Raw genomic sequence first — 43089 nt, 5'->3', positions numbered from 1 at the left:
TTGTTTTGAGACGGCTCCTTTTTTTATATCAATTGGGTTTTACCGGTTTCGTTTACAAGTCGCACAGATTTATTATAAAAAAGTTTGATTAAAAGGACTTCAACTAGCGAAGTATATTTTTTGCGATCACATTCATACCACCAATATGAGTAATATTGAATGTTGTTTTTCTCCATTTTTACCTGCCATATTCTTTCATTGTCCGAAGAAATCATTTTCGATTCTATAATTTTATACCCAGTTCCTGTCCAGCAGACCAAAGGATTGTGTGACGGAGTTTTAATATAGATAAGTTTTTCAGGAGTTACAATTTTAAAAACTTCAGGACTTATCCAGATTCCTTTTTTAAGATTATAAGTTGTATTTAAATTTTCGAGCAAATTATGTTTCAATTCTTTTTTGATTTCTAAGCTGGTTATGAGTACAATTGAAAATGCTATTGTAATAAGTAAGAAGGTAAATTTATTAGAATTTGACTGGAGTGTTTCTTCTTGATTAGGTTTAAAAAAACGAATGAAGAATAACATTGGTATAATTTGATAAAATGCAAAACAAAGTAAACCAATCGTGTAATGTAAAGTATTCTCTTCTGTGCAATTAAATAAAATTAAAGTTACGATTCTGAAATAATTCGAAATGATATTGAATAAAATCACCATAAAACAAAACAGAAAGATTTGTTTGATATTGAAATATTTATGTTGTTTTCGTTCTTCCAGAGTCAGTAAAAAAGCTCCAACAAGCAAACCGGTTTTAAACATCGACAATCCCATACATGCCGTATCTATAGTGATTTTCGCATTGTTGATATAAAAATTAACACCTTCGATCTTTGTTATTGGGATGAAATCTTTTAAAGTGAGATATACGCCGTAACAAAGAGTTTGTTTGATTTCTACAGTCAAATAATCAAAAAAAGTACTGAAAACGGATGAGAATAATAAGATACAGATAAAGGCGATGAATGAAAATTTTCTGGTAAGACTGTAATATAAAAAGCAGGCTAGCAATGCTAAAGCTAAAAAATGCAAAGATTTGGTATGCAAACGAAAGCTTATAAATTCTAATATAAAAATTAAAACTAAAAGAGGGTAGTTCATATTGAATGAAGTTTTTCTACCCCCAATTAGAAACAATACGATTGAAAATACAATTCCGAATAGATTACTGTCAAGCCCAGACATCACTATATTGGAGTTCATAGCCAGTAAACAAGCCAGAATCAATAGGGTAATTGCGTTTTTGTATTGAAATATAAAATTCATTAGATAGTTTGCTTTTTGTTTTTTCTGTAATAGAAGAAAAGTATTGTAGATCCCAGAATAATTAATGCCCATTCGTGTGGTTCAGGAACAGCACCGTCATTGTTGATAGAAGCATTTCCTAAAGTGTCTACATTTTTTTCGATTCCGTTATTTTTGTAATCTGCATCAGTTTCAAGAACGATTAGAGAAGATATTGGCGTTAAAATATTGGCATCTTTTGCCAGATCTACATATTGGTTTTGAACTAGTGAATCATTCTGAATTTTAACCTGTTCTTCAAGTACTTTTCCGAAAGCATACATTCTGTAAATATGATTTGGTCCATTGCTTTTGGTAGCGCTGGTTTGCGGAATTTCTTGAATCGCAATATTTGCAGGTTCTATATTGACCGTGTTCGCTGCTGTTTTAAATAGAATAAATTGATTTTTATTAATGAGTTCTAAGCTGTTTTTTAAGCTCGTCTGAAAGTAATCTACATATTTTTGCTCCTTGACAGTCTGCCAGAACGGATTAATATCAGATGAAATATTAATTACTTTTAAATTTCGCTCTTTTGTTCCGGTTCTTATTTCCTTTAAATAACCGGAATCTTCAAGTTCTTCAAAATTAGCAGAAAACGTACCGCATTTTGTGATGATTAAGCTGTTTGGAGTGATTTTATAAAGCGGTAACAACGAATAATGCAGATCTTCAAATTCTAATTCCATAGCTTTAAAATTGTCTTTATCGATTGCTTTCTTTTCACCATTTATAATAACAAACAAATTCTTTTTATTTAAGTCCACAAAAGATTCGATTTGTTTGGTCGTCCAGCTGCTGTTCAGGTCTAATATAATTTCTGAAGGTGTAAACGGAATAGCTGTTTTCTGAATTTCTTTGACTTCATACACTTTATTTTTCCAAACAAATGAATTTGATTGTAGAGTTTTTGATAATGGCATAGCAGCTTCCCATTCGTCTAATCCTTTCGATTGATTGATGTAGTGGTCCTTATTCCGTTCAAAATTTTTGCTGGTTTCTATTTTTGTATTTCCAACGGTCTGGATTCTTGATATCGTTTCGGCGTTCGAAATGTTCGGGCCTTTTATAGAAAGACTCTGATATTTCATTTGATTGTCTTCGACTTTTAGAGGAGTTGTAAAACCACATTTAAAAGTGCGTGGCGTTTTATAATTAATCGGGAAAATCCTGACAACCACTTTGTTTCCTTCTTTCCATTGCATTAAAGAGGGATCGCGGTATTCTACACCAACAATTTGTTTATATGCAGCCTTCGCTTTTTCTTTTGTAGTCAAAATTCCTTTTCTTTCGATTCCGTTTACCCATAATGATAACGATGTTGCAACAGCACCTTCCGGTAATTGAAAAGAATAAATAGCCTCCTTGTCGTTTCTCGCGGATTCTTGCTCGCAGGCAATTTTCATTGTGATTTCAGTATAAGCCAAACGCGTTTCCGGATAAATTTTCACATCTTCTTTAATGCTTTTGGTAAATAAATCGTCGCCACTCCATAATTGTTCTTCGGTTTCTAATCGTTTGTCAAAGTTTGATTTTAGAATGTTTATTTTATCATCGTAGTCCAGATTAAGGTCTTGGCAAAACAAATAAGCAATTGATATAAACGGATTATGAATTTTACGCTCATTAAATTGTTTACTGCCAAAGGAGTTAAAACTGTTAAAAGAAAATATATCATGAAGCGGAATGTATACGATGTCTTTTTTTAATAGAATTTCGTTAAAAAAATTAGGCTTTAAATTCTGTGAAATGGAGATATAATGAGGCAGCTCATTGTTTTGGTCAAATGAATTGATAGTGTTCAGTTGAGTTATTTTTCTGCTTTCAATATTTAATCCTGCAGTAAAGACGATCATGCTAATTAATACCACTAAAAAACCTCCGCTAAAAGAAACAGCATAAATTTTATTGTTACTGAGATATCGAATAATTGTGACTGTATGGATAATAATAACAAGTGCCGGTACCAAGCCATAGAAGCCTACTCCTAAAGCTATAAGTCCCATAAAAGAGAATGGCATAATTGGAATCAGGTAAAGCGCAAAATATAAAATGATTGAAAACGATATGCCATTTATGAAAAAAGCAATAGACGTATTTCCCTTTTCATCTGAATTTCTGTAAATAAAAAAATTAGACAGACAAAAAGCCAGAGTGGCTAAATAAACCCATACAGGGAGATCCTGAAAAACAGGGATGAAGGTATTTAAACTAAAGCACCCAATAAACCAGTTTAGAATCAGGAAAGGAACTAAATGAATATAGGTTTCTTTTTTTCTAAGTATTAAGAAGGAAACTCCAACTCCATATACAAATTCGAATATGAGACTTAATACATCAATTGATTCGTAATTACGCACATGATGCTCTTTGCAGAGAAGAGCGATAATTAAAAAAATACTGCTAAACAGTGTTACGATTAAACTAATTTTTACTCCGGGTTTTTGAGTATAATATTCTAAAAAATCTAATTTGTGTTTCATAGTTATATTTATTTAAAAGCACTTTGAGTTGCAAAGCTATAAAATAATTTGAATTACAAGTTTTTTATTTGATTTTTTTTGAAAATGAATGAAAGTTTAATCTTAGAATTGATTTTTTAAAATGCAGAAGAAAAAGTGGTGTAAAAGAGTAACTATAACGTTATAATTTCTTATTTAGAACCGTTCTTTGATTAAATAGAGGTAAAATCTGACTTCATTTATAACAGCAAATTCCGACTTTGTTAAAGAAAAGATTTTAAAATATCAATAATTTATTTTTTCAATTCAAAATTGATATTTTGACAAAAACAAGCAGTGAAAATCGTTTTTTAGCAATAATAATTTTTGAAAAGTCGACTTCTATTATATTTTTTTTAATTGTCGGCTTTAATACCTAAATTTGCGTACAAAAAAAATAAAATACCTAGAAAAGACTTTTATTATGAATATTTATCAGGATTACATCCAAGAAATTGAAGAACGAAAAGGTCAAGGGCTTAACCCGAAACCAATTGATGGCGCTGAATTATTAGGCGAAATCATTGAACAAATTAAAGATTTGAATAACGAGTACAGACAAGATTCTCTGAACTTTTTTATTTATAATGTTGTACCAGGTACTACTAGTGCAGCTGGTACGAAAGCTAAGTTTTTAAAGGAAATTATTTTGGGCCAATCCGAAGTAAAAGAAATAACACCTGCTTTTGCTTTTGAGTTATTATCACATATGAAAGGCGGACCTTCGATTGAAGTGTTGTTAGATTTAGCGCTTGGTGATCATACTTCTATTGCAAAACAAGCAGGAGATGTTCTTAAGACACAAGTTTACCTTTATGAGGCAGACACAGACCGTCTTAAAGAAGCATTTAAAAATGGTAATCCAATTGCTATTGAAATTCTTAAAAGTTACGCACAGGCAGAGTTTTTTACTTCACTGCCAGAAGTAGTTGAAGAAATTAAAGTAGTTACTTATATCGCTGGTGAAGGAGATATTTCGACAGATTTACTTTCTCCGGGTAACCAGGCGCACTCACGTTCTGACCGTGAACTTCACGGTAAATGTATGATTACGCCTCAGGCACAAGAAGAAATCAAAGCATTACAGGCAAAACATCCAGACGCAAGCGTTATGTTGATTGCTGAAAAAGGTACAATGGGTGTAGGTTCGTCAAGAATGTCAGGTGTAAACAACGTGGCACTTTGGACAGGTAAACAAGCAAGCCCTTATGTTCCATTTATTAATATTGCTCCAATCGTTGCAGGAACAAATGGTATTTCTCCAATTTTCCTAACAACTGTTGACGTTACTGGTGGTATTGGTTTAGACCTTAAAAACTGGGTAAAAAAGCTGGATGCAGAAGGTAATATTATTCGAAATGAGAATAATGAGCCAATTCTTGAAGAAGCATACTCTGTTGCTACAGGAACTGTACTTACAATAAACACAAAAACAAAAAAATTATACAACGGTGATCAGGAATTGATAGACATTTCTAAGGCATTTACGCCTCAGAAAATGGAATTTATCAAAGCTGGAGGATCATACGCAATTGTTTTTGGTAAAAAACTTCAAACATTAGCGGCAAAAGTTTTAGATATCGAAGCTCCACTTGTATTCGCTCCATCAAAAGAAATTTCAGTTGAAGGACAGGGACTTACAGCGGTAGAAAAAATCTTCAACAGAAATGCTGTTGGTATAACTGCTGGTAAAGTATTACACGCAGGTTCAGATGTTCGTGTAGAAGTTAATATCGTAGGTTCTCAGGATACGACTGGTCTTATGACTGCTCAGGAATTAGAGTCTATGGCTGCTACAGTAATTTCGCCAATCGTTGACGGTGCATACCAATCAGGTTGTCATACAGCTTCAGTTTGGGATAAAAAAGCGCAGGCAAACATTCCAAAATTGATGAAATTCATGAACGATTTTGGTTTGATCACAGCTCGTGATCCAAAAGGGGTTTATCATGCAATGACAGATGTAATTCACAAAGTACTTAACGATATTACAATTGATGAGTGGGCTATCATTATTGGTGGTGACTCTCATACAAGAATGTCAAAAGGTGTAGCTTTTGGTGCTGACTCAGGAACAGTTGCTCTTGCATTGGCTACTGGAGAAGCTTCAATGCCAATTCCGGAATCTGTAAAGGTGACGTTCAAAGGAGAGATGAAAGACTACATGGACTTCCGTGATGTGGTTCACGCTACACAAGCTCAGATGCTTAAAAAGTTTGGTGGTGAAAATGTTTTCCAGGGTAGAATTATCGAGGTTCATCTTGGAACTCTTACTGCTGACCAGGCATTTACATTTACTGACTGGACTGCAGAAATGAAAGCAAAAGCTTCTATCTGTATTTCTGAAGACGATACCTTAATTGAATCGCTGGAAATTGCAAAAGGCAGAATCCAGATCATGATTGACAAAGGAATGGACAATGAGAAACAAGTTCTTCAGGGATTGATCAATAAAGCAGATAAGAGAATTACAGAGATTAAATCAGCTGAAAAACCAGCCTTGACTCCAGATGCAAATGCGAAGTATTATGCTGAAGTTGTTGTTGATCTTGATCAGATTATCGAGCCAATGATTGCGGATCCGGACGTAAATAATGCGGATGTTTCTAAAAGATACACACACGATACCATCAGACCTTTATCTTTTTATGGTGGAGTAAAAAAAGTAGATCTTGGGTTTATCGGTTCTTGTATGGTTCACAAAGGAGACATGAAGATTTTGGCTCAGATGCTTAAAAACATTGAAGATATTCACGGTAAGGTTGAATTCAAGGCGCCGCTTGTAGTGGCTCCACCTACTTATAATATTGTAGATGAACTTAAAGTCGAAGGTGACTGGGAAGTTTTACAAAGATACTCTGGTTTCGAATTCAACGATAATGCACCTAAAGGAGCAGCACGTACTGAATATGAGAACATGTTGTACTTAGAGCGTCCGGGATGTAACCTTTGTATGGGGAACCAGGAAAAAGCAGCAAAAGGAGATACTGTAATGGCAACTTCAACACGTCTTTTCCAGGGAAGAGTAGTAGAAGATACTGAAGGTAAAAAAGGAGAGTCATTACTTTCTTCAACACCGGTAGTAGTTTTATCTACAATTCTTGGAAGAACTCCTACATTAGAGGAGTATACAGCAGCAGTAGAAGGTATTAACCTGACAAGGTTTGCTCCCTCTCATAAATTGTTAGTAATGTAATCCTGATTAGTTATAATCATTATATATAAAAAGCCTGAGTTGATAAACTCAGGCTTTTTCTTTTCCAGCTCCTCTATTTTTTGTAACTTGTGATGTTCAAAATAAAAAAACAAAAACAATTATACTTATGGCTTTTGATATTGAAATGATTAAAAAAGTGTATGAGAACATGCCAGGTCGTGTTGATAAAGCACGCGAGATTGTTGGTCGTCCACTTACGTTAACAGAGAAAATTTTATACAATCACCTTTGGGATGGAAATCCAACCAAGGCGTTTGGAAGAGGAGTAGATTATGTTGATTTTGCACCGGATCGTGTAGCATGTCAGGATGCAACTGCGCAAATGGCATTATTGCAATTTATGCACGCTGGAAAACCTAAGGTAGCAGTACCTACAACAGTGCACTGCGATCACTTGATTCAGGCAAAAGTTGATGCTGCAACAGATTTGGCCAGAGCAAAAACACAAAGTAATGAAGTTTTCGACTTCTTGTCGTCAGTTTCTAATAAATACGGAATTGGTTTTTGGAAACCGGGAGCAGGAATTATTCACCAGGTAGTACTTGAAAATTATGCTTTCCCGGGTGGAATGATGATTGGTACCGATTCGCACACTGTAAATGCAGGTGGTTTAGGAATGGTCGCCATTGGTGTTGGTGGAGCTGATGCCGTAGACGTTATGTCCGGTATGGCTTGGGAACTGAAATTCCCTAAATTAATTGGAGTAAAACTAACCGGTAAATTATCAGGCTGGACAGCTCCTAAAGATGTTATCCTTAAAGTTGCCGGTATTCTTACTGTAAAAGGAGGTACTGGTGCGATCGTTGAATATTTTGGTGAAGGTGCAACTTCTATGTCTTGTACCGGAAAAGGAACTATTTGTAACATGGGTGCTGAAATTGGGGCTACAACTTCAACTTTTGGTTATGATGATTCTATGAGTCGTTACCTGCGTTCTACAAACAGAGCTGATGTTGCTGATGCGGCAGATAAAGTAGCTTCTTACTTAACCGGAGATCCGGAAGTATATGCTGACCCTGAAAAATATTTTGACCAGGTTATCGAAATCAACTTAACGGAATTAGAACCACATTTAAACGGTCCTTTTACACCGGATTTAGCTACTCCAATTTCTAAAATGAAAGAAGCAGCCATCAAAAATAACTGGCCTTTACAAATTCAGGTAGGTCTGATTGGTTCTTGTACCAACTCTTCTTACGAAGATATCGCTCGTGCAGCTTCTTTGGCGAGACAAGTAAGTGCTAAAAACTTAAAAACTAAATCTCAATTTACTATTACTCCGGGTTCAGAGGTAGTTCGTTATACTATCGAAAGAGACGGATTTATAGATACATTCGAAAAAATTGGTGCTACCGTTTTTGCTAATGCCTGCGGACCATGTATTGGTATGTGGGATAGAGAAGGAGCAGAGAAAGAAGAAAGAAACACTATTGTTCACTCTTTCAATCGTAACTTCTCAAAACGTGCAGATGGTAACCCAAACACTTTAGCGTTCGTAGGTTCGCCAGAATTGGTTACCGCTATGGCTATTGCAGGTGACTTAGGTTTTAACCCCTTAACAGACACTCTAATCAACGAAGATGGCGAAGAAGTAATGCTTGAAGCACCAACCGGAGACGAATTGCCTCCAAGAGGATTTGATGTTAAAGATCCGGGATTTCAGGTTCCGGCAGAAGACGGTTCCGGAGTTCAGGTAGTGGTAAGTCCAACATCTGAGCGTTTGCAATTATTAGCTCCGTTTGATGCCTGGGATGGTAAAAACATTACAGGTGCTAAATTATTGATCAAAGCCTTCGGAAAATGTACTACCGATCATATTTCTATGGCCGGACCATGGTTGCGTTTCCGCGGACACTTGGATAATATTTCAAACAATATGTTAATTGGTGCAGTAAATGCATTCAACCAAAAAACAAACTCTGTCAAAAATCAATTAACCGGTACTTACGATGCAGTTCCTGCTGTAGCTCGTGCATACAAAGCCGCTGGAGTTCCGTCTATCGTGGTGGGAGATCACAATTATGGCGAAGGTTCATCTCGTGAGCATGCTGCAATGGAGCCACGTTTCTTAGGTGTTAAAGCGGTATTGGTAAAATCTTTTGCCCGTATTCACGAAACAAACCTTAAAAAACAAGGACTTTTAGGATTAACATTTGCAAACGAAGCGGATTATGATAAAATTCAGGAAGATGATACTATCAATTTTACTGATTTAACTGAGTTTGCTCCTGGAAAACCATTAACATTAGAATTCGTTCACGCCAATGGTACCAAAGACATCATTCTGGCAAACCATACTTACAACGCTGGTCAGATTGGCTGGTTTGTTGCAGGTTCAGCATTAAACTTAATCGCTGCCGGAAAAGCTTAATCTTTAAGATTCCATTTATAACAAGAACGCTCTGTGAAAACAGGGCGTTTTTTTATTTAGGAGCTATTTCCAGCTATCCGCTATATCTTTTTTTATGGCAGAAAAAGCCATAAAAAAAGGATGCCGCTTCTATCTGGGCTAGGACACTTGTTTTCATCAGAAGATTTGTGGTTTTTAAAATCTTTCAATAAATCCATCTTCAAAATAATGGGAATTATCAAATCAGCCATGAGCCTTAACTATGTTTGGTTTCTGTGACAAAATCTTAGTTCTGGTTGGTTTTGTATTTTTGAAATCTTCAACATCAATACTAAAAACATTAGAGGAAGGAGATTTAGTATGTCTGTTTTCATTACGTCCTCCCAAAAGGTATAATTTATTATCGTCATAATACATTGCCGAATACTTTAAAGCCAAATCCATTTCATATTCTTTAAGTTGTCTTGTCATTACATCATAAGTATATATTAATTGATCTTCGTAAGCATAAATCATATTTTCATGATACGCTATGGCTGGTTTGTCCAGTGCTGAAAATAGTTCGCCTTCTGTTTGCCAAACCTGCGTGTTTAAATCAAAAGTTTCTATTTGAGATAAAGGTTTGCCATCATTTCCGCCAATGAGATAAATTTTATCATCGACCAAAATTCCTGTCGTTTCTTTTGGGGTTGGCATATTAGTAAGTTCGTACCAATATCCCGAAGGAATGTTATATAAATGTACTTTGTTAGTGAATTTTTTTTCGCCGCTTTCAGTCGAACTTATAGATCCTCCTAGGACAACAATATTATCCTTATAAGTAAACGAAGCAAAATCAGCAGCCTGATGTGGATTTGTATTATCGATTTTAATGGTTTGTTTCTCCAGGTCCAAAACTTCAATTTGATCCTGCAGGTATTCCCAAATATTTCTATTATTAACGAATAATTTTTTCCCGCCTAATATATAGATCGAATTGTCGTAATAATGAATATTATGATAAGCTCTTTTATTTATTTTTAATTCTAATTTTGGATATTCCCAAGTGTCAGTTTTAATGTCATAAATAGAAAAATCTCGTCTATAATAAGAAAATAAAGAGATTTGTTTTGAAGCTTCCATATAGTTGTTTAAGTTGAAATCAGCTCTTTTTGACCGAATTAGTTGCAGTAGATCTGCTTCAACAGAGGTATCACCACCAATCACATAAATTTTTCCATCTTTCAAAAAAGAACCGAATGAAAAAACACCATGTTTTATAGGTGTTAATTTGTTATACGGAAGTTTTAACTTCAATTTGTGCGTGGCAGCAATGATTACGTTTGATAAATTTTGTACTTCCTCTTCCAGAAAAACTTTGTAGTTATTCTTTGCCAGATAACTTAAAGAAAACTGTGTGGTAATATATCCCACTTGAGAGAATTCTAATATTTCGTCGCCTTTAAATTTTGATAGAAGTTTTAAGGAAAACTGTCCATTTTCATCAGTTATTGTTCCAACCTTGCTTGATAGAGCAGAGACATTGGTGTTTTCAAGCGGAAGATTAGTGTTTTGAGAAACTATAGTTCCGTGTATGTTTTGTGCAATGGATAATAAAGGACAAAGGGCAAAAAAGAAAAGTAATTTTTTCAAGCTATTTTAGAGTTAAAGTTAGTTTAATAAAGTAAGGTTATTGGTTAATATGAAAAAATATTCGTACAAATTTTATGCCGAGAGTATTTTTTGAAAGAAAATTGATTTAAAATTTACATGTAGTATAGGGGAATAACCACCAGTTATCGAAATAGGAAAGTTTTTAAAATGTAGTAGTTCTTTATTCTATTATCAGATTTGAATTAGCTTTTATTAAAAAAAGGTCACTATTTATAAAAGACCTGATTTCAAAGTGTTGAGGAAACTTTTATCCTGCAATTGTTAATTTGAACAAAATTAGATGTTAAAAATAGTGTGTTTTTTACTTTAAAAAGTTAAATTCGCTTTTTGGGTAATATTTTCGCTTTTTTTGAGTTTAAAATATTGTCTTAACTTAAAAGAGTATTCATTAAACTTTAATAGGTATGGTTTTTAGATTAATTATAGTATTGTTTTTTTTTAGTGTTGGTGTTTTTTCTCAGGAGAAATTTATCAAGCACAAAATATCAAAAGGAGAAAACCTATCTGTAATTGCTAAAAAATATGGTGTAAAAACTAAAGAGATTGAAGATGCTAATCCCAATGCGCCTAAAGTTCTAAAACTAAATTCGGTACTCTTAATCCCAAATAACAATAAAAAAGCTAGTGCAAAAAAAACTGAAATTGCTGCCAATACAACTCCTGCAATAATTTCGAATTCAGGATTGCACGAAGTAAAGGAAAAAGAAAATCTTTGGGCAATTTCAAAAAAATACAATATCTCTGTTGATGATTTAAAAAAAGCAAATCCAGCATTTGAAAGTGAAGGTCTGCAAATAGGACAGAAGCTTAATATTCCGTCTAATGCTATTGTGTCAACTGAAAAAACAAAGAAAAATCAGAGCATAGAAAAACCGGAAATAATTCCTTTCACAGATGTTGAGGTTGCGGTTGTAGTAAAACCAAAAGAAACAAAATATCTTATTGCTAAAAAATACGGAATAACGGTTGCTGAACTGGAACGCCAAAATCCATCTATCAAAAAGAAACTGCCTGTAGGCTATGTTTTAAAAATCAGGACTTCAAAAGAAAAAACCAATCAGCAGACAGAAGATCTTTCTGTTGAATCCGGAACCCGGATTGCTGAAACATCGATTACACCATCAGAAAGTACCACTAAAAATGATGAAGTGAGACCGGAAATTATACCTGCAAAAAATGTAGATGTTGTTGTTGAGGTACAGCCAAGGGAAACTAAATATGCTATTGCTAAAAAATACGGAATAACGGTTGCAGAATTGGAACGCCAAAATCCATCTATCAAAGCAAAATTGCCAGTAGGTTATGTGTTAAAAATTAATACATCAAAAGAAAAAGCAGATGCTGCCGCAGGTTTGCAAACAACTCCGGAAATCAATGATAACTCAGCAGCGGCTGTACAGGTTGCTGATAATTCAGACATCAATAAGGATACAAGTTCAGTGTTTACAGTAAGTAATCATTCAGAGTTGGTTAATCAGTTGATTATGAATGCAACTGAGAACATAGGAACCCGTTATCGATCGGGCGGAACCACAAAAGCTGGTTTTGATTGTTCCGGATTAATGATTTGTACTTTTAATAATTTCGATATAAAATTGCCAAGAAGTTCTATCGAGCAATCCCGTGTTGGTACAAAAGTAGGTACTGAAGAGGCTAAAAAAGGAGATTTGATTTTCTTTAAGACAAACGGAAGGCGCCATATAAATCATGTTGGTATGGTCGTTGAAGTTGCTGACGGAGAAATTAAATTTGTTCACTCTTCAACTCATGGTGGCGTTATCATTTCTTCTACAAAAGAGCCTTACTACCAAAGAAGTTTTTCACAGGTAAATCGTGTTCTGCAATAGATCTTAACTCTCTAAGTTAACGATGTTTTTAAATTCCTGAATAGGAAACGGTTTGCTTAAAAAACCGCTCACATAATTGTTTTCCTTTATTCTCAGGATTTCATCAGAATCTAAAGTAGATGAAAGAACGTAGATGTGAGTTTCTTTCTTAATTTCCGTACTCAGTTTATCAAACTCGTCCAAAAATTCAAAGCCATTCATTATTGGCATTTGAATGTCTAGTAAAATGATTAAGGATTGTTGTTTTTTATTTCCATTAATCCATTGCAGGCCTTCTCTGCCGTTATTAGCAATTACAATTTGATCAATATTAAGTACTTTCCTGAATAATTGTTTTATGATTAGCTGATCAATCAAATTGTCTTCAATTAATAAGAATGTAGGTTTAGATTCCATTTGAGTTCGGTATTGTTACAGTAAACTTAGTTCCAATAGTACTTTCAGAGCATACTGATATGTTTCCTTTAATATGCTCTACAGCTTCTTTTACGATATAAAGGCCTAATCCGGAACCTTTGTTCTTATTAGTCCCAAAGTACATTTCAAAAATAAAATCTTTAAATTCATCGTTAATTCCAATTCCGTTGTCAGCAATTTCAATTTTATGGCAGCCATCAGCGATATACGTCTTTATGGCGATAAACATTTCCTCTTTGCTGTTGTCGGCATATTTTATGGCATTAGAGATTAGGTTACTAATAATTATTTTCAGGCGTAATCCGTCGCTTTGGATATGATCAACTTGTAATTCTTGTGTGAAAGTAATTTTGTTTGCATTTTCGATATGCATCAATTGAGCAATTGCTTCATCAAATAATTCCTTTAAACTAACAGGTTCAACGATTACTTGTTTACGCTTGTTTTTCGAATAGTCAATGATGTCATTGATAAACTGATCCTGTTTAGCAAGACTTTGATGCATTAAATGCAAATAATCTTTAATCTGGTCAATATCATCTTCCAGTTGCGTAATTTCAATTAAGCCTTTCAATGAAGTTATGGGCGATCTTAAATCGTGGGATGCGCTATAAACAAAGCGATCTAATTCGCGGTTCACGACTATTAAATCTTCATTTTTAATTTCAGTTTCTTTTTTAGAAGCAAGAAGTCTTCGTACCATTATGGAGTAGTAGGAGCAGACACTTAAAATGATAATTAAGATAAAAACAATATTAGTAATGATTAATAGACTCTTAATTTTTCTTGTTCCTTCTCCCAAAGTATTTGAGAAGTTACGTTCATTAATAGTGAGTTTATCGCTGATATCGCTAATTTGGGATAGATATTTTTGCTGATCAGCTGCTGTCAGTACACCGTGTTCTATTTTATAATTAATTTGTGTTGCAATAACAGAGAGCTCATCTATTAAATTATCACCCTGTTCCCATTCGTGAATCGCTTTTGCTAAAAATGATATATTCTTAAAATTGACAAACAACCAGACAAGATCGTCTAAGTCATCTTTGTGATTGCGCCCAGTGGTAAATCCTTGTCGTACCACTTGATTGTCTCCGGCGGCTAAAAGTGTTCTGCGTGCAATGCCATCGCCTTGCGGAACTTTTAGCTCTTCTGTGTACAATTTCCACTGATTAGGTTCTTTAGTATACAAATAAGTAATAAGATGGCGGGAAGCGTCTTTTTGACCTTTGGAGTAATGCGATTCGCCATTGACATAAGCTCTGTTGGCAGATAATATTTTAATGGTAAAAAAGTTGATACAAATTAGCAGGGCACAGGAAATAAAAACAATTATTAAAAGGGCAAAAACGTTGGGAAGACGAAAATTTTTTAAAAATAGATTTTTAGACATCATTTTCGGGATTGTAGGTTAACGTTTTAATTTTCTGCCTTATAAAGTCTTTTTTGTTTAACTCTTTAGTATTAATAATCCTTGAGGTACAGTTATTCTACAGATAAAAAATAAACAATTGTTAATGGAATATATGGTATTTATGACTATTGTCACTTCTCTCAAATTTAATAAAAAAAGAATCTCATTTTACAAATGATCTATTTTTTCCTGTTAAATTTTTATTTATTTAAATAAAAATATCCAAAAGCCTTATTTTTAGTGCTTTACTGGTTTTGTTTTGGTTTTTCAGAGAATGTTATTAATTTATGCTCTGCAGGAATAGGCAGTCGTTAAATTTTTTTGGTACTAAGATCTAAAAGTGTAGGATGACTTTAAATCTGTTGATGGTTATTCTAGTTCATGCCAGAAATGCCCGCAACCATTTTTACATTCTGTATTGCGTCTTTCAGTGTCTGTTACTTTAAAAATCCAGAGTAATGAAGTTAGAATTTTCTTATTTTCGTTTTCAGGAAGTTCTGCTAATTTATAAAAAGCAACTCGCGTAGGGAATATTTTTAGAAGTACAATTGGAGTATAGGTCGGTTTTAAAGGAATTGTACTAATAGCATTTTGATAAGTTTCAGTATTATAATTTGTTTTCTCTGGAATAGCATTGAATATGTAATTTGTTAAAGTTGTAAAAATACTTTTAAAATTATATTCCGGATCTTCTAATAATAGCTGTATCCCAAGGTCAAAGGCTATTTTGTCCTGTGCAATTTTGTTGATTATTTCTTCTTGTTGGGACATTATATACATAAAAAGATAATTCAATTTCTATAAATTGTTGTTTCTCCTTTACTGGATTCTAATCTTTGCTAAAGTATAAAATATCTACTTGCGTTGTTTAAAAGTTAGATTTTTATTGACCCTTTTTATATTCTTGAACATCTTTAGAGCCGTCACTAAAAATTTGAATTATAGAAAGTTTATTGTTTTTTTCGATAAAAGTAACTTTTTCATCATATTGAGAGTTTCTCCATCTTCCATCAATATTAGACCAAAGAATTTTATTGCCTTCAAACTTTATTTTATAATCGAATTTTATATTATCTGACTTTCTGATATATGAGACGTAGTATAAATCTCCTTTTTTGGTTGCAGTAATTATTTTAGGTTGCTGCCCCATAATAGATGCCATAGTATATCTGGCAATATCTTCATAAGTAAAAGTCTTTAAAGTGGCTTTCTTTACTGTATTTATATTTTGAGTTTTAATCGTTTCTTTTCTTTCAGTGTGTTTCGTACCAACGTTAAGAAGCACAATTATTAATGAGGTTATAAATAATTTCATGATGTTTTGGTTCGTTATTAAATTGTTAGTGATTATTTTCGTCTAGGAGCACTTCGAGTATGAGGAGCAACATATGTCCCGTTTTTTCTTGTGTAACCTTTTACCTGAACAGTTCCTCCTGATGAAGTTTTTGTTGGGGATTTAGTATAACTATCTTTAGTATAACTGTTGCTGTTTGAATTGCTGGAAAAGATTCTATTGCTATATGCAGGATTTACAGCCCAGCCTTTAAATTTTTTCCATTTTACTTTTCTTGCTGTTTTATCACTTCTATTAATGTATGCAGAGGATCCTTTAGGAATCGTAGTTACTGATTTTTTTCCATCTTTAGAAGTGAAAATAGTAGTGTCTTCATCAATGTTTACAAAATAATAATTGGTAGCACAGGAATTAAGAATAAGTAATAACAGGATCAGTGATAATTTTTTCATTGTGATTTAATATAGAATTGCAAGTGTTAGATACTCTTATTGTATGCCAAATGTAACCAGATAAAAAACTATTATTTTATGGAAATCCGTAAACGAGATTGTTAAGCTAAATTTCTAATGAAAACAGAATTTGCGTGAGGGATAGAGGCGGTATCTCCCGATTTAGAAAAACAAGGCTTTTTAACCGTAGTTTTTATTAATTGGGAATTTAGCCGAAAGCCCGACCCGAAGGGACACGCCCAATTTATTTTAGATTGTTAGATTTTGGAATTTAGATTTTAGAATTTGACAATTTTAGGTTTAAAAGCTGTTCTCATTTAGTAATATGATCGTTCAGAATGAGGCTTTTAATAAGAATCTAAAATCAACAATCTAAAATCTAAAATTTCAGAAAAAAGTATATCTTTAACCAACCCAAAAACCAAAACCATGCAGGAAAAAGACCAGGAACATTTTAAAAGAGAACTCGGATTATTAGACGGAACCATGCTTGTGGTAGGTTCTATGATCGGATCGGGGATATTTATCGTGAGTGCCGATATCGCCAGACAAGTGGGGTCAGCCGGATGGCTAACGCTTATTTGGCTCATCTCAGGATTGATTACTATTATTGCCGCTGTAAGTTACGGCGAGCTTAGTGCGATGTTCCCCAAAGCGGGAGGACAATATGTTTACCTGAAAGAAGCGTATAATAAACTTATTGCTTTTTTGTACGGCTGGAGTTTTTTTGCTGTCATTCAGACCGGAACAATTGCTGCCGTTGGTGTAGCTTTCTCAAAGTTTGCAGCTTATCTGTATGAACCGTTAAGCGATGAAAACATTCTTTATGAATTGGGTTCTTTTAAACTTAATGCAGCTCAGATTGTTTCGATCCTAACGATTGTTTTACTAACTTTTATTAACAGCCGTGGTGTCAAAAACGGAAAAATTCTACAAACGGTCCTTACGATTATTAAAATTTTATCCTTGCTGGGTTTAATTATTTTCGGGCTAACATTGGCTGCAAAAGCTTCGGTTTGGGATGCCAACTGGGCAGATGCCTGGACAACACGTTCGTTTAATAAAGATACCAGTTCGTGGCTGCCAATTAGCGGAACGGCTTTGATTAGCGGAATTTCGGCTGCAATGGTGGGATCTTTATTTTCCAGTGATGCCTGGAATGGTGTAACCTTTATTGCAGGAGAAATTAAAAACCCGAAGCGTAACGTTGGTTTCAGTTTGTTTTTAGGAACTTTTATTGTGACTATTATTTATGTTCTGACCAATTTGATGTATTTGGCAGTGATTCCGTTAGACGAAATTGCAACGGCAAAATCTGATAGGGTGGCAGTTGTGGCTTCACAATATATCTTTGGAAATATCGGAACACTGATTATCGCCATTATGATTATGATTTCGACTTTTGCGTGTAATAACGGATTAATCATGGCGGGAGCAAGAGTATATTATACAATGGCAACGGATGGTTTATTCTTTAAAAAAGCAGCTGTTCTAAATAAATTCAGTGTACCATCATGGGCTTTATGGGCGCAATGTATCTGGGCTTCGGCTTTGTGTCTGACAGGGAAATACGGAGATTTATTAGATTTCGTAATCATCATTGTTTTGATTTTTTACATCCTGACTATCTACGGAATTTTTATTTTACGCAAAAAAATGCCGCATGTAGAAAGACCTTATAAAGCTTTTGGATATCCGTTTTTGCCTTTGTTATATATCGTAATTGCAAGTGCAGTTTGTATTTCGTTATTAATCACAAAATTCTCGACTTGTGGTTGGGGAGTTTTGATAATGCTAACAGGAATTCCGGTATATTACTTGACGAAACCAAAAGAACAGTAAGAATGGACAAAGGTTCAGAGGAACAAAGGTTCAAAGTTTAATTTTGCCCACGGGTTTTACGGATTAAACAGATTTACGCAGGTTTTCTTTTTACTTTACTTAATTTGCTTCAAATATAAAATGCCTTGTTTATAGCAAGGTATTTTTTGTGCTCTATTTTTAGTAATAAAAAATCCGTGTAAATCCGTTTAATCCGCCAAATCTTTGGGCTAAAAAAAAAGACACTACCAATTGCCAAAGCAAAAAATGTAGTGTCTTAAATGTAAATAATCTAATGAATGTTAATGACAATTATGCCATTTCAGTTTCAAGAGAAGATTTTATAGATGAATTAATAATGGACAAAGTAAGCGGGTCTGATTCTCCGGAGAAAAAAGCTTCTAATACTTCCTGAAATACAGGATTTGTATTTTCTGTTAAAGAAAATAAAGTCATAGAAGAACGTAATTTACGCGCATCCAGATCTCCTAAAATTCCGTCTGCTGATTTTCTTTTAAAAGTCAAAAACAGTTCAGAAATCTCTATAAGATGTTTTCCTAAAATAGGATGTTCCAGGAATTCAGTTGCTTCTTTTAGATCGTTAATGGCGTAATAATTCGCAGTATCGCTCTTGCCTAATCCTTTAATCTGAGGAAAAATGAACCACATCCAGTGAGTCTCTTTTTTTCCTTTTTTGATTTCAGAAAGAGCAGTAAGATAAAGTTTGTTTTGCGCATCTAAGAAACGCAATAAATCATTGTTTGAGTGAGCCATTTTGGTAATGTATATATAAAAAAAGGTTGCAAAAGTAGTAAAAAAGATAGGTTCTGCCTAATAAAAGGTTCATGTACTGAGTATTTTAACTTTTAGAGGAGGAATTTTCCTCGTCGTTTTGTAATCAAAAAAAACTCATTTTGAGTGGTTTATAATCATTCACTTCGTTTAGTTCTTCTAAAGGTTAAATTGATTCTTGGCAATACATTTTTGGCTGTTTTAGGAACCTGATGCTGCCAGAAACTATTGGTTGTTCCTGCCATCAATAAAAAGGATCCGTGATGCAAAGGAATTTCTACCTGGGGAATCTCTTTACGGAATTTATGACGCAACCGAAACATTCTGGTTTCACCAAAAGTTACCGAAGCAATAATCGGGTTTGGGCCTGAATTATGTTCTTTATCGCTGTGCCACGAAACACCATCATTCCCGTCCCGATATAAATTGAGTAACAGACTATTAAAATCAAGCTGAGTTTCTCTTTCAACCCGGCCTCTGATAGTCAACAGTTCATACGTCCAGTTAGGGCCGTTCTGATCTGCCCCAACATTATCTTTGTCTTCGTACCAGGAAATCATTCGGGGAGCAGTAACAATTTTATCATACATTTCCATTTCATATTCTCTCCATTTGGTTTGATGAAGTAGTTTTTCATAAAAACGATCAGATTCTTCTTTGCTGAAGAAATTATCGATCAAAATAAGTTCTGCATCAGGCAGGTCAAATATTTTTTTTCCTGCTAAACCTGTGGCAAATAATTCGGTATCGCTAAATAGTGTCATTGTTCAGTTATTTTGTGTCAATTTCAATCCATACCGGAGCATGGTCGCTTGTTTTTTCCCATCCCCGTACATGGCGGTCAACTCCTCCGGAAATTAGTTTTTTTGCTAGTTGCGGACTTAGTAAAAAATGATCAATTCTAAGTCCTGCGTCCCGTTCGTAAGCCTTTCTGAAATAATCCCAAAAAGTGTAAATTTTCTCATTAGGATATAAAGTTCGAATCGCATCTGTCCATCCCTGAGAAACAATATCCTTGAAAGCTTTTCGTACTTGAGGCAAAAAAAGTGCATCATTTGCCCATTTCTCAGGTTTATAAACATCTAGTTCTGTTGGCATCACATTATAATCTCCAACCAATATTACCGGAATTTTTAAACTCAAAAGCGTTGCTGCACGATCAGCCAGACGATCAAACCATTTTAGTTTATATTCTAATTTTGGTCCTGGCGCAGGATTTCCGTTTGGGAGATAAAGACATGCAATTACAATTCCGTTTATCAAAGCTTCGATATACCGACTTTGAACATCTTCGTCGTCTCCCGGAAGAACGCGCGTTACTTCCTCAATCGCCATATTACGCGCCAGAATCGCAACGCCATTCCATTGTTTCTGTCCGTGCCAAATCGCATTGTAACCGGCATCATTAATTGCTTTAACAGGGAAATTATCCTGTGGCGCTTTTAATTCCTGAAGGCATACAATATCCGGATTAGTTTCTTCAAGCCATTTCAGTAATACGTTTAAGCGTCCGTTGACCCCGTTGACGTTATAAGTTGCTATTTTCATAGTAGATTTAATTAGGTTGTATTATTAAATTTACAGCTTTTTGCGCCTTTATAATTACATAAAATCATATCCTTATTTCATAAACTGTTTGTTAAAGAATACTTTACGCGGATTTTTTTCTGCGTAAGCAAAAATCAACTGCACAATGTATTGATTGCTTTTATAAGGCGTAGTATAATTTTTTACTTCTGACGGATCCGTAATTGCAACATCATATGGAATATATCCCATACCATAAAAATGACCATTTTCGATCCAGATACAACTGCGTTCGTGTGATGATCTTCCTTTTTCTATGATCGCAAATGTGGGTCTGTTGTTTAATAAAAATTCGATAGCATTGTCGACTTGCTCATTATGGATCGCGGCATCCGGCAAATCTGTTATATCATTATTTTGAAATATTTCACCGTCCTGAGGTCTTAAATATTTGCAAAACCTATAATCGATTTCAAATTGTTCTGCCAGGCTTCGCAGCATATTTGTTCCTTCGTGTATACTGCTAAAATGTTCAATACACGATTGAAATTTATTGAGTTTTCCAATTGCCAGATATTTGTATCCGTTGCGGGCTTCATATTGATAAAGTCCGTATTTAGGTTCAAAACGTTTTAAAGCCCTGTTATAAGTGGGCCAAAGGTGCTTGATTTCGGTACATTCTAAAAGTAGCGCCATTAATTCGTTGCCACAGACTTCAAAAGAAATAGAATGTATGTCCCTTAAAAAATGCTGTCTTTGCGGATTGATCTTATGACCGCTAAAATGAGAGGCAACGCGTTTTTTTAAGTTGATGGCTTTTCCAACATAAATTACCTTTTTGACCTCATTATAAAAATAATAGACACCGGGTTTCTCCGGTAAATTATTAAAATCGTCAGGCGGAAGATTAGGCGGTAATCGCTGATCTAGTGATGTTGCTTTGATCATTTTTTCGATATGACCTTCATCATCCCATTTGAGTAATCGTGAAAATAATATGGCGGTTGCATCTGCATCACCACCGGCACGATGCCTGTTTTCTAAAGAAATATCCAATGAATTACAAAGATTCCCTAAACTATAAGATCCTAAACCGGGTCTGATTTTTCGTGCCGCACGAACGGTACATAACTTTCTGGCTGTCCATTTAAAACCCGCTTGTTCGAGTTGATGGCGAACAAACGAATAATCAAAGTTGACATTATGGGCAACGAAAACACGATCAGTAAGCATTTCCAACACTTTATCTGAAATATCATCAAATATTGGTGCATTAGCTACCATTTCATTATTGATTCCTGTTAAGGCAAAAATCGAAATAGGTATTTCTTTTTCAGGATTCACAAGCGTTTCATAACGATCAATCACGTTTTCTCCGTCATGAATGATGATCGCAATTTCTGTAATGCGGCTGCCACTGGCGTTTCCACCAGTGGTTTCGATATCTACTATGGCATATTCTTGCTTTTTCATCTCTTTAATATAACGTAATTTCTTCTTGTGTCGTTTAAATGTTTAACACATAGAAACATAGATTTAATTTTTAAATATAAGATCCTTTTATAAAATCATGATTTTCTCACATAGTTATGTGTATTTAGACAAGTGAAACGTCTTTTTTATTATTTTAAAACTATGTTTCTATGTGTTTAAAAATTATGTTCAACGATTTTTAGTTTTGAAATTTCATTCGGTGTCTGGGTAAATTAATTTCATGTCCTTGCGGATAGGGTTCCCGATGCGTAGGACTCACATCCTCCTTGATCAAACGCTGTGTTTTATATTGATCTTTAGCATCCATATAACGCGGATCAGGAATAAAAGGCATCTTGGCCATTTTGGTAATCGTGATCGTTGGGAAATGATAATCGACCTCGACAGTTCCTAAAAGCAGGTAACAACCTCCGCCCTGAAAAGGAAATTGTGCCAGACAATCCGGAAAATGAGCTGTATCAAAATAAGTGCCTTCGTGATCGATCCAGGTTCCGAAATACATATTACCTTTTTTTGTGGGAACTTGTTTTCTGGAAATCAGATACGCCAGCATACGGACTTGTTTTTTATGATGAATCACTAAATCTTTGGCCATAATATCGCCACGATGTTTGGTTTGAAGCAAATCAAAAACGGTACAGGATACGGGGAAACTCAGTAATTCGATTTCATCAAAAGCATCTTCATATAAAGAACGTTCTAAAGTTGGGAGCTTGTACTCTTTTACAGGTTCCTGCAGCAGCATCAAACTTCTGTTTTCGGGTTTGAAATTGTTTAAAAGTAAACTGGCAACGACCAAAAGCTGATTTTTGGTTTTTCCTGTAAAACGAAAAGCATCTATAAAAATCAGGATTTTCATGCTCTCAATCCCAATTGGAATGCGATTGATGAAATCTTCCAAAGAAAGAAAATCTCCATTCTTATCCCGATCCGATTCGATTAAATGAGCCGTTTTAGATTCTAAACTCTGCAAATGCATAAAACCGAGATAAATATCAGTTCCGTACACCGTAGTTTGATATTCACTTTTATTCACACACGGATTAAGAACTGTTCCGCCAGACATTCGGGCTTCATGTATATACACTTCGGTTCTGTAAAAGCCACCCTGATTGTTGATTACCGCTGTCATAAATTCTACAGGATAATTGATCTTGAGATATAAACTCTGATAACTCTCAACAGCGTAAGAAGCTGAGTGCGCTTTGCAAAACGAAAACCCGGCAAAGGATTCAATTTGGCGGTAAATTTCCTGACTTAGTGCTTCAGGATGTCCTTTCTCTGCACAACAGGCAAAAAAGTTATCTTTTACTTTTTGTAAAGCCTCCATAGAACGGCCTTTTCCCGACATGGCGCGACGCAGGATATCACCATCAGGGGCGGGCAGTCCTCCGTAATGCTGAGCAATTTTAATCACATCTTCCTGATACACCATAATCCCGTAGGTTTCGCCAAGATGTTCCTTAAAAACCTCATGAAAATATTGAAACTGATCCGGATTATTATGACGAAAAATATACTCTTTCATCATTCCGGATTGTGCTACGCCGGGACGAATAATAGAAGAAGCAGCAACTAAGATCTTATAATTATCACAATTCAATCGACGTAATAATCCGCGCATAGCAGGGCTTTCGATATAAAAACAGCCAATAGTTTTGCCTTGTGCCAAATGAACATTACAAACTGCTTCATCTTTTGAGATCGAAGTATTGCGAATATCCACTTTAATCCCTCGGTTTTTCTCAATGAGTTTTACGCTGTCATCAATATGACCAATACCACGCTGACTCAGAATATCGAATTTATCAAAACCAATTTCTTCTGCAATGTGCATATCGAAAAGTACGATAGGAAATCCTTTCGGAGGCATTTCCAGCGGCGTATAATCCGTAATTGGTTCTTCAGAAATGATAATTCCGCAAGCGTGCATACTTCGCTGATTTGGATATTTATTCATCATCAGGCTGTATTCCTGAACTAGTTTTACAATAGAATTGGTTTCGTGTAAGGCCATAGGATTTTTGGCCAGCATATCCAGTTCTTCTTTCGGAAGACCAAAAACTTTTCCGACTTCCCTAAAAATTGAACGGTGTTTGAACTCGACATTGGTGCCACAAAAAGCAACATGGTCTTTTCCGTATTTATTGAAGATATATTCTAAAATGGTATTACGTTCTTTCCAGCTCCAGTCAATATCAAAATCAGGAGGGCTTTTTCGATTTAAATTTAAAAAACGCTCAAAATACAGATCAAGTTCAATTGGACAGATATCGGTAATTCCGAGACAATAGGCAATAATGCTGTTGGCACCGCTTCCACGCCCGATGTGCATGAATCCCTGACTGTTGCTGTATCTGACAATGTCCCAAGTGATTAAAAAATAACCACTGAATTGTAATTCGTCAATAACTTTTAGTTCTTTTTCTACACGTTTTCGAGCAATTGTGTTTTCTTTTTCATAACGCCATTCAAAACCTTTTTCGGCCAATTCTGTTAGTTTTTTGAGATCACTCTCGCGACTTCCGGTAAAGAATTTTTTATTTCTTTTAATTGAGAAATCATATTGAAAATTACAAGAATCGATTATTCTTTGCGTGTTGGCAATGATTTCAGGATAACTTTCATAAAATGGTAAAAGCGATTCTGGCGGGAGCATTTTCTCAGAAGTTTTACAATAATCAGTTTCTGTAAGTCTCGATAAAATGATATTCGTATCAATCGCTCGTAGAATTTTATGCAGATTAAATTCTCTTTTATTGCTAAAAGTCACTGATTGCAACACCACCATTTTGGCTATTTTGTTTTTATGTTCCGAAGTAAGAAGTCTTAAAACTTCATCCGGACGAATTCCGATAAATTCATTTTCGCGAAGAAATTCAGGAGCATTTTCTAAAGTATAAATCACAAAAACCGAATCAAATTCCGGAGCAATCAATGGCAAAGATTCTCCGCTGAAATTATGATCCGTCAAAAAACGATTCATTTCGCCAAGTCCGCTGGCATTTTTGGCTAAGCCGATATATCGAAATTCATGATTAAATCGAAATTCCATTCCCACAAGAGGTTTAATTCCTTTGGATTCGCAAGCTCTCATAAAATCGTAAATTCCGGTAACGGTATTAATATCAGTAAGTGCCATAGCTTTTACACCATACAAGACGGCTTGCTCAACGAGTTTGTCGAGAGGAATTGTGCCGTAACGCAGAGAATGAAAAGAATGACAATTGAGATACATGATTTATTTGATACGTTTTAAAATTTCATCTTTATTATTAGGTTTAAAAGAAGCTCCGGCGCAACGCATGACAGCATCAAAACCATAACGGCTTTTCATTTTATCCATCGCGGCATAAAGCGAAAGCATTTCCTCGGTATCTTCAAAAAGATCAATTTGATACGTTCCGCGAACCAATCCACTAAAGCGAATACCAATCAGGCGCAATCGCATTCGGCGCTGATATACTTTATCAAATAATTCCATCACATTTTTGGTCAGGATATGATCTGCTGAAGTATAAGCTATTTTACATTGTTTGGTTTCGGTATCAAAATTGGCGTAGCGTATTTTAACCGTAATGGTCGAGGTTAACCATTGCTCAGATCGCAATTGAAAAGCCAGTTTTTCGACCATGCCTATTAATATCGATTTTAGCATGATAATATCGATCGTGTCCTGAGAAAAAGTATGTTCGGTTGAAATTGATTTTCTTTCGGTATAAGGTTCTACAGGCGTATGATCTATTCCGTTGGCTTTTTTCCAGATGTCCAGACCGTTTTTACCAATCATTTGTTGTAAAACTTCGGGAGGCATTTCAGATAAAGTCTGAATTTTGCGAACGCCAATTCGGGATAAGAGCTGAAAAGTGACATTCCCCACCATAGGTATTTTCTGTATCGACAACGGATTCAAAAAAGACTGTACATTGCCTTCTGGAATTTCTAAATTTCCTTTTGGTTTGCCTTCGCCAGTGGCAATTTTAGAAACAGTTTTGTTAACAGATAACGAAAAACTAATAGGCAATCCGGTTTCTTTAATAACAGATTGTGCCAATTCATCTGTCCATTTGTAACTGCCGTGAAATTTGTCCATTCCGGTAATGTCAAGATAAAATTCATCGATACTGGCTTTTTCCATTATCGGTGCTTTTTCCTGAATCACTTGCGTAACATCATGTGACAATCGAGAATATAATTCCATATCGCCTTTGATAATTTTGGCTTGCGGACAAAGTTTCATCGCCATGTGAATAGGCATCGCAGAGCGTACTCCAAATTTTCTGGCTTCATACGAACATGAGGCTACAACACCACGATCGCCACCGCCAATAATAAGCGGAATACCACTTAATTCTGAGTTGGTTAGTCTCTCGCAGGATACAAAAAAGGTATCCAAATCCATGTGTACAATTGCCCTTGCCATTTCCTTGTTTTTGTATGAAACAAAATTAGTACAGATGATAACATTTTTTTGTATATTTGTTGTTCCAAATTATAACAAATTAATTATGTCCTTATTTTCAGATAACATCAGAGCATTGAGGGTTAAGCATAAAATATCTCAGGAGAAATTAGCTGAAAACCTTAGAATTACCCGAGGAAGATACGTTAAATACGAAGATGGAACCTCCGAAGCGCCATATGATATTTTAAAGCAGATTGCTTTGTATTTTCATATGAGTATTGATTTATTATTGTCTGTCGATATACGTAAAATCAATATAGAAAACCTGATAAAACTAGAAGGCAACCGACTTATTTTACCCATACAAGTAGATAGTTTTGGGGAGAATTATATCGAAATTGTATCTCAAAAAGCAAAAGCAGGATATCTAAACGGATATGCCGATCCCGAATATATCGAGAGTCTGCAGCAGGTTTCGCTTCCGTTTTTAGGACCGGGAAAACACCGCGGATTTCCTGTAGAAGGCGATTCGATGCCGCCACATGAAGACGGATCTATTATTATTGGCCGTTATGTCGAAAGGCTGGGAGAGGTGATGGATGGTAGAACCTATATCCTGATTACCAAAAATGAAGGAATGGTGTACAAACGTCTCAACAAAAACAAAAAGAATGCGTTGGTTTTGGAATCAGACAATCGTTTTTATCCGAATTACGAAGTAAAAGCCTCAGATATTTTAGAAATCTGGGAATACGAATGCAACATTGGCCGAAGCGATAAACGCCATGAACAGACAGAATCTCAAAGTATGAAAGATTTGCTTCTAGAAGTGAAAAGAGAGGTTATGGAGATTAAGAATAATACTTCGAATACTTAGAAAAGTTTTTTGTTGCAGATTTGAAGCATTTTTTTTCGCCGCGAATTCACGAATTATTTTAAATTAAAATTCGTGAATTCGTGGCTGAAAAATCTAGACAAAGTCATTAAAAATTTTTTTAATCTGTGAATCCCGATAGCTATCGGGAGTGGCTATAAATAAACTTTGAATCTTAGTGTCAAAAAAATCTAAAAAACCTTCACAAAACCCAACCCATATTGTTGTCCATTATAGAACGGCATTATCATAGAAGTTGAATTACTTTCAGACGATGATTTGAATAATTTTCGGGTAATATACGGATTCATCCAATAGGCCAGTTTAGTACTCAAAATCCCAATTCCGGCTCCGGCAGCAACATCTGTTAACCAATGGCGATTGTTGTAAATTCTAAATAATCCCGTTCCGGTTGCAACGGCATAACCTGCGATTCCGTACCAAATCGATTTGTCTTTGTATTCCTGCCATAAAAATTCAGCTCCGGCAAAAGCAGTTGCAGTATGTCCGGAAGGGAAAGAATTGTTCGAACTGCCGTCTGGCCTTTCTTCATGTACAATCGATTTTAAACCCAAAATCGTTGTCGCCATAATAGCGTATGAAGTCACAAATATCACAGATCGATCCCGCATATTATTCTTGCCTTTTACACCAAAAGCATTCAAAGCATAAACTGAAGCTGCAGGTGCGTATTGAGAGAAATCATCAATCGTAATCTTCTCGTCAATATCTTCTGTAACTTCTGATTTAATTTGATGATTAAAACTTAAGAGCTGATCATTTCCAATTCCAATAACGCCGTATCCAATTAATACTCCCGGAATAATTAATTGTTTGTAATTGAATTTCAGGTTATGTGAAGTACTGTCAATTTTGGTTATCGAATCATTTTGCTGTGCATTTGCAGAAAAAAATCCGAATAGAAATACCAGAGAAATCGTTTTGTAAAACATCTTTCGTTATTGTTATAAGTTGCAATAATAACGAATGTTCAATGCAGGTATTTTGGGCTTAATTGAACCTTAAGCGAATATTAATCAGTTGTCTTTGAATGAAGTAATTGGATTAAGATTGGCTAAATATTAGAGGATAAAATATTCAATATCAATGAAAATTTCAATAGTAAATAAAAATATTATTTTTCAATTAAAGGTGTAGTCCCTACGGGACAAACATTTCGCGTGTAAAATTTTTCTACCAATATATAATCTCTCCGAGATATTACTCCGTTAGAAGTTAAATGTTGGTAGAAAAAAAGAAATATTTATGTCATATAATCTCTTTGAGATATACTCCGTTAGGAGTTAAATGTTGGTAGAAAAAGATAATCACGACAAGTAAAAATGCCCCGTAGGGACTACATAAAATTCCGTAGGAATGATTTATATTGTAGCAACGGATTTTAATCCGTTGAAAATTAGATTTATAAATTTTTAAAATTCCGTAGGAACGACCTGTTTTATGCGGAACTGGATTAAAATCCAGCCCTACAATATTGGCCGAGCCTCCGGCTCTTTTTTACACTTTCAACGTAAACTAAAAAAAAATCCTTTTAATCTGTGAAATCTGTGGCGAAAAAACTGGATTAAAATCCAGCCCTACAATATTGGTCGAGCCTCCGGCTCTTTTTTATACTTTCAACGAAAACCAAAACGTACTTCCCAAACCTAAATTACTTTCGACACCAATAATTCCATTTTGCGCTTCGATAAATTCTTTGCTAATGGCTAAACCTAATCCGGTTCCTGATTTCTGACTGCCGGGAATCTGAAAATATTTATCAAAAACTTTGTCTTTGTATCGCGCATCGATTCCTTTTCCGGTATCGATCACCTGAAAAACAATCTGATCCTTTTCTTCTTTTAATTTGATAACAATCGTACTTTTTTCAGAAGAATACGTAATCGCATTTGAAAGATAATTAATCAAAACCCAGCCTGTTTTTTCGCTGTCGGCTTTTACGTTTTGAAGATTTTCATCGGCATCAATAACCAATTTAATTTGTTTTTGATCGGCCTGAACTTTTACCGCTTCAACAGCATAATTTACAATAGCATACGGATTACTTTTTTCAATATTCAGCTGAATATTTCCGGTTTCCAGTTGTGATAAATTCAGTAATTCTCCGGTAATTTTCAATAACCTTTGGCTATCATCTTTAATGCTTTCTACCAATTGTTTTTGATCGTCGTTCATATCGCCTGTTTTATTGTTTTGAAGCAATTGAAGACTCAGTTTTATAGAAGCAATAGGGGTTTTTAATTCGTGTGAAACGGTGGCAATAAAATTTGTTTTCGCAAAATCAAGTTCTTTAAATAAAGTAATATTTCGCAGAATAATGACATCACCAATATTGATTTCTTTTTCTTCACCTGTTGGAGTTATCGTGATGTTGATAGTTTCTTTATCAAAATAACTTTCTTTTCCGTGAGCGAAAATCTTCATTGGTTGTTTTTTCTGAGAATCAGTTGCTAATTCTTTCAAAATCAAAGAACGAATTAGGTCATTTGACAACGCTAGAGTAGAAGCCGATTTCCCGATAACATCTTCAGATTTCATTCCGATTATTTTTAGTGCTTCATCATTCACAAACAAAATAATGCCCTCATTATCCAATCCAATAATAGGATCGTGCATGTTATTGATAAGGGTTTCCAGTCGTTTTTTCTCAAAGAACAATTTATACAAATTACTATTGTTGTATTCCTGGAGTTTTTGCGCCATGGTATTAAACGATTTGGCGAGATCTCCATATTCGTTATGATTAGTAAAATGCACACGCTCCGAATAATTTTTATTTGCAATTTCCTTAATACTCTGAGTCAATTCCTTAATGGGGTTCGCAATGTTATTGGGTAAATTCACCAGTAGATTAAAGGCGATCAAAAAACACAAAGTCCCCACAATGGCAATCCATAAATTGGCAGTTTCAGCGGTATGTTTGGCGATATCACTTTTTTGCTTTATGGCATCGAGATTGAGTTTCATAATCGCAAAAATATCCTGTCTGATTTGTGTTTTTACAGCTTCGTCAGTACTGTTTTTTTCTAAAAGTGCAAAGCTTTTTTCAAGACTTGCTGTTGCTTCTTTTTCTCCGGGTTCAGTAACATTCTGAGTCTGTTTTGCAAGATATTCTTTAAATGTATGCAGTTTATTATCCGTACTCATTTTAGTTTCATCCAAAGACAAAATCATATTTCTGGAATATTCCAGCGTGTTGTAATTCGCTTTCAGAATATTCTCCGTGTCTGCTTTTATCAAAAAAACAGAATAGCCACTGACTAATGAAAGTATGATTATCATTAAAAATAACAATCCAACTCCCAGATTCAATTTAGTTTTAATTCTCATGATGTTTATTTTAAAAACATTTTATTTTTTTTTGAACCATATAAGTTATATAAGAGGATGCATAATTAAGGAAAGGTTAAAAACTTTAACGAACTTAGCGTAAACCTTTGCGTTCTTTGCGGTTAAATTTTTCAGATTTCCAATTTAAATGAACTTATATAACTTACATGGTTTAAAACGACTATTATGGTTAGAAAATTTACGATAAAATAACAAGGTCTACATTCGATAAAGACAAGCTATTTAATAAGCGTCTGAAAATCGTTGTAGACAAAATTACTTTAAATAAATTCAAATGCGGTTTTCCGATGCAAACAGTTGTAATATGTTTTTCTTCCACCGCAATCAAAATAGCATCTGCAATATTTTTGTTCTCTGTTTTAATCACTTCAGCACCCAATTGTACTGCCAGTTTAAAATTATTAATTAGATGGCGTTGTTTGTCTAATGCAATTTTTGTACTGCTTTCTTTAGGAGTTTCTACATACAAAACATACCAGGATCCGTTGTAATAACTTGCCAGACGAGCCGCTTTTCTAATCACGATTTTGGCTGTTTTATCATTACTGCTGATACATGCCAACAGTTTTTCATGTCTCAAAGCATGTAGTTGAGGTACTTCGCTTTCGACTTTTCTCACCACCTGACTCGCTACTTCTTTCAGGGCCAATTCACGTAATTGCAGAATTTGATCCGATTTAAAAAAATTTGTCAAAGCCGTCTGGATTTTATCGGCAGTATAAATTTTTCCTTCCTTCAAACGCGCAATCAAATCTTCAGAAGTCAAATCGATATTCACGACTTCATCTGCCAGTCGCAACACATTATCCGGAATACGTTCCTGAACATCAATTCCTGTAATCCGTTTTACATCTTCATTCAGACTTTCAATATGCTGAATATTCACTGCCGAAATCACATTGATTCCCGCTTCCAGAATCTCTAAAACATCCTGCCAGCGTTTTTCGTTTTTGCTTCCTTCAACATTTGTGTGTGCCAGTTCATCCACAATTACCACTTCAGGTCTCAGATTGATAATAGCCTGCACGTCAAGTTCTTCTAGCTCTTTTCCTTTATAGAAAATGGTTCGCCGTGGAATCACAGGCAAACCAGATAAAAGTTCATGCGTTTCTTTTCGCATATGTGTTTCGATGTAACCAATTTTTACATCAATTCCGTTTTTCAACAGCGAATGTGCTTCTTGTAACATCCGATAAGTTTTACCCACACCGGCGCTCATGCCAATGTAGACTTTAAACTTTCCTTTTCGTGATTTCTGAATTAAATCGAGAAAGTGCTGTGCGTTATTTTCTTTTTTCTGTTCCATATGGTTTTGCCACGAAGGCACTAAGTCGCAAAGTTTTTATTTTTTTAGCCACGAATTCACGAATTTTTATTTATAAATGGGATAAATTATAATTCGTGAATTCGTGGCGAATAAATCAACACAAAGAGATGTAAAATCCATTTAATCTGTGAAATCTGTGGCTGAATATTTTCTAGAAACTAATCGCCAACGAAGTCGTTACAAACGTATTGGTATCTGTTGGAAGATTGTCTTTTGTAAATATTTCATCTTTACTCGAAAGATTTCTTGCTTCTAATCTAAACATTACATTATCAGTAACTAAGTAATCAAAGTTAGCTGAAAATCCGTAAGTTTTAAAACCATTTGGTGTTTCTGTTGAAATGATCACACCTTTTTCATCACTATAATATTCACCACGTGCTGCTAACTGAATTTTAGCAGTTGGTTTGTATTGCAGAATCAAAACGGGTGAAAACCACGTATCATATTTATTGCTGTTTTTAGCCGTTTGTTGTGAACCAACATCAAAACCAGCTGTAATATTTGTTTTATCTGTTACCTTAAATTGCCCGTAAAAGTTATTAAAATAACGCCATTTTTTGTCGATATCCGGTTGCTCATTCCCAACATAAGTACTCCAGTTCAAAACCACTCTGTCTGATGGTTTATAGGTAACCTGCGTTCCAAAAGCAGGTGTTTGATTACCTTTTACTTTCTCAATACGCTGCCAGCCATTTAGATACATTCCGGCCAAATACCATTTTCCAGACTCAGAAGTGTAACCAATTTTAACTCCTGTTTCATAATACGGAGAGTTTTCAGCCAGAATGCTTCTTGTTAAAGTGGGGCAATCTTTTCCAATTGCGCTTTCAAAACCAATATGTGCCGGCATAATTCCAGCATCGACCCATAAATTATGGCTTTGCGAAATTTTAACACCCACATTCGCTTCATATACATTTTTCAATAAACCCTGTTCGGCCGCCATATTATATTCGGCGTAAGTTCCGGCCATTAGGGCAAAATTCCCACGAATATTATCTTTCGAATAATTCACTTTTGCCAATCCTAAATTGATATTTACTTCATTACTTTTATTGTAATTGTAAAAAAAGCCCGGGCGTGTATGATCTTCCGGTTTCCCAAAATCATAACTATAATAAGTTTCTACATATCCCGAAAACGTAAACGGACTTTTTGTTTCGTCCTGAGCGTGTAAATTGCTAAAACCAAATGCGATTAAAGCGGTAAGTATAATTTTTTTCATTTTGTTTGTCATTGTGAGGAAGACTTGTTCGCCGCGGCGAAAACAATCTCATCCTCATTAATTTATTATTTAGTAGGTTTTAAGGAGCTATTTCCTGCTATCCGTTTCAATCTTTTACTTTTTAAAGAAAAAAGTAAAAGGATTTCCACTACTATCAGGGCTAGGACATTTGGGGTAAAAAAGGGCGTGTATTATCCTAACAGGTTTCCAAAACCTGTTAGGATAAAAAACTTAGAATCTTAGCGACTCAGAACCTTAGAACCTTTTCCAGAAAGCTCATCCAAAGCCACATTCAATTCCAACACATTAACCGTTGGAGTTCCCATAACCTTAGGAGTATTGATATTCGCTTCAACCAAAGCCTTCACTTTATCTTCAGATAATTTTCTTTCTGTGGCAACACGTTTCACCTGAATCAAGGCACCTTGTGGAGAAATATTCGGATCTAAACCACTTCCTGAAGCTGTCACCATATCAGCAGGAATCTCAGATTTTCTCAAATAAGGATGAACGATTAAAAATGTATCAATTCTTTTTTGAACCAAAGCCAAATATTCAGCATTGCTTGGTCCTTTGTTACTACCGCCACTTCCGGCGGCATTATAATCAACCGCCGACGGGCGTCCCCAGAAATAATTCGATTTATCGAATTTCTGACCTATTTTTTGGTATCCAACCACTTTTCCGTTAACCGAAATAGTTTCTCCTTTTCCGTGATTAGGAGCAAATTGTGCAATTCCGTAAATCGCAAGAGGATAAATAACTGCCAGTAGAATTACGGTAAGCAGTGTTAATTTTAATAGTGAGAATATAGTTTTCATTGTGTTTATTTTAAAGGTTCTAAGGGACTAAGGAGCTAAGTTTCTGAGTTTTTTTTTTAGAAACTTAGTATCTCAGAACCTTACATAAAGAAGGTTACAAGTAAATCAATTAATTTAATTCCGATAAAAGGGATAATCAATCCGCCTAAACCATAAATCAACAGGTTTCTTTTTAGAATGGCACTTGCACCAATTGGTTTATAATCAACTCCTCTCAAAGCCAGCGGAATCAAGATAGGAATGATAATCGCATTAAAAATCACGGCTGATAAAATGGCACTTTCAGGACTGTGCAAATGCATGATGTTCAATCCTTCAAGCGCAGGAATTGCAGTGATAAAAAGAGCAGGGACAATAGCAAAATACTTCGCAACGTCATTTGCAATCGAGAACGTTGTTAAAGTTCCTCGGGTCATTAAAAGTTGTTTCCCAATTTCGATAATTTCGATTAATTTTGTTGGATCATTATCAAGATCGACCATGTTTCCGGCCTCTTTCGCAGCCTGAGTTCCGCTGTTCATGGCAACACCCACATTGGCTTGCGCAAGGGCAGGAGCATCATTCGTTCCGTCACCCATCATGGCAACCAGTTTACCCAGATTTTGCTCATTTTTGATGTAGTTCATTTTATCCTCAGGTTTTGCTTCGGCAATAAAATCATCAACACCGGCAGCTTCTGCAATAAATTTTGCTGTAAGCGGATTATCTCCGGTAACCATCACTGTTTTTACACCCATTTTTCTCAATCGGTCAAAACGTTCTTTCATTCCGGTTTTTATGATATCCTGCAATTCGATAACACCTTGAACCTGATCATTTTTAATCACAACTAATGGTGTTCCTCCTTTAGACGAGATATCAATTACTTTTTGAGCGGTATCTTCAGGGAAAGTATTTCCGGCTTGAAGCGTAATGTTTTTTGCTGCATCCTGAGCGCCTTTTCTAATATTGGTTCCGTCTTTTAAAATAACTCCGGAAGTTCTGGTTTCAGCGGTAAATTTTATAGTTTGTGAAATGTGATCTGTGAGTTGTGAAATGCTTGCTTTGATCTCACCTTTTACATCTAACATTTCACTTAATTCAATAATACTTTTCCCTTCCGGAGTGTCATCTGCTAATGAACTTAACACAGCAGATTTTATAAAATCTTCTTCAGAAACGCCTTTTGCAGGATAAAAATTCGTTGCTTTTCTATTTCCAATCGTGATCGTTCCGGTTTTATCCAAAAGCAAGACATCAATATCTCCGGCAGTCTCAACCGCTTTTCCGGATTTTGTAATCACATTAGCTCTTAATGCTCTGTCCATACCTGCAATACCAATTGCTGATAATAAACCACCAATTGTGGTTGGAATCAAACAAACAAATAGTGCAATAAAAGCCGCAATCGTGATGGGTGCATTTGCATAGTCGGCAAACGGTTTTAGCGTAACGCACACAATCACGAAGATTAAAGTAAATGCGGCTAATAAAATGGTTAAGGCAATTTCGTTTGGTGTTTTCTGACGGCTTGCACCTTCAACCAAAGCAATCATTTTATCCAAAAAGCTTTCGCCGGGTTCAGAGGTCACGATTACTTTAATTTTATCAGACAATACTTTTGTTCCTCCGGTTACAGATGATTTATCACCACCCGCTTCCCGAATTACAGGAGCACTTTCTCCAGTAATAGCGCTTTCGTCAATTGTAGCTAAACCTTCGATAATTTCCCCGTCGGTTGCAATTAAATCTCCGGCTTCACAAACGAAAACATCTCCTTTTTTCAATTCAGATGAACTGATGTTTTTGATTTCTCCGTTAGGCAAAATTTGTCTTGCAGGAGTTTCTTCCCGTGTTTTTCTTAAACTATCGGCTTGTGCTTTTCCTCTGGCTTCGGCAATAGCCTCAGCAAAATTGGCAAACAAAAGAGTAGCCAGTAAAATTAAAAATACAATTAAATTATAAGTAAAACTACCCTGATCTGTTGCTCCCATTAAAATGGAAATACAAACGGCAAACATTATGGCAGTTCCTATTTCTACGGTAAACATTACCGGATTTTTGATCATCAATTTTGGATTAAGCTTCACAAAAGATTGCACTAGGGCTTCTTTTACCTGTTTGCTTTCAAACAATGATGTGGATTTATTAGTTGTCATTTTTCTTTGTGTAAAATGTTAGATGTAAAATGTGAAATTTCCTACTTTTGTAAATAATTATTTTAAATATGAAACCACATAAAAAATTGAATTCATGGATTAAAAGTTTTGAATTCGTTAAAGAAATTTATTTAGTTACTAATCAATTCCCCTCTGATGAAAAATTTGGAATCACATCTCAAATTAGAAGAGCTTCAGTTTCTGTTCCGGTTAATATTGCGGAAGGAGCTGCAAGAAAAGGCTTGAAAGAATTTATCCATTTTTTACATATTTCATTAGGATCATTATCGGAACTTGATACTTTAATCTTACTCAGTAAAGAATTAAATTTCATTACGGAGAAGAATTGTGAGCAATTAATTGAAAAACTAGACATCATAGGGAAACTTATTTATGGGTTAATTAAAAACCTTGAAAATAGATTGGCAAACCAATGAGTGTGAGATAGTTTTGTTAGATGTGAAATACTGAATTAATCACAATTTATATTTCACATCTAACTTTTTCGCATCTAACGCATTTGGAAATATTCTGCCAATGGACCAAGTGCCAACGCTGGGAAGAATGATAAGGCAGCAATAATCGCGATTACAGCAAAAAACATTACTCCAAAAATAGAAGTGTCAGTTTTTAAAGTTCCGGCACTTTCCGGGATGTATTTTTTATTCGCCAATAATCCAGCAATGGCCAATGGGCCGATTATAGGAATAAAACGACTCAGCAGTAATACGATTCCCGTAGTGATATTCCAGAACGGATTGTTATCTCCTAAACCTTCAAAACCAGAACCGTTATTGGCAGCGCTAGAAGTATACTCATATAACATTTCAGAGAATCCATGATGTCCGGGATTGTTCAGCCAGCCAGTTGCATTTCCGTTAAACCAATATCCCATTGCAGTATCATGTGCGGCAAAATAAGAAGCCAAAGCAGTACCTGATAATATTAATAAAGGATGTAGGATTGCAATAAAAGCAGCAATTTTGACTTCCCGCGCTTCAATTTTCTTCCCTAAAAATTCAGGTGTTCGACCTACCATTAATCCGGAAATAAATACAGCCAGAATGATAAAAATATAGAAGTTCAGAATCCCAACACCGCAACCGCCATAAAACGCATTGACCATCATGGCAAGCAATTCCATCGCACCGGAAACAGGCATTGAACTATCGTGCATACTGTTTACAGAACCTGTAGAAATTACAGTGGTTGCAATACTCCAGAATCCTGAAATGGCAGGCCCAAACCGAACCTCTTTTCCTTCCATTGCTCCGGTTGTCTGGGCAATTCCCATTTTTTCGATAGCAGGATTTCCATTAATTTCACTCATAACTGTTGGAATGACCAGTAATAGAAATCCAAGCGTCATAACTCCGAAAATAACGTAGGATAATTTCTTTTTCTTTAAATAAAAACCTAAAGCAAAAATCATAGCAAACGGAATAATTAATTGCGCCCATAATTCAACAGCATTCGTAAAGTAAGTAGGGTTCTCTAACGGATGTGCCGAGTTGGCGCCAAAGAAACCACCACCATTTGTACCTATATGTTTTATGGCAATAAAGGCAGCAGCTGGCCCACGAGAAACTTCTACATGATCACCCTGTAAAGTAGTGATGGTATCTTTACCTTCAAAAGTCATTGGTGACCCGCTAAATACCAAAGCAGTAGCGACAATAGCCGAAAGTGGTAATAAAATACGGGTACAGCTTTTAATAAAATAATTATAAAAGTTCCCCAATTTATCAGTGGTTCTTTCTTTCATCGCAGTAAAAACCATTGCAGCAGCAGCCATTCCGACACCGGCAGAAACAAATTGCAGGAACATCAGGAATATCTGAGATAAGTAAGAAACACCGCTTTCACCTGAATAGTGCTGTAAATTACAATTTACTATAAATGAAATGGCAGTATTAAATGCCAAATCCGGGCTCATCGATGGGTTGTTATCAGGATTTAAGAATAATGATCCCTGAAACAATAAGATAAAAAAGCAAAGAAAGAACCAGACCATATTGATACTTAAAAGTGCTTTTAAGTGCTGTTTCCAGTTCATTTCTTCGGTAGAATTGATGCCACTGATTTTAAAAATAAGTTTTTCAATTGGATTGAAAATCGGGTCAAGAAATGTTTTATCACCCAAATAAACTTTAGCTATATATTTCCCTATCGGAATGGCTAAAACTATCGAAATGATAAAAATACTGATGACGCCAAGTAATTCTGTGTTCATAATTTTGAGATTATTTTTGTTGTGAGATGTGATTTGTAAAATGAAAGATGTAAATGAAAGTTGTAACACAGCTGGCTTTTTACACATAACATTTAACTTCCTGCATCATTAAAATTTTTCGGGTTTGATTAATACATAAACCAAATAGCCAAAAACGGCAAGGGCGATAATAAATAGTGCAGTCATGATTTAGATTTTTTCAAAAAATTCAACTGATTTAAAACAAATGGCAAAAAGCAAAACAGCCAATGCGAGTAAAAGAAAAGTGATTAACATAGATTTTTATTTTAGATTTTAGATTTGTGAAATGTAAAATGTGATTTGTAAAAAGGAAGAGAAAACATCTAGACATTTCACAAAACACATTTCACTAATTACACACCGGACGTATTAACTTGTTTGATATATTCGGCTTTAAGCGTTTGGGGAAAAAGATGCGAAATGTTGCAGTGACGTACTTCCATAAAAGAAGAAACTGAGAAAACATACACATTAGAAATGGCATTTTTAGTTTCGATGCTTCCATTAATAAAAAGGCGTTCAGCAAGTGCCAGGCATTTTTTTGCACGAACGATATTACCTGAAATAATAGATTTTTTGGTGATATCGGCAAAACGTTCCGCTTGTTTGTAGATTGAGGTGACTTGATTTTTCATGATAATGAATTTTTGTGTTCTCTCCACTTATGCCAAAAGTCAGACCGAAAAAAGATATTATTAACTAAGGTGTTGCCAATAAAGGCGTTGAGGTTTCGTGCCAAAAATCAGGCATAAAAAAAGCTTATCAAAATGATAAGCTTTTATTGAAATGATAGGTATTAGGATTTGTATTTTGAATTTAAAAGTCCCGGCGGGGTGACATATTTATAGACTGTCTACGTGTCGCTCCGCTGGAGATTTTTATCATGGGGAATAAATGATCTCTCTATATATATGACGCTTCTCTGAAGCTTTAAAAATTGAATTTGGAATTTATCTTTTGAAATTTAAAACCTAATTATTGTATATTATATTCTTCCAGTTTTCGATACAAAGTAGCAATTCCAATTTCAAGAAGACGGGCAGTTTCTGCTTTATTGCCTTTCGTATAGTTTAGAACTTTCTGGATATGCAGTTTCTCAACACTTTGCATAGAAAAAGCCGACATTGATTTAGTAGCTTTTTCAGGCTGATGCTGCATTTCGTAAGGCAGTACATCTGAAGTTAAAATACTACCATTGCTTAAAATCACAGATCTTTCGATAATATTTTTAAGTTCGCGTATGTTTCCAGGCCAGGAATAATTTTCTAGTTTATGAAGAAAATCATCAGTAATATCTAAAGTCTTTTTATTCGTTTTCTCAGAAAATTGCTTCACAAAATATTGGGTAATAGGCGCAATATCTTTTATTCTTTCGCGCAAAGGCGGAAGTGTAATCTCAAAAATATTCAAACGAAAATACAAGTCAGAACGAAAACGGTGTTCTTCGCTTTCGGTTTTTAAATCCCTGTTTGTAGCGGCAATTAATCTGAAATTTGATTTTTTGGGAGTTGTATCTCCAATTGGGATATATTCGCTCGTTTCTAAAACGCGTAATAATTTGGCTTGTAGTTCAATTGGCATTTCTCCAATTTCGTCCAGGAATAAAGTTCCGCCATTCGCTTCTTCAATAAAGCCTTTTTTATCTTTTAGAGCCCCGGTAAAAGCACCTTGCTTGTGACCAAAAAGCTCGCTTTCCAGAATTTCCTTGCTGAAAGTACTGCAGTTTAAAGCGACAAAAGATTTTCCGACACGATTACTGTTTTCGTGAATCGCTTGAGCAAAAACTTCTTTTCCCGTTCCGGTTTCGCCGGCAAGTAAAACGGTCGAATCCGTTTTAGCCACTTTTTTAGCAAGATCAATAACTTGTTCGATCCCTTTTGATTTTCCTATAATGGTATTAAAAGAATATTTATCCCCAATACGTTTCTCGAGTTGTTTTACCTTTTTCTGCAAATGCGCTTTCTCAACCGCTTTATACAAAAGCGGAATAATTTTGTCGTTATCGTCACCTTTTACAATATAGTCAAAAGCACCGTTTTTCATGGCCTGAACACCATCCGGAATATTTCCGAAAGCCGTTAGTAAAATAACTTCAATCAAAGGAAAACTTCCTTTTATGTTTTGCAGAAAATCAACCCCGTTTCCGTCAGGTAGTTTTACATCACATAAAACGACATCAATATCAGTTTGCTCAAGCTTTTTGAAACCGGATTTTAAATCTTTAGCTTCAATAACTTCAAATCCTTCTGATTTAATAATGCGTGCCAATAGACTTCTGAGTTTTTCTTCATCGTCTATAATTAAAATTTTATGTGTCATTTGAGGAAAAGTCTAGGATCGAAATTTATTTTCAGATACAAATTTAGGTTTTAAATCATTCAACTTTTTGATCGATAGGAAATTCTTGCGAAAAAATAATTTTAAGATCATAAAGTGGTTGCTTCTGGTATAAAATTAACTTTCAAGCGATCTAATGGCAATATTTCAATTGTATATAACAGCATTAAAATATCTAACAGTGATAAATTTATAATTCTATTAACATGAAAAAATTTAAGCTTTGTAGCAAATGAAGTAATTTTGTATAAAAGTTACATCATATATGAAAGACTCAATTTCAATCTCAATATTAGAATTAGCTATCATTACACAAGATAGCAACGCAAGCGAAACATTTCAAAAAACAAAGGAAATAGCCCAGCTTGCAGACAATTTAGGTTACAAACGTTTTTGGTTGGCAGAACATCACAATATGGCGCATGTTGCCAGTTCAGCAACTGTAGTCTTAATTGGTTATATTGCCAGTCAGACTGAAAGCATCCGAGTAGGTTCTGGTGGAATTATGTTACCGAATCATTCTCCTTTAATAGTCGCTGAGCAATTCGGGACATTAGAAACCCTTTATCCTAACCGAATCGATTTAGGATTAGGAAGAGCACCGGGAACAGATCAGCCAACTGCCGAAGCCATCCGAAAAGACTTTTTTGAGCAGGCGCAGCGTTTCCCTCAAAACGTTACCAAGCTTCAGGACTACTTTTCTGCCGGAAATGCAATGGCAAAAGTGAGAGCTTTTCCGGCTGAAGGCACAAACGTTCCCATCTGGATTCTGGGTTCAAGTACAGAAAGTGCTGCGCTTGCCGCTGCTTACGGATTACCATATGCATTTGCCGGACATTTTGCACCACGCCAAATGATTCAGGCGTTCGAATTCTATCGTGAAAACTTCCAGCCTTCAGAATTTTTAGACAAACCCAAAACAATGGCGTGTGTTAATATCATTGCAGCCGACACAAACGAAGAAGCTGAAAGACTATCTACAAGTTTATATCAAATGTTTTTGAATTTAATTCGAGGTGATCGTAAAGGTTTGCAACCACCCGTAGATTCACTAGATGAGATTATGAGCGAAGAAGAGCGCTTCCATGTCAATCAAATGACCGCATGCACTTTCACAGGAAACAAAGAACAGTTAATAACGGATCTTAAAAAGTTTATCGATTACGCACGCGTAGATGAGCTCATGGCAACAGGTCCAATTTTCGATCATCAGGCCAAACTCAAAAGCATCCACATTACAAAAGAAGTAATCGATAGTATCAATACTATATAAGGACACTTTTATCTCTCCTATATATAAGGTACGATTTCAATCCTCTAACCCGACAGTTTTCAAAAGCTGTCGGGTTTGTTTTTGCTACCTATATATAAGAGTAATTTTTAGTCCATGAAACCTAACAGGTTTTTAAAACATGTCGGGTTTACTATTAAGTTGGTTTGGAATTTGAATCAGGAGCTATTTCCCGCTGTCCGTTCCAATCTTTTGTTTCTCCCGATAGCTATCGGGACCGGCACAAAAGGATTTTTACTACTATCGGGGCTAGGGCAGTAGTTTTCCAAAGAAACATTAGGAAAAGCAGAAACAAAAGGCAAAAAAAGAAGATCCAGCACCTTTTTGCAAACAATAAAAGCATCAAACCCCGGCTTTGTGTCTTAATAAGACTCAGGATAAAGCAGGAAAAGCAAGCAAAACAAAACCTTCGTGCCTTAGCGCCTTTGTGGCAAAAACACCCAAAACAGGCAAAAATCAAGAAAGTTACCCAAACCACAAAAAAACTTTGAATTGTAAAAACCACCCAACCAGCGACTTATGAAAAAGATTAAAAATAGTTGCGAAAAGCTATTGTTTAACTCAATAAACTAGCTACTTTTGCACCCGCAACAACGACAGACGTTCACTGAAATACTGGCAAGAGAGATTAATTAAACGGAAAATTTATTTTCTGAAAAAGATTTAAAAAAGCTTGCGAGATTTGAAAACAGATGTTACATTTGCACCCCGCAAAACAACGGAAGTTCATTGAGATATTGGTTAGGAAATGAGGAGAAAAGGAAAAGAGATTTTCTAAAAAAAAACTTCAAAATTTACTTGCCAGTTGAAAATAAATTTTCTACTTTTGCACCCGCTTTGAGAGATAAGCGAAACAAAACAGAAGACACGTTCGTAGACATATTGAATTGACAGCCGTTTTAACAGAGATGTTAAAACAAAAGAATAAGAGTAATAGAATTGAGAGATTCGAAAAGAACCGATAGAGAAAACGTCGCATA

The 43089-nt window shown here is 35.1% G+C and carries 31 protein-coding genes; 7 read left to right on the top strand and 24 right to left on the bottom strand.

Annotation, left to right across the window (positions count from 1 at the left end):
* Positions 1-23: 23 nt before the first annotated feature.
* Both xrtN and B0A67_RS20980 read right to left on the bottom strand, forming a co-directional pair.
* Positions 24-1265 carry an exosortase N gene (gene xrtN, locus B0A67_RS20985; RefSeq protein WP_072965027.1) on the bottom strand — a complete coding sequence of 414 codons (1242 nt, stop codon included), beginning with the start codon at positions 1263-1265 and terminating at the stop codon, positions 24-26.
* Positions 1265-3766: an XrtN system VIT domain-containing protein gene (locus B0A67_RS20980; RefSeq protein ID WP_072965026.1), complete on the bottom strand. Its 2502-nt coding sequence runs from the start codon at positions 3764-3766 to the stop codon at positions 1265-1267. Before B0A67_RS20980 ends, xrtN begins: the two co-directional genes overlap by 1 nt.
* Positions 3767-4208: 442 nt before the next feature.
* Here B0A67_RS20980 and B0A67_RS20975 point away from each other — a divergent pair, with 442 nt between their 5' ends.
* On the top strand, positions 4209-6980 hold the full coding sequence (locus tag B0A67_RS20975; RefSeq protein WP_072965030.1) for a bifunctional aconitate hydratase 2/2-methylisocitrate dehydratase: 2772 nt from the start codon (positions 4209-4211) through the stop codon (positions 6978-6980).
* Positions 6981-7107: 127 nt separating this feature from the next.
* Positions 7108-9372: an aconitate hydratase gene (locus B0A67_RS20970; protein WP_072965025.1), complete on the top strand. Its 2265-nt coding sequence runs from the start codon at positions 7108-7110 to the stop codon at positions 9370-9372.
* Positions 9373-9594: 222 nt separating this feature from the next.
* On the opposite strand, the gene B0A67_RS20965 is transcribed toward B0A67_RS20970, so the two are convergent.
* The gene (locus B0A67_RS20965) at positions 9595-10983 is read right to left on the bottom strand and encodes a Kelch repeat-containing protein (protein WP_072965024.1); all 1389 of its coding nucleotides are present in this window, start codon (positions 10981-10983) and stop codon (positions 9595-9597) included.
* Between the two features lie 425 nt (positions 10984-11408).
* Here B0A67_RS20965 and B0A67_RS20960 point away from each other — a divergent pair, with 425 nt between their 5' ends.
* Positions 11409-12851, top strand: a complete 1443-nt coding sequence (locus B0A67_RS20960; RefSeq protein ID WP_072965023.1) for a C40 family peptidase — start codon at positions 11409-11411, stop codon at positions 12849-12851.
* Between the two features lie 3 nt (positions 12852-12854).
* Here the strand turns inward: B0A67_RS20960 and B0A67_RS20955 are convergent, their stop codons facing one another.
* The 5 genes from B0A67_RS20955 to B0A67_RS20935 form a co-directional block, all read right to left on the bottom strand.
* On the bottom strand, positions 12855-13247 hold the full coding sequence (locus tag B0A67_RS20955) for a response regulator (RefSeq protein WP_072965022.1): 393 nt from the start codon (positions 13245-13247) through the stop codon (positions 12855-12857).
* Positions 13237-14664 (bottom strand): sensor histidine kinase, encoded by a 1428-nt coding sequence (locus B0A67_RS20950; protein WP_242671003.1) that lies wholly within the window; start codon positions 14662-14664, stop codon positions 13237-13239. The genes B0A67_RS20955 and B0A67_RS20950 overlap by 11 nt, the downstream gene beginning before the upstream one ends.
* Positions 14665-15051: 387 nt before the next feature.
* Positions 15052-15462 (bottom strand): DUF5958 family protein, encoded by a 411-nt coding sequence (locus tag B0A67_RS20945; RefSeq protein WP_123887445.1) that lies wholly within the window; start codon positions 15460-15462, stop codon positions 15052-15054.
* A gap of 103 nt (positions 15463-15565) precedes the next feature.
* Positions 15566-15997 (bottom strand): hypothetical protein, encoded by a 432-nt coding sequence (locus B0A67_RS20940; RefSeq protein WP_072965019.1) that lies wholly within the window; start codon positions 15995-15997, stop codon positions 15566-15568.
* Between the two features lie 32 nt (positions 15998-16029).
* Complete coding sequence (locus tag B0A67_RS20935; RefSeq protein WP_072965018.1) at positions 16030-16428, bottom strand: hypothetical protein; 399 nt, start codon at positions 16426-16428, stop codon at positions 16030-16032.
* A gap of 429 nt (positions 16429-16857) precedes the next feature.
* Between B0A67_RS20935 and B0A67_RS20930 the strand changes: the two genes are divergently transcribed.
* Entirely contained in the window at positions 16858-18270 is a 1413-nt protein-coding gene (locus tag B0A67_RS20930; RefSeq protein WP_072965017.1) for an APC family permease, read from the top strand.
* A 291-nt stretch (positions 18271-18561) separates the two neighbouring features.
* On the opposite strand, the gene B0A67_RS20925 is transcribed toward B0A67_RS20930, so the two are convergent.
* The 6 genes from B0A67_RS20925 to dinB form a co-directional block, all read right to left on the bottom strand.
* Positions 18562-19023: a DUF1810 domain-containing protein gene (locus tag B0A67_RS20925; RefSeq protein WP_072965016.1), complete on the bottom strand. Its 462-nt coding sequence runs from the start codon at positions 19021-19023 to the stop codon at positions 18562-18564.
* A gap of 155 nt (positions 19024-19178) precedes the next feature.
* Positions 19179-19805, bottom strand: coding sequence for an alpha-ketoglutarate-dependent dioxygenase AlkB family protein (locus B0A67_RS20920; protein ID WP_072965015.1), 627 nt, complete (start codon positions 19803-19805; stop codon positions 19179-19181).
* Positions 19806-19812: 7 nt separating this feature from the next.
* The gene (gene xth, locus B0A67_RS20915; RefSeq protein ID WP_072965014.1) at positions 19813-20589 is read right to left on the bottom strand and encodes an exodeoxyribonuclease III; all 777 of its coding nucleotides are present in this window, start codon (positions 20587-20589) and stop codon (positions 19813-19815) included.
* A gap of 72 nt (positions 20590-20661) precedes the next feature.
* On the bottom strand, positions 20662-22041 hold the full coding sequence (locus B0A67_RS20910; protein WP_072965013.1) for an exonuclease domain-containing protein: 1380 nt from the start codon (positions 22039-22041) through the stop codon (positions 20662-20664).
* Between the two features lie 199 nt (positions 22042-22240).
* Positions 22241-25300, bottom strand: a complete 3060-nt coding sequence (locus B0A67_RS20905) for a DNA polymerase III subunit alpha (RefSeq protein WP_072965012.1) — start codon at positions 25298-25300, stop codon at positions 22241-22243.
* Positions 25301-25303: 3 nt separating this feature from the next.
* Positions 25304-26485: a DNA polymerase IV gene (gene dinB / locus B0A67_RS20900; protein WP_072965011.1), complete on the bottom strand. Its 1182-nt coding sequence runs from the start codon at positions 26483-26485 to the stop codon at positions 25304-25306.
* 85 nt (positions 26486-26570) lie between these two features.
* Here dinB and B0A67_RS20895 point away from each other — a divergent pair, with 85 nt between their 5' ends.
* Positions 26571-27344: an XRE family transcriptional regulator gene (locus B0A67_RS20895; protein WP_072965029.1), complete on the top strand. Its 774-nt coding sequence runs from the start codon at positions 26571-26573 to the stop codon at positions 27342-27344.
* Between the two features lie 188 nt (positions 27345-27532).
* Here the strand turns inward: B0A67_RS20895 and B0A67_RS20890 are convergent, their stop codons facing one another.
* From B0A67_RS20890 to kdpB, 6 genes are all read right to left on the bottom strand, one after another.
* On the bottom strand, positions 27533-28294 hold the full coding sequence (locus tag B0A67_RS20890; protein ID WP_072965010.1) for a phosphatase PAP2 family protein: 762 nt from the start codon (positions 28292-28294) through the stop codon (positions 27533-27535).
* 676 nt (positions 28295-28970) lie between these two features.
* Positions 28971-30692, bottom strand: coding sequence for a HAMP domain-containing sensor histidine kinase (locus tag B0A67_RS20885; protein ID WP_072965009.1), 1722 nt, complete (start codon positions 30690-30692; stop codon positions 28971-28973).
* Between the two features lie 199 nt (positions 30693-30891).
* Complete coding sequence (locus tag B0A67_RS20880; RefSeq protein WP_072965008.1) at positions 30892-32019, bottom strand: sensor protein KdpD; 1128 nt, start codon at positions 32017-32019, stop codon at positions 30892-30894.
* A gap of 172 nt (positions 32020-32191) precedes the next feature.
* A complete protein-coding gene (locus B0A67_RS20875; protein ID WP_072965028.1) occupies positions 32192-33268 on the bottom strand; it encodes a porin in 1077 nt (358 codons plus the stop codon).
* 239 nt (positions 33269-33507) lie between these two features.
* Entirely contained in the window at positions 33508-34089 is a 582-nt protein-coding gene (locus B0A67_RS20865) for a K(+)-transporting ATPase subunit C (RefSeq protein ID WP_072965006.1), read from the bottom strand.
* Between the two features lie 80 nt (positions 34090-34169).
* On the bottom strand, positions 34170-36227 hold the full coding sequence (gene kdpB, locus B0A67_RS20860) for a potassium-transporting ATPase subunit KdpB (protein ID WP_072965005.1): 2058 nt from the start codon (positions 36225-36227) through the stop codon (positions 34170-34172).
* Positions 36228-36295: 68 nt separating this feature from the next.
* Between kdpB and B0A67_RS20855 the strand changes: the two genes are divergently transcribed.
* Complete coding sequence (locus tag B0A67_RS20855) at positions 36296-36664, top strand: four helix bundle protein (RefSeq protein WP_072965004.1); 369 nt, start codon at positions 36296-36298, stop codon at positions 36662-36664.
* A 74-nt stretch (positions 36665-36738) separates the two neighbouring features.
* Here B0A67_RS20855 and kdpA read toward each other — a convergent pair whose 3' ends face one another.
* The 4 genes from kdpA to B0A67_RS20835 all read right to left on the bottom strand — a co-directional run bounded on the left by kdpA (position 36739) and on the right by B0A67_RS20835 (position 40800).
* Positions 36739-38460: a potassium-transporting ATPase subunit KdpA gene (gene kdpA / locus B0A67_RS20850; protein ID WP_072965003.1), complete on the bottom strand. Its 1722-nt coding sequence runs from the start codon at positions 38458-38460 to the stop codon at positions 36739-36741.
* A 108-nt stretch (positions 38461-38568) separates the two neighbouring features.
* Positions 38569-38646, bottom strand: coding sequence for a K(+)-transporting ATPase subunit F (gene kdpF / locus B0A67_RS25440; protein WP_016362011.1), 78 nt, complete (start codon positions 38644-38646; stop codon positions 38569-38571).
* A gap of 188 nt (positions 38647-38834) precedes the next feature.
* A complete protein-coding gene (locus tag B0A67_RS20840) occupies positions 38835-39116 on the bottom strand; it encodes a DUF7674 family protein (protein WP_055094560.1) in 282 nt (93 codons plus the stop codon).
* A 340-nt stretch (positions 39117-39456) separates the two neighbouring features.
* Positions 39457-40800: a sigma-54-dependent transcriptional regulator gene (locus B0A67_RS20835; RefSeq protein WP_072965002.1), complete on the bottom strand. Its 1344-nt coding sequence runs from the start codon at positions 40798-40800 to the stop codon at positions 39457-39459.
* 283 nt (positions 40801-41083) lie between these two features.
* Here B0A67_RS20835 and B0A67_RS20830 point away from each other — a divergent pair, with 283 nt between their 5' ends.
* Complete coding sequence (locus B0A67_RS20830; RefSeq protein ID WP_072965001.1) at positions 41084-42091, top strand: LLM class flavin-dependent oxidoreductase; 1008 nt, start codon at positions 41084-41086, stop codon at positions 42089-42091.
* Positions 42092-43089: the final 998 nt, after the last annotated feature.

The organism is Flavobacterium aquidurense, assembly GCF_002217195.1.
In the GTDB taxonomy this organism is placed as follows: domain Bacteria; phylum Bacteroidota; class Bacteroidia; order Flavobacteriales; family Flavobacteriaceae; genus Flavobacterium; species Flavobacterium frigidimaris.
Note: the sequence above shows the minus strand (reverse complement) of the source record. Positions and strands in the feature narration are given on the sequence as shown.

Coding starts and splice junctions, on each gene's coding strand:
- xrtN (WP_072965027.1), bottom strand. CDS start 1,265: ATGAATTTTATATTTCAATACAAAAACGCAATTACCCTATTGATTCTG.
- B0A67_RS20980 (WP_072965026.1), bottom strand. CDS start 3,766: ATGAAACACAAATTAGATTTTTTAGAATATTATACTCAAAAACCCGGA.
- B0A67_RS20975 (WP_072965030.1), top strand. CDS start 4,209: ATGAATATTTATCAGGATTACATCCAAGAAATTGAAGAACGAAAAGGT.
- B0A67_RS20970 (WP_072965025.1), top strand. CDS start 7,108: ATGGCTTTTGATATTGAAATGATTAAAAAAGTGTATGAGAACATGCCA.
- B0A67_RS20960 (WP_072965023.1), top strand. CDS start 11,409: ATGGTTTTTAGATTAATTATAGTATTGTTTTTTTTTAGTGTTGGTGTT.
- B0A67_RS20955 (WP_072965022.1), bottom strand. CDS start 13,247: ATGGAATCTAAACCTACATTCTTATTAATTGAAGACAATTTGATTGAT.
- B0A67_RS20950 (WP_242671003.1), bottom strand. CDS start 14,664: ATGATGTCTAAAAATCTATTTTTAAAAAATTTTCGTCTTCCCAACGTT.
- B0A67_RS20945 (WP_123887445.1), bottom strand. CDS start 15,462: ATGTATATAATGTCCCAACAAGAAGAAATAATCAACAAAATTGCACAG.
- B0A67_RS20940 (WP_072965019.1), bottom strand. CDS start 15,997: ATGAAATTATTTATAACCTCATTAATAATTGTGCTTCTTAACGTTGGT.
- B0A67_RS20935 (WP_072965018.1), bottom strand. CDS start 16,428: ATGAAAAAATTATCACTGATCCTGTTATTACTTATTCTTAATTCCTGT.
- B0A67_RS20930 (WP_072965017.1), top strand. CDS start 16,858: ATGCAGGAAAAAGACCAGGAACATTTTAAAAGAGAACTCGGATTATTA.
- B0A67_RS20925 (WP_072965016.1), bottom strand. CDS start 19,023: ATGGCTCACTCAAACAATGATTTATTGCGTTTCTTAGATGCGCAAAAC.
- B0A67_RS20920 (WP_072965015.1), bottom strand. CDS start 19,805: ATGACACTATTTAGCGATACCGAATTATTTGCCACAGGTTTAGCAGGA.
- xth (WP_072965014.1), bottom strand. CDS start 20,589: ATGAAAATAGCAACTTATAACGTCAACGGGGTCAACGGACGCTTAAAC.
- B0A67_RS20910 (WP_072965013.1), bottom strand. CDS start 22,041: ATGAAAAAGCAAGAATATGCCATAGTAGATATCGAAACCACTGGTGGA.
- B0A67_RS20905 (WP_072965012.1), bottom strand. CDS start 25,300: ATGTATCTCAATTGTCATTCTTTTCATTCTCTGCGTTACGGCACAATT.
- dinB (WP_072965011.1), bottom strand. CDS start 26,485: ATGGCAAGGGCAATTGTACACATGGATTTGGATACCTTTTTTGTATCC.
- B0A67_RS20895 (WP_072965029.1), top strand. CDS start 26,571: ATGTCCTTATTTTCAGATAACATCAGAGCATTGAGGGTTAAGCATAAA.
- B0A67_RS20890 (WP_072965010.1), bottom strand. CDS start 28,294: ATGTTTTACAAAACGATTTCTCTGGTATTTCTATTCGGATTTTTTTCT.
- B0A67_RS20885 (WP_072965009.1), bottom strand. CDS start 30,692: ATGAGAATTAAAACTAAATTGAATCTGGGAGTTGGATTGTTATTTTTA.
- B0A67_RS20880 (WP_072965008.1), bottom strand. CDS start 32,019: ATGGAACAGAAAAAAGAAAATAACGCACAGCACTTTCTCGATTTAATT.
- B0A67_RS20875 (WP_072965028.1), bottom strand. CDS start 33,268: ATGAAAAAAATTATACTTACCGCTTTAATCGCATTTGGTTTTAGCAAT.
- B0A67_RS20865 (WP_072965006.1), bottom strand. CDS start 34,089: ATGAAAACTATATTCTCACTATTAAAATTAACACTGCTTACCGTAATT.
- kdpB (WP_072965005.1), bottom strand. CDS start 36,227: ATGACAACTAATAAATCCACATCATTGTTTGAAAGCAAACAGGTAAAA.
- B0A67_RS20855 (WP_072965004.1), top strand. CDS start 36,296: ATGAAACCACATAAAAAATTGAATTCATGGATTAAAAGTTTTGAATTC.
- kdpA (WP_072965003.1), bottom strand. CDS start 38,460: ATGAACACAGAATTACTTGGCGTCATCAGTATTTTTATCATTTCGATA.
- kdpF (WP_016362011.1), bottom strand. CDS start 38,646: ATGACTGCACTATTTATTATCGCCCTTGCCGTTTTTGGCTATTTGGTT.
- B0A67_RS20840 (WP_055094560.1), bottom strand. CDS start 39,116: ATGAAAAATCAAGTCACCTCAATCTACAAACAAGCGGAACGTTTTGCC.
- B0A67_RS20835 (WP_072965002.1), bottom strand. CDS start 40,800: ATGACACATAAAATTTTAATTATAGACGATGAAGAAAAACTCAGAAGT.
- B0A67_RS20830 (WP_072965001.1), top strand. CDS start 41,084: ATGAAAGACTCAATTTCAATCTCAATATTAGAATTAGCTATCATTACA.